A 48,268-nucleotide genomic window follows, 5' to 3' on the forward strand; every position below is an offset into this window, starting at 1 on the left:
GCATCGGGGCCGCCCTCGCCAGGCGGTTCGCCGCGGCGGGGGCACGGGTCGTGGTGAACGACCTGGACGCCGCGAAGGCGGCGGCGGTGGCCGGGGAGATCGGCGCGACCGCCGTGCCCGGCGACGCCTCCGAGATCGTCGAGGAGGCGCGGGACGCGCTCGGCGGGAGCGTCGACGTCTACTGCGCCAACGCCGGTGTCGCCTTCGCGGACGGCGACCTCGGCGGGCCGCTGGACGAGAAGTCCTGGGCGCTGACCTGGGACGTCAACGTGATGGCGCACGTCCGCGCGGCCCACGCGCTGCTGCCGCACTGGCTGGAGCGCGGCAGCGGACGGTTCGTCGCGACCGTGTCCGCCGCCGGGCTGCTCAGCATGGTCGGAGCCCCCTCGTACAGCGTCACCAAGCACGGCGCCTACGCCTTCGCCGAGTGGCTGTCGCTGACGTACCGCCACCGGGGCCTGAAGGTGCACGCGATCTGTCCCGAGGGCGTGCGCACCGACATGCTCGCCGCCAGCGGCAGCGCCGGCGAGGTGACGCTGGCGCCGACCGCGATCGAGCCCGAGGACGTGGCGGACGCGCTGTTCCAGGGCATCGAGGAGGACCGCTTCCTGATCCTGCCGCACGCGCAGACCGCCGAACGCTACCGGGCGCGCGGTGCGGACCCCGAGCGCTGGCTGGCCGGCATGAACCGCATCCAGCAGAAGGTGGAGGAGGTGTCGTGAGCGGGTCCCCCTACGAGTCCAAGCCCTGGCTGGCCCTCCTCGACGAGGCCCAGCGCGCCCCCGTCGACCCCGCCGACTCGCTGGTGCACGCCCTGCGCGCCGCGGCCGCCGAGGCGCCCGAGCGCACCTTCCTGAGCTACTTCGACGGCCGGCTGAGCCATCGCGAGGTGGACGAGCTGACCGACTCCGTCGCGGCCCGGCTCGCCGCGCGCGGCCTGGAACGCGGCGACCGGGTGGCCGTACTGCTCCAGAACTCGCCGCACTTCGTGCTGGCCGTGCTCGGCGCCTGGAAGGCGGGCGCGATCGTGGTGCCGGTCAACCCGATGTACAAGTCGGCCGAGGTCACCCATGTGCTGCGGGACGCCGAGGTGGCCGCGCTGGTCTGCTCGCAGCGGGCGTGGGAGTCGTACCTGAGGGAGACGGCCGCCGACTCGCCGGTGCGGATCGTGCTCACCGCGTGCGAGCGGGACTTCCAGACGCACGACGACGCCCGGGTGCTGTCCTTCGAGCGGCTGCCGCAGGCCCCCGACGCCGAGGACCTGACGGCCGCGGCCCGGCGGGGCGGACCGGCGCCCGAGGGCCGGGACCCGACACCCGACGACATCGCGCTGATCAGCTACACCTCCGGCACCAGCGGCACCCCCAAGGGCGCCACCAACACCCACCGCAACATCATGTACAACGCGGAACGGCAGCGGACCGGGCTCCGGCTCCCGCCGGGCCCCGTCTACTTCGCGCTCGCGCCGCTGTTCCACATCACCGGCATGGTCTGCCAGTTCGGCGCCTGTCTGAGCAGCGCGGGCACCCTCGTGCTCGCCTACCGGTTCGATCCCGGCGTCGTCCTGGAGGCGTTCGCCGAGCACCGCCCGCACTTCACGGTCGGCCCCTCCACCGCCTACATGGCGCTGGCCGCCCACCCCGACGCGGCCCCGGAGCACTTCTCCTCCTTCGCGCACCTCGGCTCGGGCGGCGCCCCGCTGCCGCCCGCGCTGGTCGAGCGGTTCCGGGAGCGGTTCGGGGCGTACATCCGCAACGGCTACGGCCTCACCGAGTGCACCGCCCCCTGCGCCTCCGTGCCGACCACCCTCGAGGCGCCGGTCGACCCCGTCTCCGGGACCCTCGCGGTCGGGCTGCCCGGCCCGGACACGGTGGTGCGGATCGTGGACGACCGGGGCGCGGAGGTGCCGTTCGGGGAGCAGGGCGAGATCGTGGTGCGCGGGCCCCAGGTGATCCCCGGCTACTGGCGGCGTCCGGACGCCACCGCCGAGACCTTCCCGGACGGCGAACTGCGCACCGGCGACATCGGGTTCATGGACCCGCAGGGCTGGCTCTACGTCGTGGACCGCAAGAAGGACATGATCAACGCGGCCGGGTTCAAGGTGTGGCCGCGCGAGGTCGAGGACGTCCTCTACACCCACCCGGCGGTGCGTGAGGCGGCCGTCGTGGGCGTGCCCGACGGCTACCGCGGGGAGACCGTCAAGGCGTACATCAGCCTGCGCCCGGGGGCCGGGACGGACCCGGACGAACTCGCCGCGTACTGCAAGGAGAGACTGGCCGCCTACAAGTATCCGCGCCAGGTGGAGATCCTGCCCGAGCTGCCCAAGACGGCGAGTGGGAAGATCCTCCGTCGGGAACTGCGTTCCCGAAGCGGCGGACCGCGCGAGAACAAGTGACATCACGGAAGGCAGGTGGCGGCAGTGCCCAGGACGACGGACGGCGACGGAGCCCCCGTTCCGCAGCGGCTCCTGGCCGCCGCCACCCGGCTCTTCGCGGAGCAGGGCTACGACCGCACCTCCGTGCAGGAGATCGTGGAGGCGGCCGGCGTCACCAAGGGGGCGCTGTACCACTACTTCGGCTCCAAGGACGACCTGCTGCACGAGATCTACGCGCGGATGCTGCGCGTCCAGCAGGAGCGGCTCGACCACTTCGCCGGCATGGACGCGCCCGTGGAGACGCGGCTGCGGGGGGCCGCGGCGGACGTCGTGGTGTCGACCATCGAGAACCTGGACGACGCCTCGATCTTCTTCCGCTCCATGCACCAGCTGAGCCCGGAGAAGTACAAGCAGGTACGGGCCGAGCGGCGGCGCTACCACGAACGCTTCCGCGCGCTCATCGAGGAGGGCCAGCGGGCGGGCGTCTTCTCCACCGCGACCCCGGCCGACCTGGTGGTGGACTACCACTTCGGTTCGGTCCACCACCTGTCCACCTGGTACCGCCCCGACGGCCCTCTCACCCCCCAGCAGGTCGCCGACCATCTGGCGGATCTGCTGCTGCGGGCGCTGCGCCCGTGAGATGACGGACGAGGGACCGGGCCGCCGGGTTCCCCGGCCGCGCCCCGCGCCCGGCCAGGACGACGGTACGGCCGGGCTCCGGCTGCCGTATGCGCACGCACGGCAGCCCCGCCCGCTCCCCCATGGCGCGGGGCACGAACGCCACCCCGATCCCGGCCCTGACCAGCTCGCAGAGAACCATCCATGAAAGCGACGGCTCCCGGCGAAACCATCTGTCGGACCGGTGGACGGCCCGCGCGCCACGCCGCACGCATGACACGCAGACCCTCACCGCGGTTCCGGTTCCGCTCCGTCCTCGTCGCCCTGCTGCGCGCCGACCACACCCGCTTCGGCGGCTACTAGAGGTACTTCTTCAGCTCCCGCCGCGCCAGCGACCGCTGGTGGACCTCGTCGGGGCCGTCCGCCAGCATCAGGGTGCGGGCGGCGGCGTAGATCTCGGCCAGCGGGAAGTCCTGGCTCACACCGCCCGCGCCGTGCAGCTGGATGGCGCGGTCCAGGATGGCGACCACCGCGCGCGGCGTGGCGATCTTGATGGCCTGGATCTCGGTGTGCGCGCCCCGGTTGCCGACGGTGTCCATCAGCCAGGCCGTCTTCAGCACCAGCAGCCGCAGCTGTTCGACCGTCACCCGGGCGTCGGCGATCCAGTTCTGCACCACGCCCTGCTGTGCCAGCGGCTTGCCGAACGCCGTGCGGGAGACGGCCCGGCGGCACATCAGCTCGATCGCCCGCTCGGCCATGCCGATCAGCCGCATGCAGTGGTGGATCCGGCCGGGGCCGAGCCGGGCCTGCGCGATGGCGAAGCCGCCGCCCTCCTCGCCGATCAGGTTGGTCACCGGCACCCGCGCCCGGTCGAAGACCACCTCGGCGTGGCCGCCGTGGAAGTGGTCCTCGTACCCGAACACCTGCATGGCCCGCCGGACGGTCACACCGGGAGTGTCGCGCGGTACCAGGACCATGGACTGCTGGCGGCGGATGTCCGCGCCGTCCGGGTCGGTCTTGCCCATCACGATGAAGATCTTGCAGTCCGGGTTCATCGCCCCGGAGATGTACCACTTGCGGCCGGTGATGACGTACTCGTCGCCGTCCCGCTCGATCCGGGTGGTGATGTTGGTGGCGTCCGAGGAGGCCACCTCCGGCTCGGTCATGGCGAACGCCGAGCGGATCTCGCCGGCCAGCAGCGGCTCCAGCCACTGCTTCTTCTGCCGCTCGTCGCCGAACTGCGCCAGCACCTCCATGTTCCCGGTGTCCGGCGCGGCGCAGTTGGTCACGGTGGGCGCCAGCTGCGGGGAGCGGCCGGTGATCTCGGCGAGCGGCGCGTACTGGAGGTTGGTCAGCCCCGCGCCGTACTCGGCGTCGGGCAGGAACAGGTTCCACAGGCCCTGCCGGCGGGCCTGTGCCTTCAGCTCCTCGACCACCGGCGGGGTGTCCCAGGGCGAGTCGAGCGCGGCCCGCTGCTCCTGGGCGACCGCCTCGGCCGGGTACACGTGCTCGTCCATGAACGCGAGCAGCCTGGCCCGCAGCTCCTCGGTGCGCGCGTCGAACGCGAAGTCCATGCCGGTCAGCCTTCCTGAAGAGTGGTCAGTCCGTGGTCGATGAGGACGGGCACGAGGTCGCCCATGCGGTCGAAACCGCGGCCGACCGTCTGGCCGAGGGTGTAGCGGTAGTGGATGCCCTCCACGATCACGGCGAGCTTGAAGAAGGCGAACGCCTCGTACCAGGAGACGGCCGAGACGTCCCGCCCGGAGCGGGCCGCGTACCGCTCGATCAGCTCCGCGGGGGCCGGGTGCCCCGGCGCCTCGGCGGTGGTGGCCACGGGCGAGTCGGGCACGTCCAGGCTGCGGCTGTACATCACCAGCAGACCGAGGTCGGTCAGCGGGTCGCCGAGCGTGGACATCTCCCAGTCGAGGATCGCGGTGATCCGGTCGCCGGCCCCGATCAGCACGTTGTCCAGGCGGTAGTCGCCGTGCACGACGGCGGGCGCGGGGGAGGCGGGGAGCCTGCGGCCCAGGGTGGCGTGCAGCTCGTCGATGCCCGGCAGATCGCGGTTGCGGGAGGCGTCCAGCTGCTTGCCCCAGCGGCGCAGCTGCCGGTCCAGATAGCCCTCGGGCCGCCCGAAGTCGCCGAGGCCCACCTCGGCGGGGTCCACGGCGTGCAGCTCGACCAGCGTGTCCACCAGGGACAGCACCGCGCTGCGCACCCGGCCCTCGCCCAGCGCGGCCAGCTGCCCGGAGGTGCGGTACGGGGTGCCCTCCACGAACTCCATCACGTAGAACGGCGCGCCCAGCACCTCCTCGTCCTCGCACAGCAGCACCGGGGCGGGCACCGGTACGGAGGTCGGGTGCAGCGCGCTGATCACGCGGTGCTCGCGCCTCATGTCGTGCGCCGTGGCCAGCACATGGCCGAGCGGGGGCCGGCGGACGACCCACCGCGAGGTGCCGTCGGTCAGCGCGTAGGTGAGGTTCGAGCGGCCGCCCTCGATCAGCCGTCCGCCGAGGGGGCCCCGCACCAGACCGGGGCGCTCGCGCTCCAGCAGGGCGCGCAGCCGGTCCAGGTCGAGTCCGGGCGGGTGGTCGGCGCTCATGTTCTCTCCTACGGACGGACGTACTGGACCCGACTCATGATGCCGACCGGTCGGTATGTCGTCCAGAGCGCGCGGCGAACATGGCGGGAAACGTGACCGGGGCCACGGCCGCGGCCGGACCCCGCCGGACCGCGGGGCCGCGCGGGATCAGCGGCCGGCGGCCCGGAACTCCGCCAGCCGCTCGTACGCCGCCAGCCCGTCCGGCACCCACTCCCACTCGCCGAGCCGCCGTTCGACCTCCTCGTCGGTGAGGAAGCCGTACCACTGCACCTCTTCCTTCTGCGGGTCGACCGGCAGTGCGCAGCGCACCTCGTACACCGCCGACCACCAGGACCGGCCGGCCCCGTCGTCGTAGAGGAACGTGAACAGGTGCGTCGGCCGGGGCAGCCCGCGGACCCCCAGCTCCTCCTCGGCCTCCCGCAGCGCCGCCTCGTCGTAGGACTCGCCCGCGCCCACCACCCCGCCGACGAACGGGTCGTACAGCGAGGGGAAGACCAGCTTGGTCGCCGTGCGCCGGTGGACGAACAGCCGCCCGGCCGCGTCCCTCGCCTGGATGAAGACGCAGCGGTGGCGCAGCCCCCGGGCGTACACCTCGCCGCGCGGCAACTGCCCGACGACCCGGTCGTGTTCGTCGACGATGTCGAGGATCTCGTCAGCAGGGTTCATGACCTCATCCAAACACGGGTGCGGTCACGGTGGCCGGTCAGCGGCGCTGGAGGTCGCGGGCCGGCGGCTCCGCCTCCGTCGCGCCGCACGGCATCGCCGGGTGCATCCCGAGCAGGACGATGCCCGCGACCACGGCCCCGAGCCCGGCCGCCTGCCAGGCCAGCGCCCCGGTGTCGGTGCGCAGCCGGTCGCCGAGGAAGCCCACCCCGCACAGGATGCCGGTGAGCGGTTCGGCCGCGGTGAGCGCGGGCAGCGACATCCGCAGCGGCGCCGTCTCGAAGGCGCTCTGCACCAGCACCAGTCCGGTGACCCCGCACGCGAACACCCCGTACGGCTGCCAGCTCGTGAACAGTTCCTCGAAGCCGCCGTCGGAGAAGAGGGTGCCGCTCACCCGGGTCAGCGCGTCCTGCACCCCGTAGAGCAGCCCGGCCGCCAGGGCCAGCAGCACCGGACCCCAGCTGAGCCGGGAGCGCTTGGCGTACATGGTGAGCGCCAGGGCCGCGCCCACCACCACGCCGATGATCAGCCAGTGCCGCAGCGGATCGGCGATGGCGGTGCCGGCGCGCGGTTCACCCGCCATGATGAACGCGCTGACCCCGCCCGCCAGCAGCAGCAGCCCGGCCCAACCCTGGCGGCCCAGCGGCTGTTTGGTCTGGTGGCGCGAGAGCGCGAGCGCGAACAGCAGATTGGTGGCCAGCAGCGGTTCCACCAGGGAGATCTCGCCCTTGCCGAGGGCGACCGCGCCCAGCACCATGCCGGCCACCATCAGCCCGAGCCCGCCCAGCCAGCGTGGCACCCGCATCAGGTCCAGCAGCAGCCGGAACGACAGGAAGTCGCTCAGCGGCGCCTGCTGCGCGGCGTTCTGCTGGAGCACGAAGCCGAGGCCCAGACAGCAGGCCGCGCTCACGGCGAGGAGGAGAACCAGAACGGACACGCTGCGTACCTCGATCATCCGGCCGGACCACGGACGCGTAGGGGCCGACTGTAGCGCTCCCGGGGCGGCATTGCCCCGGAAGGACCCGGAAACGGGCGGTTGCCCGCCATCGTCGGCGCCCCGGACGCGGGGCGCCATGGCGTACGCCACAGCGGCACGCCCGGAGTTCGCCCGGAGTGCGGCCGCCCGACGACGCCCTCGGGGCATATACCCCAATTTCCTTGGCCCGCACGGTAGTTGAACCCATCAACAGGCGCGTTCCGCTTGACGCAAACCTTGGCCTGCGGGTTTGCTGTCCGTGATCGGCCGATGGCAGCCCGAGAAACAGGAAGCCCCGCGGTGTCACCACTCCCGCCCCTGCTCGTCGCCCGCCGGGTCCGCACGGACCGTCCGGGACCCGCCGCCCCGGCCGCCCCCGGCGCCTACGACGACGCCCTCGACGACCCCGAACTGCGCGCCGCACGCGCCGCGTTGGTCCAGGGCCGCAGACAGGCCGCCCGCTCCCTGCTGCTGCACACCGGCGACGACTGGGACCGCCGCGGCCACCGGCTGACCGTGCTCGCCCGGGAGCCGTACGCCGCCGCCTGGGCCTGGGACTGGCTCCGGACCGAACCCGCCGACGCCGACGCCGCCGCCCTGCTCGCCCTCGCCCGGGTGCGGCTCGCCCTGCGCGGCCGGGAGGACCCCGGCCGGGCCCGCGAGACCTGTGCGAAGGCCGCCGCGCTCGCCCCCGGCGACCCCACCCCCTGGCTCGGCCTGCTCCGGCTGGCCCGCACCCAGGGCGCGGAAGGCGAGGTGCTGGACGCCTTCGCCGAGGTGCGCCGCCGCCACCCCGAGCACCACCACGCCCACCACCTCCTCGTCGCCCGCCTCGCCGAGCGGCCCTCGGGCGGCCGGGTCGAGTCCCACGAGGTGTACGACTTCGCCGAGGCGGCCGCCGGTGCGGCCCCCGCCGACTCCCCGCTGGCCGTCCTGCCGGTCGTCGCCCTCGCCGAGCGGTACCGGGTGCTCGCCGCCACCGGGCTCGCCCCGGCCGACCCCGCCGCCTCCGGGCACTGGACCGGGCCGCGCGCCCGGCGCATCCTGCGGGCCGGCTTCGACTGGTGGCTGGAGTGGGAGCACGACGAGCACCCCCGCCGGCACATCGACCTCAACCACCTCGCGTTCGCCCTGTCCGCGGCGGGCCGCCCGGCCGAGGCCGCCGTCCTGTTCCGGCGCATCGGCCCGCACGCCACCCGGGCCCCCTGGTGCTACCCGCACCGCGATCCGTGGGCCGCCTTCCGCGCCGCCCGCGCCCACGCCCTGCCCGTGCCGGTCTGAGCGCTGCGCGGGGGGCCCGAGTCCTTACGAAACCCTGACCAACGGCGGGACTCCCTGGTCAGACGCCGTCCCCGGTGCTCGAATGAAGGGGTGAACCCGGAATCCCCCGAGGAGCGGAACGGCACCCCCGTCGGCCGCCGCGTCTTCCTCGGCACCCTCGGCCTGGGCGCCCTCGGCGTGCTCACGGCGCCCGCCCTGCAACGCGGCCTGGAGTCCCTCGCCGGCAAGGACCCCACGGGCCTGAGCGGTCTGCTCCCCAACGGCGGCGGCTTCCGCTACTACTCCGTCGCCGCCTCCGTGCCGGACAAGAACGCCACGGACTACCGCCTGACCATCGGCGGCCTGGTCGACCACCCCCGCGCCTACACCCTCGCCGACCTGCGTGCCCTGCCGCAGACCCGGCTGGTCAGGGACGTCCAGTGCGTCACCGGCTGGCGGGTGCCCGGCACCCCCTTCGAGGGCGTGCGACTCGCCGACCTGCTGGACGCGGCGGGGGTCCGCCCGACCGCCAGGGCCCTGCGCTTCACCTGCTTCGACGGCACCTACACCGAGAGCCTCACCCTCGCCCAGGCCCGCCGCCCGGACGTGCTGGTCGCCCTGCGCATGCAGGACAAGGACATCGGCCACGACCACGGCGGCCCCGTCCGCCTCTACGTCGCCCCCATGTACTTCTACAAGTCGGCCAAGTGGCTCTCCGGCATCACCGTCACCGACCGGGTGCGGCCCGGCTACTGGGAGAACCTGGGCTACGACGTGGACGCCTGGGTCGGCCGCTCCAACGGACGCACCGATGAACCCACCGGCTGACGCCCCGGCGCGCCCGTCCGTCCGGCTGCCCCGCTTCAGCCGGGCCGAACGCTGGGTGCACCGGACCACGGCCGCGCTGATGGGGGTATGCGTGCTGACCGCGGCCGTGCTCTACATCCCCCAGCTCGCCGTGCTGGTCGGCCGCCGGGAACTGGTGGTGCGCGTCCACGAGTGCGCCGGGCTCGCGCTGCCGGTCCCGGTCCTGGTGGGCCTGGCCTTCCGGGCCTTCCGCGCCGACCTGCGGCTGCTGAACCGGTTCGGCCCGCACGACCGGCTCTGGCTGTGGGCCGCCGCGCGCCGCGACCGGCGGCACGGCGCGCGCCCGGCGGGCAAGTTCAACGCCGGGCAGAAGATCTACGCGGCCTGGATCGCCGGTGCCGCCCTGGTGATGCTCGGCACCGGCCTGGCGATGTGGTTCACCCATCTCGCCCCGCTCGTCTGGCGCACCGCCGCCACCTTCGTCCACGACTGGCTGGCCCTCGCCATCGCCGTCGTCCTCGCGGGCCACATCGGCATGGCCCTGGGCGACCCGGAGGCGCGGCGGGGCCTGCGCACGGGGACGGTGAGCGGGGAGTGGGCGAAACGGGAGCACCCCCTGTGGCGCCCGTGAACGGGACCGCCCCCTCGCCGACCGCGCAGGTCGGCGAGGGGGCGGGAAACCACCGTCGAGGGCCGAAGACACCAGGGTCTTTCGTCTGGATCAGGCCCCGCGAACCCGGCCTGATCCGAACGAGAGGCCCTAGACGACCAGTGACAGCAGCAGGATCAGCGCGCCGCCGACCACCGACAGGATCGTCTCCATGATCGACCAGGTCTTGACGGTCTGCCCGACGCTGAGCCCGAAGTACTCCTTCACCAGCCAGAAGCCGGCGTCGTTGACGAAGCTGAAGAAGAGCGAGCCGGCACCGATCGCCAGCACCAGCAGGGCCGTGTGCGTGGTCGACATGTCGGCCGCGAGCGGCGCGACCAGACCGGCCGCCGACACCGTCGCCACCGTCGCCGAGCCGGTCGCCAGCCGGATCACCACGGCGATCAGCCAGGCCAGCAGCACCGCCGGGATCGACCAGTTCTTCGAGACGTCCAGGATCATCTGGCCGACACCGCAGTCGATCAGCGTCTGCTTGAAGCCGCCGCCCGCGCCCACGATCAGCAGGATGCCCGCGATCGGCATCAGGCCCTTCTCCACCGTCGCCTGGAGCCGCTCCTTGCTGAACCCGGCGGGCCGGCCCAGCGTGAAGAAGCCGACGATCACGGCGGCGAGCAGGGCGATCAGCGGGGCGCCGATCACGTCGAAGGCGCGCTGGGTGGTGTTGGCGGGGTCGTCGATGATGATGTCGACCAGCGCCTTGACCAGCATCAGCGCCACCGGCAGCAGGATGGTGACCAGCGTGGCGACGAAGCTCGGACGGCGCTTCAGCTCATCGGAGGGGCGCTGCGGCAGCATCCGGTCCGGCGGCGGGACGTCCACCCAGCGGGCCGCGACCTTCGAGAACAGCGGACCGCCGACGATCACGGTCGGAATGGCCACCAGGATGCCGAACGCCAGCGTCACGCCCAGGTTGGCGTGCAGCGAGGAGATCGCGACCAGCGGGCCGGGGTGCGGCGGGATCAGGCCGTGCATCACGGACAGGCCGGCGAGCGCCGGGATGCCGATGCGCATCAGGGAGTAGTTGCCGCGCTTGGCGACCATCAGCACCACGGGGATCAGCAGCACGATGCCGACCTCGAAGAAGATCGGCAGTCCGATCACGGAGGCGATGAGCACCATCGCCCACGGCATCGCCCGGCCGCCGGCCTTGGCGAGGATCGTGTCCACGACCTGGTCCGCGCCGCCGGAGTCGGTGAGCAGCTTGCCGAGGGTCGCGCCCAGCGCGATCAGCACGCCCGTGCTCGCGACCGTGGAGCCGAGCCCGGTGGTGAAACTGGTGAGCACCTTGTCGAGCGGCGCTCCCGCGGCCGCTCCGAGCGCCAGCGACCCGATGGTCAGCGCCAGGAAGGCATGCAGCTTGAACTTGGTGATGAGCAGGACGATCACCACGATGCCCACCAGGGCGGCTATGCCCAACTGGGCGTGCCCGGCGGAGGTGATCGGCGGAGGGGCGTCCGCTGCCAGCATCTCGACGCTGAGTCTGGTCACGGGGGTTCCTTGCGGTTACAGGGTTGGGGGAGGGGTTACGCGGATGCGGTGGACAGCCCGGCCAGCGCCTGGACGGCGCGCTCGGCGATCTCCTGGGGATCTCCGCTGACGTCCACGGCGACACCCGCCTCGTCCGGTCCCAGGGGCTCCAGCGTGGCGAACTGGGAGTCCAGCAGCGCGGTCGGCATGAAGTGCCCCTGACGCTGCCTCATCCGTTCTTCGATCAGCTTCCGGTCGCCCGCGAGGTGCACGAACACCACGCCGGGCGCCACGGCCCGCAGCCGGTCGCGGTACGACCGCTTCAGCGCCGAGCTGCTGACCACCCCGCCGAGACCGGCCCGTCCGTGCGCCCAGCGGCCGATGGCGTCCAGCCAGGGCCAGCGGTCGGCGTCCTCGAGCGGGATCCCGGCCGACATCTTGTCGATGTTGGCCTGCGGGTGGAAGTCGTCGCCCTCGGCGTACGGGACGCCCAGCCGCGCGGCGAGCAGAGGACCGATCGTGGTCTTGCCCGTCCCCGCGACGCCCATCACGACGACGACCTGGGGGGTTCGCATTACTGCCTCGCTGTCTTCCTCGACATCCGACGCCACGGCGGCGTCGCCACACTGAAACCCATTAGGTACGACGAATTCAAGAGACTGTGACATATAAGTCTGACTTTTTGTTCCCGTGACCTACGCCGTACGCTGAGTGCATGAGCACACCGGGCCGGGGGCTGCACGGCCGCGTACTGGACACCCTCGGCCCCGCGATCACCGCGGGCGAGTACCCGCCGGGCAGCATCCTGCGCACCGATGAACTCGCCCAGCACTTCGAGGTGTCACGCTCCGTGATGCGCGAGGCGGTGCGGGTGCTGGAGTCCATGCACCTGGTCGAGTCCCGCCGCCGGGTGGGCGTCACCGTCCGGCCGCGCTGCGAGTGGAACGTCTACGACCCGCAGGTCATCCGCTGGCGGCTGGCCGGCGCCGACCGCCCCCACCAGCTGCGCTCGCTCACCGTGCTGCGCTCCGCGATCGAACCGGTCGCGGCCGGGCTCACGGCCAGGCTCGCCACCGCCGAACAGTGCGCCGAACTCACCGAGTGCGCACTGGGCATGGTCGCCCACTCACGCGGCCACCGGCTGCGCGAGTACCTGTTCCACGACGTCGCCTTCCACCGCGTCATCCTCAGCGCCTCGGGCAACGAGATGTTCGCCCGCCTCGGCGACGTCGTCGCGGAGGTGCTCACCGGCCGCACCCGCCACGAGGTCATGTTCGAGGACCCCGACCCGGCGGCCGTCACCCTGCACGTCCAGGTGGCCGAGGCGGTCCGCGCCCGCGACGCGGTCCGCGCCGAGGAACTCACCCGGCAGATCACCGTGGGCGCCCTCCAGGAACTGGACATCCTGGCGCCCTGACCGGGGTGCGGGGCCCGGGCCCTCAGTCGAGGAAGTCGCCGTCCACGTACACCCACGCCCCGGCCACCCGCTCGAAGCGGCTGCGCTCGTGCAGCCGGCCGCCCCGGTAGGAGGCGCGGAAGGTCACCGTGCCGGTGGTGTGGAACGCGGACCCGCCGTCGGCGTCCAGGATCTCCAGGCCGGTCCACCGCATCCGCGGATCGAGGTCCAGCCGCTCCGGCCGGGTCCGCGGATGCCAGGTGCGCAGCAGATAGCCCGCGTCCCCCTTGACGAACGCGCAGTACCGCGACCGCATCAGCAGCTCGGCGGTCGGCGCGCTCGCGGCCCCCGAGTGGAAACGGCCGCAACAGGCGTCGTAGGACTGCGGAAGTCCGCAGGGGCAGGTGCGCGTGCTCATGGGCCCCATTGTGCCGAAGGCCGGGGAGGCGCCCGCCGCCGGGCGGGTGCACAGTGGAAGTGCCGGCCCCACGCGCCCCGGGGCCGGGCCGCGAGGAGGCGCGAGGAGGAGGGACGGACGATGACCCGACCCGTGAGCGGCCACCATCCTCCGGCCGTCAAGGAGTGGCGGCTGAGCCTGTACCTGTCCGAGCACGACCCGGACACCACGGCCCGGATCGTCCTCGACACCGGGGACAGCGTCCTGGAGAGCCACGCGGAGGCCCGCCGCAGCCCCGACGACCACGACGTCCCCGAGATCGGCGACGAACTCGCCGCCGGACGCGCCCTGATCGCCATGGGCCGGCTGCTGGTGCGCGCCGCCAACGGCGACATGCGGGCGCTGGGCGCGGCCGAGGAGGAGAGTCCCGTGCCGCTGTGGCTCACCCGGGAGTGACGGAGCCCGCCGTGCGGTTCCCCGACCGGCCGGAGGCGGGGCGGCGGCTCGGCCGCCGCCTGGAGTACCTGCGCGGCCAGGACGTGGTGGTGCTCGGGCTGCCGCGCGGGGGAGTGCCGGTCGCCGCCGCCGTCGCCGAGGCCCTGGACGCGCCGCTGGACGTCTGCCTCGTCCGCAAACTCGGCGTGCCCTACCAGCCGGAGCTGGCCATGGGCGCGATCGGCGAGGACGGCGTACGCGTGCTCAACCCGGACGTGCTGCGCGGCACCGGGGTGAGCGACGAGGAACTCGCCCGGGTCGAGGAGCGCGAGCGCCGGGTGCTCGCCGAGCGGGCCGCACGCTACCGGGGCGAGGGCCCCTCCGCGTCCGTCGCCGGCCGGACCGCCGTGGTGGTGGACGACGGGGTCGCCACCGGCTCCACCGCCCGCGTCGCCTGCCGGGTCGCCCGCGCCCGGGGCGCCGCCCGCATCGTGCTCGCCGTCCCCGTCGCCCCCCGCGACTTCGCCCGGCGCCTCGGCGGGGACGCCGACGAACTGGTCTGTCTGGAGACCCCCTGGGACTTCGCCGCCGTCGGCCAGTTCTACGACGACTTCTCCCAGACCGAGGACGAGGAGGTCACCGCCTGCCTGCGCCGCCACCGGCACGGCGCGCCGGTCGGCCGCGAGGTGACGGTGCCCGCGGACGGCGTCCGGCTGGCCGGCCGGCTCACCGTGCCCGACGGCGCGACCGGCGTGGTCGCCTTCGCCCACGGCAGCGGCAGCAGCCGCCACAGCCCGCGCAACCGGTACGTCGCCGAGGGCCTGCACCGCGCGGGGCTCGGCACCCTGCTGTTCGACCTGCTCACCGACGCCGAGGAGCGCGACCGGGACAACGTGTTCGACATCCCCCTGCTGGCCGGCCGGCTGCTGGCCGCCACCCACTGGCTGCGCGCCGAACCCGCCGTGGAGGGCCTCGCCGTCGGCTACTTCGGCGCCAGCACCGGCGCGGCCGCCGCCCTGTGGGCCGCCGTCGAGGGACGCCCCGCCGCCGTCGTCTCCCGGGGCGGCCGGCCCGACCTCGCCGGACCCCGGCTCCCCGAGGTCACCGCGCCCACCCTGCTGATCGTCGGCGGCGCCGACGCGCTGGTCCTCGACCTCAACCGCGACGCGCGGACCCGGCTGCGGTGCGAGAACCGGCTGGCGACCGTCCCCGGCGCCACCCACCTCTTCGAGGAGCCCGGAACCCTGGACCGGGTGACCGAACTGGCCCGCGACTGGTTCACCGACCACATGGCACCCGCGCACGTCTGACCACGCCCGGGGGCGGCCCATGCCCGAGGGAACCGTCACCATCGCCCTCGCCGGTGACGTCATGCTCGGCCGGGGAGTCGACCAGATCCTCCCGCACCCCGGCGACCCGGCCCTGCGCGAGGACTTCGTCCACGACGCCCGCGAGTACGTCGCCCTCGCCGAGGCCGCAAGCGGGCCCGTCCCCCGCCCGGTGGACGCCGCCTGGCCCTGGGGCGAGGCGCTGCCCGTGCTGGAGCGGGCCGCGCCGGACGTGCGCGTGCTCAACCTGGAGACCGCCGTCACCGCGGACGGCGACTTCGCCCCCGGCAAGGCCGTCCACTACCGGATGCACCCCGCCAACCTGCCCTGCCTCACCGCCGCCCGCCCCGACGTCTGCGCCCTCGCCAACAACCACGTCCTCGACTTCGGCCGGCGCGGCCTCATCCAGACGCTGACCGCCCTGACGGCGGCGGGCCTGCGCACGGCCGGCGCGGGCCGCGACACCGACGCGGCCCGCCGCCCGGCCACCGTCCCGCTGCGCACGGGCGGCCGGGCCCTGGTCTTCTCCCGCGGCCTGCCCTCCAGTGGCATCCCCCACGACTGGGCCGCCACCGCCGGACGACCGGGGGTCGCCCTGCTCACCGAGGACGGGCTGCGGGACCTCGCCGACCGGGTGCGCCGGCTGCGCCGCCCCGGCGACCTGGTCGTCGTCTCCGTCCACTGGGGCCCCAACTGGGGCTACGCCGTCTCCCCCGCCGAGAGGCGCCTCGCCCACGCGCTCGTCGACGCGGGCGCCGACATCGTCCACGGACACTCCTCCCACCACCCGCGCCCCCTGGAGATCCACCGCGGCCGACTCGTCCTCTACGGCTGCGGCGACCTCGTGGACGACTACGAGGGCATCGGCGGCTACGAGCGCTACCGCGACGACCTCCGGCTGCTCCACCTGGCCTCGCTCGACGCCGCCACCGGCCACCTGACCGGCCTGCGGCTCGTGCCCTTCCAGGCCCGCCGGATGCGTCTGGAGACCGCCTCCGCCGAGGACACCACCTGGCTGTGCGCCACCCTCGCCCCCCGCGCCCGGGGCGCGCGCGTCGAGGAGACGGCCGACGGCACCCTCGCCGTACGGGCCCTCTAGTGCTGTGGCTGGGAGGGTTTGCCGGGAAGCTCGCGGCGTCCGGTGCGGTGCATCGCAAGGCGGAGCATCACCCGCGTACCGGATGGATGTACTCGGGGGATGCGACAACGCGGCGAGGTGCCGTGCCGGGCGTCGCGAGCCGGTGAACCCTTCCGGTCGCAGCACTAGCGCCCGCCCTTGCGCAGGAACCGGCGCAACCGGGTCAGCGGCCAGGTGTTGATCACCTCGTCCGGGGTCAGCCAGCCCCGCTGGGCGGTGCCGATGCCGTACCGCAGCTGCGCCAGATGCGGCACCGAGTGCGCGTCGGTGTTCACCGCGAACCGCACCCCGTGCGCCCGCGCCCGCAGGATGTCCTCGTCGCACAGGTCGAGCCGGTCCGGCTGCGCGTTCACCTCCAGCGCCGTGCCGGTGCGCGCGCAGACCGCGAACACCTCGTCCCAGTCCGCGTCCACCCCCGGCCGCCGGCCGATCAGCCGGGTGGTGGGATGCCCCAGGACGCTGACGTACGGGTTCTCACAGGCCCGCACCAGCCGCCGGGTCATCGCCGCGCGGCCCAGGTCGAAGTGCGAGTGCAGCGAGGCCACGCACAGATCGAAACCGGCCAGGAACTCGTCGGGCCAGTCCACCTCGCCCTCCGGCCCGATGTTCAGCTCCGTGCCGTGCAGCAGCCGCATCCGGCGATGCCTGCCGTCCAGCTCCCGCAGCCGCGCCCGCTGGGCGAGGATCTTCTCGTCGGTCATCCGCTGCATGTACAGGTCCGGCGCGTGATCGGTCACCGCGTAGTACGCGTACCCGCGCCCCGCGGCCGCCTCCACCATCGCCTCCAGCGACGCCAGCCCGTCGGTGAGATCGGTGTGGGTGTGCAGATCACCGCGGACGTCCCGCTCCGTCACCACCTCGGGCAGCTCCCCGCGCAGGGCCGCCTCGATCTCCCCGCGGTCCTCGCGCAGCGTCGGCTCGATCCACGGCAGCCCCAGCCGCGCGTACACCTCCTCCTCGGTGCGCGAGGCCACCGACTCCCCGCTCTCCGAGTCGAACACGCCGTACTCCGACAGCTTCAGCCCCCGGTGCACCGCGATGGTCCGGGTACGGATGTTGTGCGCCTTGGACCCCGTGAAGTACTGCAACCCCGCGCCCCACGACTTGGGCGGCAGCACCCGCAGATCCACCTGGAGCCCCTTGCCGGTGCGCACCGACGTCTTCTTCGTGCCCCGCGCGATCACCTCGGCGGTGCCCGGCAGCTCGCACAGCGCCTCCATGAACGGCCCCGACCTCGCCGCCGCCACCAGGACGTCCAGGTCCCCGACCGTCTCCCGCATCCGCCGCAGCGACCCCGCGTAGGCACACCGCCGGCAGCCGGCCACCCCGGACAGCGCGGCGATGATCTCCTCGGCGGTGTCCAGCGCGAGCGGCAACGGCACCCGCGCCCCCGCCTGCTGCAACAACTCGATGCCGTGCCGGATGTTGTCCTGCGTCTTCTCCCCGAACCCCTTGAGATCGGCCAGCGCGTCCGACTCGATCGCGGCGGCCAGCTCGTTCACCGACGAGATGTGCAGGTCCTCGTAGAGCCGCAGGGCCTTCTTGGGACCGAGGGTCGGGATGGTGATCAGCTCCCGCACCCCGGCCGGGATCCTGGCCCGCCGCTCCTCGACCACGGCCATCTTCCCCGTGCGCAGGTACTCGGCCACCTTGTCCGCGATCGACCGCCCCACGTTCGGGATCTCCCGCAGCCCGTCCTCGTCCAGCGTGGAGACATCGGCCGGATACCCGCCGACGGCCCGCGCCGCCTTCTCGTAGGCGCGCGCCTTGAACGCGTCGCCTCCGGTGATCGCGATGAGGTCCGCGTACTCCCGCAGCAGCGCCTCGACCTCGTCATTGGCCCGGGCCACCCATCAATTCTAGGAAGCCGCACTGGGGCACGCGAAAGGGCCCCTGCCGAAGCAGGGGCCCTCACTGGTGTCCGAGGGGGGACTTGAACCCCCACGCCCGATAAAGGGCACTAGCACCTCAAGCTAGCGCGTCTGCCATTCCGCCACCCGGACAAGGTGTCTGTCGTGCTCGGGCTTCCCTCGGTGGGGTCTCCCTCGCGGCGACGAAGGAAACATTACCAGGCTTTCGGAGGTGGCTGATCACCCCCCGCTCCCGGCCGGTCCCGCGTGAACGGCGTGTGACGGGCCGGGACCGGTCTTGGGTCCGGGGCGGGGGCGGAGAGAGGATGAGGGGGACCACCAGCAGGGAAGTCGGGAGGAAGCAGCGTGAGCGAGACGGACACGGCCCAGGGCGTCACCGGCGAGGACGAGGTCGTGGACCTCTGCCGCGAGCTGATCCGGTTCGACACCAGCAACTACGGCGACCACTCGGGCCCCGGTGAGCGCAAGGCCGCCGAGTGGGTCGCCGAGAAGCTCGCCGAGGTCGGCCTGGAGCCCAGGATCTACGAGTCGCACCCGGGCCGCGCCTCCACCGTGGCCCGCATCGCGGGGGAGGACCCGTCCCGGCCCGCCCTGCTGATCCACGGCCACCTGGACGTCGTACCGGCCAACGCCGACGACTGGACCCACCACCCCTTCTCCGGCGAGATCGCCGACGGGTGCGTGTGGGGGCGCGGGGCGGTCGACATGAAGGACATGGACGCCATGACCCTCGCGGTCGTGCGCGACCGGCTGCGCAGCGGGCGGCGGCCCCCGCGGGACGTCGTGGTCGCCTTCCTCGCCGATGAGGAGGCGGGCGGCACCTACGGCGCCCGGTACCTGGTCGACCACCACCCCGAGCTGTTCGAGGGCGTCACCGAGGCGATCAGCGAGGTCGGCGGCTTCTCCTTCACGGTGAACGAGCAGCGCCGGCTCTACCTGATCCAGACGGCCGAGAAGGGCATGCACTGGATGAAGCTCACCGTGGCCGGCACCGCCGGGCACGGCTCCATGATCCACCGGGACAACGCCATCACCGAGCTGTCCGAGGCCGTCGCCCGGGTCGGCCGGCACACGTTCCCGGTGCGGGTCACCAAGACCACCCGGGCCTTCCTCGACGAGCTGGGCGACGCGCTCGGCACCGAGCTGGACCCGGAGGACATGGAGGCCACCATCGCCAAGCTCGGCGGCATCGCCAAGCTGATCGGCGCGACCCTGAGCAACACCGCCAACCCCACCCAGCTGAACGCCGGCTACAAGGTCAACGTCATCCCCGGCGAGGCCACCGCGCACATCGACGGCCGCTTCCTGCCCGGCTACGAGGAGGAGTTCCTCGCCGACCTCGACCGGCTGCTCGGCCCCCACGTCCGCCGCGAGGACGTGCACGCCGACAAGGCCGTCGAGACGACCTTCGACGGCGCGCTGGTGGAGGCGATGCAGGCGGCCCTGCTGGCCGAGGACCCCGCCGCCAAGGCGATCCCGTACATGCTCTCCGGCGGCACCGACGCCAAGTCCTTCGACGACCTCGGCATCCGCGGCTTCGGCTTCGCGCCGCTGAAGCTGCCGCCGGAGCTGGACTTCGCGGGCATGTTCCACGGCGTGGACGAGCGGGTGCCGGTGGACGGACTCCGGTTCGGCGTGCGGGTCCTCGACCGCTTCCTCGACGCCTCCTGAGGCGCCCGGACATTCGGGTGCGCGTTCGAGATCGACTGAGAAGGGTGAATGCGACCATAAGCTCGTAGCTCCAATACTCCCTCCTCGTTACAGGTGATGCGATCCCCGCACCTTGGGATCGCCTTGCCAACGAGGAGGAACAATGATCAAGAAGGTCGTCGCCGCTGCGGCTGCCACCGGTGGACTGGTTCTCGCGGGCGCGGGTCTGGCCGTGGCCGACTCCGGTGCCCAGGGCGCCGCGGTGCACTCCCCGGGTGTCGTTTCGGGCAACGTCGTCCAGGTGCCCGTGCACGTCCCGGTGAACGTCTGCGGCAACACGATCAACGTGATCGGGCTCCTGAACCCCGCCTTCGGCAACACCTGCGTCAACAGCTGACGCCGGCTCCCCGAGGGGCCATCCACCCCGAGGGGACGCCATGTGCGAGCCGTCGGCCTCGGAACGCGCGATGCGCTCCGAGGCCGACCGGCCTTTTCCAGACAGTGAAGGCAAAGCGAAGGCAGGGGGGTACGCACCAATGCGACAAAGCACCCGTAAGGGTCTGATGACCATGGCGGCGGCGGCCGGGGTGATCGCCGCCGCGACCGGCGCGGCACACGCGGACGCGGGCGCGTCCGGCGCCGCGGCCGGCTCACCCGGCGTTCTGTCCGGCAACACCGTGCAGGTGCCGGTGCACGCGCCGGTGAACGTCTGCGGCAACACCGTCAACGTCGTCGGGCTCCTCAACCCGGCGATGGGCAACGCCTGCGCCAACTCCGGCGGCGGTCAGGGAGGTCAGGGTCACGGCGGCTCCGGAGGCTCGGGGGGCGCGCACGCGGGCGGACACACCACGGGCTCGCCGGGCGTGGGATCGGGCAACACCGTCCAGGTGCCGATCGACGTCCCGGTGAACGTCTGCGGCAACAGCGTCGATGTCGTCGGGGTGGGCAATCCCGCCCTGGGCAACGACTGCGCCAACGGCGGCGGAAGCCACACCACCCCGCCGAGCCACCCGGGCCACCCCGGTCACCCGGGCCACCCCGGTCACCCGGGCCACCCCGGTCATCCGAGTCACCCCGGTCATCCGAGTCACCCCGGTCACCCGAGTCACCCCGGCCAGCCGGGCCACCCGGGGACGCCGCACCAGCCGGGCACCCCGCAGCACCCGGGAACTCCGGCCACCCCGCCCGCCCACCAGGCGCACACCCCCCAGGGGTCCGCCGCGTCCCTGACCACGGGTGAGCTCGCGCACACCGGCAGCGAGCTGCCGCTGGGTGTCGCGCTGTCGGCCGGCGCGGGGGCGCTGCTCGCGGGTGCGGTGATGTACCGCAGGGCGCGGGCCAGGGTCTAGGACCGGACGCCGGGGAAGCGGTCGATCACGCCCTGACGGACGGTGGGGACGGAGCGGGCCGGGCCGTGTACCGGCGGGCCCGCTCCGTCCCCATGTCCCCGACGTGCTCGGCGTTTTCGTCTCACCATGTGGCCCGCACCTGACGGATGATCCGCCGCCGCAACCGCACCCTGCGGCTGCCGTCGCGCAGCAGGCTCAGTCGGTCCAACTCCCAGTGTCCGTACTCGGCATGGTCCGTCAGCAGACGCGTGGCCTCCTTGCGGGAGACCCCGCGAGGCACGTACACGTCGACAAATTCGTATTCCGGCATCGCATCTATTGTGCGGGCTGGTGCCCGGTACGGATAGCGTCTGCACTATGTCTGATGCTGCGCAGCCCACCGCTGCCGAGGTACGCGCCGCCGCCGAGGCGGTCAAGACCGCGCTCGACCGTCACCTGGCGGAGGTCGAACGCAGGTCCGGAGACGACGACCCCGCCGTCTTCGAGGCGTTCAACCAGCTGGCCGCGGCCGCCGAGGCGTACGACGAGCTGCTGTACGACCGCTACGACGAGGTCACCCCCTTCGAGATCCCGGGTGCCGACGAGACGCTGCCGCCGTACGCCGGCCCCGAGGAACCCCATGCGATCAGCGTGCTGATCCGCCGCGACTACACCGTGGCGGAGCCCCAGCGGCTGCTGGCCCAGGCCGAGCGCGTCGAGGCCGCGGACCACGAGGACGTCACCGGCGTGGACGAGGACGCGGCCGGCACCGTCCCCGGGGCGCTGGGGCTGCTCTTCGGCGAGTTCGAACCGGACGAGATCGCCTCCCGGCACAAGGAGTTCGGCCTGGAGGAGGGCGACTCCACGCTCTGGGTCACCGCCGCCGAGGAGGCCCCGGAGGCCGGGGAGTGGCTGGAGGCCCCGTTCGAGCACATCGACCCGCAGGCGGTGGTGTGCCGGTTCGACGTCAGCGCGGTGTTCGACGACGAGGAGGACGACGACCCCGCCGACGCGGACGAGGACGACATCGAGTTCGTCGACGACGACCTGGACGAGCACGACGAGCCTGACGAGCACGACGAGGACGACGAGGACGAGGGCGGCGAGCGGTCCCGGCCCGGGGGCCGGGTCCGGGGCGCCGGGAGGTGAGCGGGGCGGTGGTGCCGTAGCGGCCCGGCCGGTACGGCACCACCGGACCCCGTCCGTCGGTCAGGCGGCCGGGGCCTGGGGGCGCAGCAGGGTGCCCAGCCGGGTCGTACGGGGCTTGGCCGGGACCTCCGCGACCGCCCGCGGCAGGGCCTGCTCCACGCCGTGCACCACGGACAGGTGCCGCTCGCCCCGCCCGAACGCCGTGTACACCCATGGTCTGCTCAGCGCCCGCACGGCGTCGCCGGGCAGCACCACGACGGCCGCGGGCCAGCGTCCGCCCACCGCCTGGTGCGCGGTCAGCGCCCAGCCGTGCCGCACCTCGCCCTCCACCCGCTCCCGCGGTACCACCACGGGGGCGCCCGCGCACGACAGGTGCAGCCCCTCCGCGTCGGCCTTCACCACGGTGCCCGGCACGGTCCGACCCGGGGCGGGGGAGTGGGCGATCCGGTCGCCGGGGTCGAAGCCGCCGAACCGGCCGGGGCCGGGGTTGAGGCGTTCCTTCAGAGCCGAGTTGAGGGCCCGGGTGCCGGCCGCGCCGCCGTGGCCCGGGGTGATCACCACGACCTGGTCCGACGGGACGCCGAACGCGCGCGGCACCGAGTCCGCGACCAGCTGCACCGTGCGGTGCACGGCCTCGCCCGCGTCCCGTACCGGCACGATCACGACCTCCTTGCCGGGCGCCTCCACCTGGCTCAGCTCGCCGACGCCGATGCCGGAGACCAGCTCCCCGACCGGGCCCGGGTCGGGGAGCCGGGAGACGAGCCGGGGGCAGACGCGGGCCGCGAGCAGATCGGCGAAGACCCGCCCGGGGCCGGCCGACCACAGCAGCGCCGGATCCCCGCTGAGCACCAGCCGGGCGCCGTCGGGCAACGACTCCACCAGCATCGCGGCGCTCTCCACGTCCAGTTGGGGCGCGTCCAGCACGAGCAGCAGATCCAGTTCCAGGGCGCCGTCCGCGTCCCGTCCGGGTCCCTCGTCCCCGGCCAGCAGCCCCGCGACGGTGCCGACGCCCGCCCCTGCCCGGGGAGCCAGCGCCGCGAGCCGGTCCCGCCCGTCGGGCGTGTGGCAGACCGCGAAGGCCCGCAGGCCCGCGTCCCGGGCGGCGCCGAGCAGTGCCGCCGGTTCGGCGCGGGCCGCCTCCCCGCCCGTGTGCAGCACCAGGCCGTGCCCGGCGACCGCGCGGGCCAGTTCCGCCGCGCCGCCCGACACCGCCGCGACGGCCGCCGCCCAGGGCCGCGCCGCTTCCCGGGACGGCGCGTCGATCAGCCGGGCCAGGCCGTCGGCGAGGCTCTCCTCGGCCAGCGCGTACCGCTCCAGGGCGACGAGGACCCGGACCGGGCGCTCCGCCTCCTCGGCCTCCCCGTCCTCCTCCTGCGGGGCCGCCGGGGCGCCCGGCTCGTCCAGGGGGTCGTGGAAGACCAGGGCGTCGCCTTCGGCGAGGGTGCTCTGCACCGCCGCGTCCGGGTCCGGCACGCCCTGCCGGCCCAGTGCCGCGGTGAGCGCGGGCAGCTCCAGGGCGGTGTGCCCGGCGAGGGCCGCCTGCTCCAGCAGCCAGACCGTCACCGCCCGGCCCCGCCGCTCGTCGTCCGGGCCGCAGCCGGGGCCGAGCAGCGCCCGCGCGAAGCCGTCCGCCTGCTCGGGCCGCACCCCGGGAACGCGCAGCAGCTGCCAGGGGTCCTCCCGCAGCACGGCCGCGGCGCCCTCGCCGAGCGCGGTGGCCGTCTGCCGGGCGAGCGCCTCGGGGGCGCCGCCCTCGGCCAGCGCCCGGCGGACGGCGTCCACCGTCTCGGGCGCGGGTCCGGTGGGGACGGGCCGCGCGGGACGGGAGGGGCGCTCCGGCTCCGCGCCGGGAGCCGGGCGGTTCGGGCCGGCTGCCGCGGCCACGGAGCCCGCCCCGGTCTCCCGCTGATGCCCGGACGCGGACCCGGGCTCGGGCTCGGACCCGGGCTCGGGTGCCGGTTCCGGTGCGGGCGCGGGCGCGGCGAACACCGGGCCCGACGGCTTCTTGCCGCCCTCCACGGCCCGGACGGCGGCCAGCAGGTCCGCCGCTTTCCCGCTCAGCTTGGCGCCGCTCTCGATGGGCCCCCTCTTCTCCGCCTTGCGCCGCTCGATCCGCTCCCGCTCGACCCGCTGCGCGGCCAGCTCGGCCTCCGCCTCGGACATCTCGGAGGAACCGGCACCCTCCGACGAACCGGCACCCTCCGCTGAGCCCGCACCCTCCGACGAACCGGCACCCTCCGCTGATTCCGCACCCTCCGACGAACCGGCGCCCTCCTCGGACGCCGTCCCTTCCCCGGTGCCGTCCGCCCGCCCGTCGGGCCCGGCCCCGCCGGCGGCCTCCGCCTCGGCGGTCGCGGCGCCGGGCGCGCCCTCCGCCGCGCCGTCCGGCGCCGGCGCCCCCGTTGTGTCCGGCGTCCCCGGCCCGGCTTCCTCCGTGGTCTCCGGCTCCGTGCTCACAGCGTGCTCCAGTCGTGATCGGGATAGCGGTGCAGGGGCGCCGACACATCGTCCAGCGCCCGGCAGATCTCGTCAGGAAGACTAAGCGCCTCCACTGACAACGCTGCCGTGAGCTGCTGAGCGGTGCGGGCGCCGACGATCGGCGCGGTGACTCCCGGCCGGTCCCGGACCCAGGCGAGCGCCACCTGGAGCGGGGTGACCGCGAGGCCGTCGGCGGCCGTGGTCACCGCGTCCACGATGCGGGTCGCCGTGTCGTCCAGATACGGCTCCACGAACGGGGCCAGGTGCTCGGACGCGCCACGGGAGTCCGCCGGCACGCCGTGCCGGTACTTTCCGGTCAGCACGCCCCGGCCGAGCGGGGAGGAGGGCAGCAGGCCCACGCCCAGGTCCAGCGCGGCGGGCAGCACCTCGCGCTCCACGCCCCGCTGGAGCAGCGAGTACTCCATCTGTGTGCTGGCCAGCCGGGTGCGGGTGCCCGGCGCCGCGAGCTGCCAGGTGGCCGCCTTGGCGAGTTGCCAGCCGCAGAAATTGGACACCCCCGCGTACCGCGCCCGGCCGCTGGACACCGCTATGTCGAGGGCCTGGAGCGTCTCCTCCAGCGGGGTTCCCGCGTCGTAGGCGTGGATGTGCCAGAGGTCGACGTGGTCCGTGCCCAGGCGGACCAGGGAGGCGTCCAGCGCGGCCAGCAGGTGCCCGCGGGAGCCGTCGAAGCGGCGCTCGGGGTCGGGGACGCTGCCGGCCTTGGTGGACAGGACCAGGTCACGGCGCGGGACCAGCCGTTCCATCAGCCGCCCGAGCAGGTACTCCGCCTCGCCGTCGCCGTAGACGTCGGCGGTGTCGACGAGGGTGCCGCCGGCCTCCCAGAACGCCTTCAGCATGTCCGCGGCGTCGTGCTCCTCGGTGTCCCGGCCCCAGGTCAGGGTGCCGAGTCCGATCCGGGACACGCGCAGGCCGGTACGGCCGAGATGCCTCTGCTCCATGTCCGCGAGATTACTGGCCAGAACCGATGCGGTGGGTTGCCTGTGGACAACTCGTACGGCCCCGCTCGGGGCACCGCCCGCGCCCCCGCGCTAAGGTCGGCGCCACAGTGACGTTACTCACGGGTAAGGGGATTCGGCCATGCAGCTCGGCATCAACCTCGGCTACTGGGGCGCGGGAATGGACGGGGACAATCTGGCCGTGGCCCAGGAGGCCGACCGGCTGGGCTACGCCGTGTGCTGGGCCGCCGAGGCCTACGGCTCCGACGCGGCCACCGTGCTCAGCTGGGTCGCCGCCCAGACCGAGCGCATCGACGTGGGCTCCGCCATCTTCCAGATCCCGGCCCGCCAGCCCGCGATGACCGCGATGACGGCGGCCACCCTCGACACGCTCTCCGGTGGCCGGTTCCGGCTCGGCCTCGGCGTCTCCGGGCCCCAGGTCTCCGAGGGCTGGTACGGCGTGAAGTTCGACAAGCCGCTGGCCCGCACCCGCGAGTACGTGGAGATCGTCCGCAAGGCGATGACCCGGGAGCGGCTCTCGTACGAGGGCGAGCACTGGACGCTGCCGCTGCCCGGCGGCCCGGGCAAGCCGCTCAAGCTGACCGTGCACCCCCAGCGCGAGCACATCCCGCTCTACATCGCCGCGATCGGCCCGAAGAACCTGGAGCAGACCGGCGAGATCGCCGACGGCGCCCTGCTGATCTTCCCCGCCGCCGAGCACCTGGAGGAGACCACCCTCACGCATCTGCGGGCCGGCCGGGAGAAGGCGGGCAAGACCCTCGACGGGTTCGACGTGTGCCCGACCCTGCCGCTCGCCGTCGGCGCCGACAAGGACCTGGCCGCCCTCGCCGACACCTTCCGTCCCTACACCGCGCTGTACGTCGGCGGCATGGGCAGCGCCAAGCAGAACTTCTACAACCGGCTCGCGCGCCGCATGGGGTACGAGAGGGAGGCCGCCGAGATCCAGGAGAAGTACCTCTCCGGGGACAAGCAGGGCGCGGCCGCCGCGATCCCGCAGGACCTCATCGACAAGACGACGCTGCTGGGCTCCGTCGAGCGCATCGCCGACCGGATGAAGGCCTACGCCGACGCCGGGGTCACCACCCTCAGCCTCGCCCCCGCCGGCTTCACGCTGGAGGAGAGGCTCGCCTCCCTGCGCGCCGGGGCCGAGGCCCTGGAGCACGCCGGGCTCGCCTGACGCGAAGCCCCACGCGCGAGTTCTCGCGGCCGTGGTGGGGGCTCGGGGGTCTTCCCCGCCACGGCCGTCACCGGGAACAACGCACCGGGCGGCGAGCGGTTACGACCCCCCGCGTCCTTCTTTCGGCCGAGCCGGACGGCGCCCCTGTTGCGATACCGCTCCATCCGGGACATCGTCGTCCACCTCGCCCACAGCCGGGTCACCGAACAGCGGGCCGCCGAGCAGTGGCCCTGCTCCTCGAGCACTTCGCCGGCCACCCCGAGATCGGCAGGGCGGTGCGGATGATCTCCGACGACGAGGCCGGCCACCTCGCCCGCACCCACGAGGGACTGCTCCGCCTCGCCGCCGTCGGGCACGGCCCCTTCGTCCGGCGCAGCCTGCGCACCCGCGCCTTCGCCGAGATCCGCGTCCACCGCGACGTCGGCCTCGCCGTCATGGACCGCAGGAGCCGTATATCCGGCCGGCCCCGCGCCCGATATCCGGCCGGCCCCGCGCCCGCCGCGCGCTGCTCACGGCCGGCATCCACGCCGTGTACGCCTACGAACGCCTGGCCGGCCGGCGCCGCATGGTCACCCTCGGCATGCCCGGACGCCTCGACGCCCTCGGCGGCCCCACCGCCCCCGCGCACGAGTACGCCTGACCCTCACAACCACTCGCGCCGCTTGAACAGCCGGTACAGCAGCACCTCCAGCAGCGCCATCGCCAGGATCACCGCCGGGTAGGACCACAGCCAGTGCAACTCGGGCATGTGGTCGAAGTTCATGCCGTAGATCCCGGCGATCATCGTCGGCACCGCCGCCATCGCCGCCCACGCGGAGATCTTCCGCATGTCGTCGTTCTGCCGCACGCTCATCTGCGCCAGGTGGGCCGACAGCACATCGGACACCAGCCGGTCCAGCCCCTCCACCGACTCGTTCACCCGCGCCAGGTGGTCGCCCACGTCACGGAAGAAGGGCCGTGCCTTGTCGTGCACGAACGGCACCCCGCCGCCGCTGCCCAGCGGGCCGCCGCCGGCCAGCCGGCTCAGCGGCAGTGCCAGCGGCCCGGTGGCCCGCCGGAACTCCAGGACCTGCCGCTTGAAGCGGTAGATCCGCGAGGCGGTGTTGCGGGTGCCCCCGTCCTCCGGCCGGAACACCTCCGCCTCCACCTCCTCCAGATCCGTCTGCAACTCCGTCGCCACCTCCAGGTAGCGGTCCACGATGGCGTCGGCGATCGCGTACAGCACCGAGGTGGGTCCCTTGTCCAGCATGTCCGGCTCCTTCTCCAGCCGGTGCCGCACCGCCGCCAGCGGCGAACCCTCGCCGTGCCGCACGGTCACCGCGAAGGAGTCGCCCACGAAGACCATCACCTCGCCCGCCGACACCGTGTCGCTCTCCGGCTCGTACACCACCGGCTTCAGCACCACGAACAGCGAGTCCTCGTACACCTCCAGCTTGGGCCGCTGATGCGCCTTGAGGGCGTCCTCCACCGCCAGCGGGTGCAACCCGAACTCCCGGGTGACGAGGTCGAACTCCCGCTCGGACGGCTCGTACAGCCCGATCCACACGAACCCGCCCGCGGCCCGCGCCTCGGCGAGCGCGTCGGACAGGTCCTCCGGACCCTCGGTCCGCTGTCCGTGCCGGTAGATGGCACAGTCGACGATCACGGAGCGCATTCTCCCTTCGTGTGGTCACCGGCGCATCACCTGATGCGCCTACCCTGGTCCGCATGCCCACGCTGATCCTCGTAAGGCACGGACGTTCCACCGCCAACACCTCCGGCGTGCTCGCCGGCTGGACCCCGGGGGTGTCCCTGGACGAGCGGGGCGCCGCCCAGGCCGCCGCGCTGCCCGGGCGCCTCGCCGCGCTGCCGGTCGCCGAGGTCGTCACCAGCCCGCTCCAGCGCTGCCGGGAGACCGTGGCGCCGCTGCTCGCGGCCCGCCCCGGGCTGCGCGTCCACACCGACGAGCGGCTCGGGGAGTGCCACTACGGCGACTGGTCCGGCCGCAAGCTCGCCGAACTCAAGGACGAGCCGCTGATGGAGGTCGTCCAGGCGCACCCGTCCGCCGCCGCCTTCCCCGGCGGCGAGTCCATGCGGGCCATGCAGACCCGCGCCGCCGAGGCCGTACGCGAGTGGAACGACCGGGTGGCGCGCGACCACGGACCGGACGCGGTCTACCTCGTGTGCTCGCACGGTGACATCATCAAGGCCCTGGTCGCCGACGCCCTCGGCCTCCATCTCGACCTCTTCCAGCGGATCTCCGTGGAGCCGTGTTCCATCACCGCGATCCGCTACACCCGCCTGCGCCCCTTCCTGGTCCGCCTCGGCGACACCGGGGACCTCTCCTCCCTGGCCCCGCGCGAGGAGCACGCCGACGGCGACGCACCGGTCGGTGGCGATGCGGGCGCACCGTGATCGTCGGCCGCAGTAGGGTGAAGCGATCCGCGCCGTCGCTCGTCCGCAGTGGCCCGCACCCCCGAAACTCTCGACTCAATGGAGACAGGACGTGTCCCGTCAGGTGTTCCTCTACGACCCGCCGGACCGCTTCGTGGCCGGCACGGTCGGACTGCCCGGGCGCCGTACGTTCTTCCTCCAGGCCACCGCAGGCCCCCGGGTGACCAGCGTGGTCCTGGAGAAGACCCAGGTCGCCGCGCTCGCCGAGCGCATGGACGAGCTCCTGGACGAGGTCGTGCGCCGCAGCGGCGGCAGCGCCTCGGTCCCGGCCATGGCGCCCACCGAGGTCGCCGACACCGCGCCGCTGGAGACCCCCGTCGAGGAGGAGTTCCGCGTCGGCACCATGGCCCTGGCCTGGGACGCCGAGGAACAGCGCATGGTCGTGGAGGCGCAGGCCCTGGTGGAGCTGGACGCCGACACCGACGAGGACCTCGCGGAGGCCGAGGAGCGGCTGCTCCAGGACGAGGAGAACGGGCCCCCGATGCTGCGGGTCCGGCTGACCGGCGCGCAGGCCCGGGCCTTCGCCAAGCGCGCCCTCGACGTCGTCAACGCCGGGCGGCCGCCGTGCCCGCTGTGCAGCCTCCCGCTCGATCCGGAAGGACACGTATGCCCGCGCCAGAACGGATACCGCCGCGGGGCGTGACGGCCGCCGACCCCGGCGCCGCCGACCTGCTCGCCCGCGGCGAGCTGACCGTACGCGGCCGCATCCAGGGCGCCTCCAACGCCGCACTGTTCTGCACCGTCGCGTACGACGGCCGGGAAGCCTCCTGCGTCTACAAGCCGGTGGCCGGGGAGCGCCCCCTGTGGGACTTCCCCGACGGCACCCTCGCGGCCCGCGAGGTGGCCGCCTACGAGGTCTCCGAGGCCACCGGCTGGGGGCTCGTCCCGCCGACCGTGCTGCGCGAGGGGCCCTATGGCGAGGGCATGTGCCAGCTGTGGATCGACGTGCACGCCGAGGCGGAACTGCTCGCCCTGGTCGACGGCGAGGAGCCGGAGCCCGGCTGGAAGGCGATCGGGTTCGCGGAGGTCGGCGAGGGCCGCACCGCGCTGCTGGTGCACGCCGACGACGAGCGGCTGCGCCGGCTCGCCGTCCTCGACGCCGTGATCAACAACGCCGACCGCAAGGGCGGCCATCTGCTGCCCACCGCCGACGGGCGGCTCTACGGCATCGACCACGGCGTCACCTTCAACGTCGAGGACAAGCTGCGCACCCTGCTGTGGGGCTGGGCCGGCGAGCCCCTCACCGCGGACGCCACCGAGGTGCTCAAGCGGCTGCGCGACGCCCTCGACGGCGACCTCGGCGAACGGCTGACCCCGCTGATCACGGCCGCGGAACTCGACGCCACCCGCGCCCGCGTCGCCGCCCTGCTCACCTCCGGGGTGCATCCGGAGCCCGGCGGGGAGTGGCCGGCGATCCCCTGGCCGCCCGTCTGAGCGCACCGTGAGCACACGGGGGCCGAAGATACAAGAGCGCACAACCGGCCATCCGGCGCGATCCCGGTCGTAACCGCGACCGGCGGCCGGTTAGGCTCATGTACATGCATGCCTGGCCCGCTTCCGAGGTCCCCGCCCTGCCTGGTCAGGGCCGCGACCTGAGGATCCACGACACCGCGACCGGCGGCCTGGTCACCCTCCAGCCCGGTCCCGTCGCCCGTATCTACGTCTGCGGCATCACCCCGTACGACGCGACCCACATGGGTCACGCGGCGACCTACAACGCGTTCGACCTCGTTCAGCGCGTGTGGCTCGACACCAAGCGGCAGGTTCACTACGTCCAGAACGTCACCGACGTCGACGACCCGCTGCTGGAGCGCGCGCAGCGCGACGGGCTCGACTGGACCGCCCTCGCCGAGAAGGAGACGGCCCTCTTCCGCGAGGACATGACCGCCCTGCGGATGCTGCCGCCGCAGCAGTACATAGGCGCCGTCGAGGCGATACCCGGCATCGTCCCGCTGGTGGAGCGGCTGCGTGACCTCGGCGCGGCCTACGAGCTGGACGGCGACGTCTACTTCTCCGTCGAGTCCGACCCGCACTTCGGTTCGGTCTCGCACCTCGACGCGGCCGCCATGCGGCTGCTGTCCGCCGAGCGCGGCGGCGACCCGGACCGCCCGGGCAAGAAGAACCCGCTGGACCCGATGCTGTGGATGGCCGCCCGCGAGGGCGAGCCCAGCTGGGACGGCGCCTCCCTCGGCCCCGGCCGGCCCGGCTGGCACATCGAGTGCGTGGCCATCGCCCTCGACCACCTCGGGATGGGCTTCGACGTCCAGGGCGGCGGCTCCGACCTCGCCTTCCCGCACCACGAGATGGGCGCCTCGCACGCCCAGGTGCTCACCGGCGAGTTCCCGATGGCCAAGGCGTACGTGCACGCCGGCATGGTCGCCCTGGACGGCGAGAAGATGTCGAAGTCCAAGGGCAACCTGGTCTTCGTCTCCCGGCTGCGCCGCGACGGCGTCGACCCGGCCGCCATCCGCCTCGCCCTGCTCGCCCACCACTACCGGGCCGACTGGGAGTGGACCGACCAGGTCCTCCAGGACGCCGTGGACCGCCTCGGCCGCTGGCGCGCCGCCGTCTCCCGCCCCGACGGTCCCTCGGCCGACGCGCTGGTCGAGGAGATCCGCGAGGCCCTGTCGAACGACCTGGACGCCCCCGCGGCCCTCGCCGCGGTAGACCGCTGGGCGGCCCGGCAGGAAGCGGAGGGCGGCACGGACACGGGCGCCCCGGGCCTGGTCACGCGGGCGGCCGACGCCCTGCTGGGCGTGGCCCTGTAGCACCGGCGCGGCCCCCGGGGGCGCGCGGAACAGAGGAGGGGCGGTACGCGTCGCGCGTACCGCCCCTCCTCTCAGTCCTCCGGGTCTTCCTGGTCGTCCTCGTCGGCCGGAGCGCCCGAGGCGTCCGGCGGCGACGGCCGGGGCTTGCCCCCCGGCGGGCTCACGTCCCGCCGCCGCAGATACCGCTCGAACTCGCGGGCGATCGCCTCGCCCGACGCCTCCGGCAGCTCCGCGGTGTCCCGCGCCTCCTCCAGCGTCTGGACGTACTCCGCGACCTCGCTGTCCTCCGCGGCCAGCTGGTCCACGCCCACCTGCCAGGCCCGCGCGTCCTCGGGCAGCTCGCCCTGCGGGATGCGCAGGTCCAGCAGGTCCTCCAGCCGGTTCAGCAGCGCCAGAGTGGCCTTGGGGTTGGGCGGCTGGGAGACGTAGTGCGGCACCGCCGCCCACAGCGACACCGCCGGGACCCCGGCATGCGTGCACGCCTCCTGGAGGACGCCGACGATGCCCGTGGGCCCCTCGTACTTGGTCTCCTCCAGGTCCATCCGGCGGGCCAGGTCCGTGTCGGACGTGACCCCGCTGACCGGCACCGGACGCGTGTGCGGGGTGTCACCGAGCAGGGCGCCCAGGATGACCACCAGCTCGACCCCCAGCTCATGCGCGAAGCCCAGCAGTTCGTTGCAGAACGAGCGCCACCGCATGGACGGCTCGATGCCCCGCACCAGGACCAGGTCGCGCGGCTTGTCACCGCCGACGCGGACCACCGACAACCGGGTCGTCGGCCAAGTGATCTTGCGCACTCCGCCGTCCATGAACACCGTGGGCCGGTTCACCTGGAAGTCGTAGTAGTCCTCGGCGTCCAGCGCCGCGAACACCTCGCCCTTCCATTCGCGTTCCAGATGCGCGACCGCCGTGGAGGCGGCGTCACCGGCATCGTTCCAGCCCTCGAACGCGGCCACCATGACTGGGTCGATCAGCTCGGGAACCCCCTCCAGCTCGATCACCCAGTGCCTCCTTCCGACGTGCCCTCGCTTGACTCACCAACCTTACGGCGTCCCGCGGGGGCGTCCGCAGCCCCGTGTACGGGGCAGTGAACGGATCACTGCCCCGCCTCCCGCGCTCGAACACCCTTCGAGCCCCCGACAAGGCCCGCGCCGTGCGGGCGCGCCGCAAGGGGCGGCCCGTGCGTACGGCGCCGCCCCCTCTCCTTCTCCCGGTCTCCCGCTGGGTACGGGACTACTTCCCGTCGAGCATGCCCTGCACCTTGGCGCGGACCTCGTCCGTGGCCAGGCCGCGGATGGTCAGTGTGGTGCGGCGGCGCAGCACGTCGTCCGGGGTCTCGGCCCACTCGTGGTCTCGGGCCCAGACGACCTGCGCCCAGATCTCCGGTGCGTCCGGGTGGACCCGCTCGGCCAGCTCCGGGTTCTCGTTCGCCAGCCGGGCGATGTCGAAGGCCAGGGAGCCGTAGTGGGTGGCCAGGTGCTTGGCGGTGTCGGCGGCCATCCGCGGGCCGGGCGCCGGGTGGTCCACCAGCAGCCGGTGCGCGACGGCGCGCGGGTTGGCGACGCCGGGCAGCGGGAGCTTCTTCGGCAGCGAGGAGATCGGCTCGAAGTCGTCGCCCAGCGGGTGGCCCGGCAGCGCCTCCAGCTTCTTCATGATCGTACGGCCGATGTGGCGGAACGTGGTCCACTTGCCGCCCGCGACGGACAGCATGCCGCCCTTGCCCTCGGTCACCACGGTCTCGCGCTTGGCCTTGGCGGTGTCGCCGGGGCCGCCCGGCAGCACCCGCAGACCGGCGAACGCGTAGGTGATGAGGTCACGCTGGAGCTGCTGGTCCCGGACGGAGAACGCGGCCTCGTCCAGGATCTGGGCTATGTCCTTCTCGTCGACCGCGACGTCCGCCGGGTCGCCCTCGTACTCCTCGTCGGTGGTGCCGAGCAGCAGCATGTCCTCCCAGGGGAGGGCGAAGGTGATCCGGTACTTGTCGATCGGGGTGGCCAGCGCGGCCTTCCACGGCGAGGTCCGCTTCAGGACCAGGTGCGCGCCCTTGGACAGGCGGATGGACGGCGCCGCGTTCGGGTCCTCCAGCTTGCGCAGGTGGTCGACCCAGGGGCCGGTCGCGTTGAGCACCAGCCGGGCGTCGACGCCGAACTCGTCGCCGGACAGCCGGTCCTTCAGCTCGGCACCGGTGACCCGGCCCCGGGTGAAGCGCAGGCCGGTGACCTCGGCGTGGTTGAGGACGACCGCGCCCGCCTCGACGGCCGCGCGGACCGTCATCAGCGCCATGCGCGCGTCGTTCATCTGGTCGTCGCCGTACACGGCCACGGCCTTGAGGTTCTCGGTGCGCAGCTCCGGCACGTCCTGCGCCGCCTTGGCGGGGGAGAGCAGGTGGCCGACGCCGTCGCCGAACGCCGACAGCGCGGAGTAGGCGAAGACGCCCGCGCCGAGCTTCGCCGCGCCGTGCGGGCCGCCCTTGTACACGGGGAGGTAGAAGGTGAGCGGGTTCGCCAGGTGGGGGGCCACCTGGCGGGAGACCGCACGGCGCTCGAAGTGGTTCTCCGCCACCAGCTTCACCGCGCCGGTCTGCAGGTAGCGCAGACCGCCGTGGAGCAGCTTGGAGGAGGCGGAAGAGGTGGCGCCGGCGAAGTCGCCGGCGTCGACCAGCGCCACCCTGAGCCCGGACTGCGCGGCGTGCCAGGCGGTCGAGATGCCCAGGATGCCGCCGCCGATCACAAGAAGGTCGTACGACGCCTTGGCGAGCTGCTCCCTGGTCTCGGCGCGGCTCGGGTTGGAGCCGGAGGCCGGGCGCGTCCCCAGGGCAGGTACGGACTGCAAGGTGGACTGACTGGTCATGTGGGGTACTTACTCCTCGTCAGAGCGGTGTGAGCCGAAATGCCCGCTCAGCTCTCGTCCTCGATCCAGCCCATGGTCCGGTCGACGGCCTTGAGCCAGTTCTTGTACTCACGGTCGCGGGTCTCCGCGTCCATCCGGGGGGTCCATTCGGCGGCCCGGCGCCAGTTGGCGCGCAGTTCGTCGGTGCTGGACCAGAAGCCGACGGCGAGGCCGGCGGCGTAGGCGGCGCCGAGGCAGGTGGTCTCGGCGACCATCGGGCGCACCACCGGCGCGTCGAGGACGTCGGAGAGCGTCTGCATCAGCAGGTTGTTGGCGGTCATGCCGCCGTCGACCTTGAGGGTGGACAGCTCGACGCCCGAGTCCTTGGTCATGGCGTCGGCGATCTCCCGGGTCTGCCAGGCGGTGGCCTCCAGGACGGCGCGCGCGAGGTGCGCCTTGGTGACGTACCGGGTCAGGCCGGCGATCACACCGCGGGCGTCGGAGCGCCAGTGCGGGGCGAACAGGCCGGAGAAGGCCGGCACGAAGTAGGCGCCGCCGTTGTCCTCGACCGAGAGCGCGAGCGTCTCGATCTCGGCGGCGGTGGAGATCAGGCCCATCTGGTCGCGCATCCACTGCACCAGCGAGCCGGTGACGGCGATCGAGCCCTCCAGCGCGAAGACCGTCGGCTGCTCGCCGATCTTGTAGCCGACGGTGGTCAGCAGACCGGCGTAGGAATTGATGATCTTGTCGCCGGTGTTCATCACCATGAAGGTGCCGGTGCCGTAGGTCGACTTGGTCTCGCCCTCGGAGAAACAGGTCTGGCCGAACAGGGCCGCCTGCTGGTCGCCGAGCGCGGACGCGACCGGGATGCCGCCCAGCAGGTCGCCGAGCTTGCCGCCCTTGATCTCGCCGTAGACCTCGGCGGAGGAGCGGATCTCGGGCAGGATCTGCGGCGGCACGCCGATGGACTCGCAGATCCGCTCGTCCCACGCCATGGTGTGGAGGTTCATCAGCAGGGTGCGCGAGGCGTTGGTGACGTCGGTGACGTGCTTGCCGCCGTCGACACCACCGGTCAGGTTCCAGATGACCCAGGTGTCCATGGTGCCGAAGAGGATGTCCCCGGCCTCGGCGCGCTCCTTGAGGCCCTCGACGTTGTCGAGCAGCCAGCGGGCCTTGGGACCGGCGAAGTAGGAGGCCAGCGGCAGGCCGGTCTCGCGGCGGAAGCGGTCCTGGCCGACGTTGCGGCCCAGCTCCCGGCAGAGGGCGTCGGTGCGGGTGTCCTGCCAGACGATGGCGTTGTGGACGGGCTCACCGGTGTTCTTGTCCCACAGCACGGTGGTCTCGCGCTGGTTGGTGATGCCGATGGCCTTGATGTCGTCGCGGGTGATGCCGGCCTTGGCGATGGCTCCGGCGACGACCTCCTGGACGTTGGTCCAGATCTCGTTGGCGTTGTGCTCGACCCAGCCCGGCTTGGGGAAGATCTGCTCGTGCTCCTTCTGGTCGACGGAGACGATGCGGCCGTCCCGGTCGAAGACGATGCAGCGCGAGGAGGTGGTGCCCTGGTCGATCGCCGCGATGAAGGGGCCTGCGGTGTGGGCGTCGGTCACTGTGTGCTCCTGAAAGGTCCGTGGTGAGGGGGCTGAACGTACGGCGCGTGCGCGGTAACCGGGAGGTTCCTCAGAAGGCGGCGTTGTAGATGCCGGCCGCTATGGCGGCGCCGATCAGCGGACCGACCACCGGGATCCAGGCGTAGCTCCAGTCGGAGCCGCCCTTGTTGGGCAGCGGGAGCAGGGCGTGCACGATGCGCGGGCCGAGGTCACGGGCCGGGTTGATCGCGTAGCCGGTCGGGCCGCCGAGGGAGAGACCGACGGCCACCACGACGAACGCGGTGATCAGGCCGCCGAGCGGGCCGAGGCCGTTGCCCTGGTTGTTCAGGCCCTGCGTGAGGACCGCGAGGATCAGCACGATGGTGCCGATGATCTCCGTCGCGAGGTTCTGTGCGATGTTCCGGATCTCCGGGCCGGTGGAGAAGATGCCGAGCACCGGGCCGGCGCCCTGCTCCTGGGCCTCGACGGCCTTGGCCGAGGTGGCCTGGGCGCCCGGACCGCCGACGATCTCCTTGTCGGTCAGGTGCGCGTGGAACTGGCCGTAGTAGGCGAGCCACACCAGGACCGCGCCGATCATGGCGCCCAGCAGCTGACCGCCGAGGTAGTACGGAACGTCGCTCCAGTCGCTGTTCTTGATGGCCAGGGCGACGGTGACGGCCGGGTTGAGGTGGGCGCCGGAGAGCGGCGTGGAGATGTACACGGCCGTCATGACGGCGAAGCCCCACCCGAAGGCGATGGCGATCCAACCGGCGTTACGGGCCTTGGAGGCCTTCAGCGTGACGGCGGCGCAGACGCCGCCGCCGAGCAGGATGAGTACGGCGGTACCGATGGTCTCGCCGATGAAGATGTCGGAGCTGGACACCCGCGACTCCTTTGTCCTTCGTCCAGGGGTAAGCCGAACCCCGGAGTCCCACCGGGAGTTCTGGCGCCCTCGGGGGTGAGAGCGATGCCGGCCCTTGGCTTGTCACACTCTAACGCGTATTGCCGGTAGGTGTTCGACAATGCCGACCGATGGACGGGAGTCTTGCTTCGGCGTTACGCATGCGTCAAGAGTTCTGTTATCCAAAACCGGATCGTTATTGATCGCCGCCGGTTATCACTCTTCGCTCGCTGATGTAGTTTTAGCCCCGCTTTGTCCGTTTCAGGGTAGGCCGAGAACCGGAACGCCGCCCGGCGTCCCGGTCCTACCCACAATGAAGCGCGAACTCTCAGAACCGTCCGGCGCCCAGGTCCCTGGAGACCGCGCGGGCGCAGTCGCGCACCGCGGCGATCAGCTCCGGACGCAGCTCGCCCTCCCGGCACAGCCGCTCCACCGCGCCCGTGATGCCGACCGCGCCCACCGGCATCCGGCGCCGGTCGTGCACGGGCGCGGCGATCGACGCCACGCCCTCCCAGGTCTCCTCCACGTCGGCCGCGTAACCCCGCGCCCGCGTGAGGTCGAGGATGTGCTCGAACTCGGCGGCGTCGCACACCGTGCGGTCCGTGAACGCCTTGCGTTCGGTCTCCAGGGCCTCGCTGTGCGCCACCGGGTCGTACGCGGCCAGCACCTTGCCCAGCGCGGTGCAGTGCAGCGGCTGCATGGCGCCGATCTCCAGCACCTGCCGGCTGTCGTCGGGCCGGAAGACGTGGTGCACGATCAGCACGCCCTGCTGGTGCAGCACCCCCAGGTGCACGCTCTCCCCGCTGGAGCGGGCCAGGTCGTCCGTCCACACCAGGGCGCGCGCCCGCAGCTCGTGCACGTCCAGATAGGTGGTGCCCAGGCGCAGCAGCTCGGCGCCGAGCTGATAGCGGCCCGAGGCGTCGTCCTGCTCCACGAACCCCTCCTGCTGGAGGGTGCGCAGGATGCCGTGCGCGGTGCCCTTGGCGAGGCCGAGCGAGGAGGCGATGTCCGACAGGCCGAGCCGTCGCTCGCCGCCCGCGAGCAGCCGCAGCATCGCGGCCGCGCGTTCGAGCGACTGGATGTTCCGTGCCATCGCCGTCCTGCCTCCGTCCCCTTCGACTGCCGATACATGCCGGTGGGCGAGCGCCGTTTACCACCGCACTCGCTACCACCGTTCGGCAATGTCGAACACTACCGGTCCATGTCGACCTCCCGCTAATGGTCGGTCGACTCCTGTTACATCCCGTGTGGTCCCCGCGTGGCGCCGGGGCCATTCGCGTCCGTCACGTGGACGCCTGTGCCCATCCAAGCCCACACCCGGTTAGTCTGGCGCCGTGCGGACCCCCCGCCTGCCCTGGGGTCCCGCATAGCCGACAGCCGTCGCACCTTGAGGGAGCCCTTACATGGCCTCGTTGCCAACGTCCCCTACCGCCGACAGCCGGACCCGTGCGTCCGCGCTCCGAGAGGCGCTCGCCACCCGCGTGGTGGTCGCCGACGGAGCCATGGGCACCATGCTCCAGGCCCAGGAACCCACCCTGGACGACTTCCAGCAGCTCGAAGGCTGCAACGAGATCCTCAACCTGACCCGCCCGGACATCGTCCGCTCGGTCCACGAGGCCTACTTCGCGGTGGGCGTCGACTGCGTCGAGACCAACACCTTCGGCGCCAACCACTCCGCCCTCGGCGAGTACGACATCTCCGAACGGGTCCACGAGCTGTCCGAGGCCGGTGCCCGCGTCGCCCGCGAGGTCGCCGACGAGTTCACCGCCGGGGACGGCCGCCCCCGCTGGGTGCTGGGCTCCATGGGCCCCGGCACCAAGCTGCCCACCCTCGGTCACGCCCCGTACACCACCCTGCGCGACGCCTATCAGCGCAACGCCGAGGGCCTGGTCACCGGCGGCGCGGACGCGCTGCTCGTGGAGACCACCCAGGACCTGCTCCAGACCAAGGCCGCCGTGCTCGGCGCCCGCCGCGCCCTGGACGCCCTCGGCCTGGACCTCCCGGTGATCGTGTCGGTGACCGTCGAGACCACCGGCACCATGCTGCTGGGCTCCGAGATCGGCGCCGCCCTCACCGCCCTGGAGCCGCTGGGCATCGACCTGATCGGCCTGAACTGCGCCACCGGCCCGGCCGAGATGAGCGAGCACCTGCGCTACCTCGCCCGCAACGCCCGCGTCCCGCTGTCCTGCATGCCCAACGCGGGCCTGCCCGTCCTCGGCAAGGACGGCGCCCACTACCCGCTGACCGCCCCCGAGCTGGCGGACGCGCAGGAGACGTTCGTGCGGGAGTACGGGTTGTCGCTGGTGGGCGGGTGCTGCGGGACGACTCCGGAGCATCTGCGGCAGGTGGTGGAGCGGGTGCGGGATCTGACGCCACCGGTGCGCAGTCCGCAGCCGGAGCCTGGTGCGGCGTCTTTGTATCAGTCGGTGCCGTTCCGGCAGGACACGGCGTATCTGGCGATCGGTGAGCGGACGAACGCGAACGGGTCGAAGAAGTTCCGCGAGGCGATGCTGGCGGGCCGCTGGGACGACTGTGTGGAGATCGCCCGCGAGCAGATCCGCGAGGGCGCGCACATGCTCGATCTGTGTGTGGACTACGTCGGCCGTGACGGTGTGGCGGACATGGAGGAGCTGGCCGGGCGGCTGGCGACGGCGTCGACGCTGCCGATCGTGCTGGACTCCACCGAGGTGGAGGTGATCCGGGCCGGTCTGGAGAAGCTGGGCGGGCGTGCGGTGATCAACTCGGTGAACTACGAGGACGGGGACGGCCCGGATTCGCGGTTCGCGCGGGTGACGGCGCTGGCGCGGGAGCACGGTGCGGCGCTGATCGCGCTGACCATCGACGAGGAGGGCCAGGCCCGCACCCCGCGGAAGAAGGTGGAGATCGCCGAGCGGCTGATCGCGGATCTGACGGGGAACTGGGGCATCCGTGAGGAGGACATCCTCATCGATGCCCTGACGTTCACGATCTGCACGGGTCAGGAGGAGTCCCGCAAGGACGGTGTGGCGACGATCGAGGCGATCCGGGAGCTGAAGCGGCGTCACCCGGCGGTGCAGACCACGCTCGGGTTGTCGAACATCTCCTTCGGTCTGAACCCGGCCGCGCGGATCCTGCTCAACAGCGTGTTCCTGGACGAGTGTGTGAAGGCGGGTCTGGACTCGGCGATCGTGCACGCCTCGAAGATCCTGCCCATCGCGCGTTTCAGCGAGGAGGAGGTCACCACCGCGCTGGACCTGATCTACGACCGCCGCGTCGAGGGCTATGACCCGCTGCAGAAGCTGATGCGGCTGTTCGAGGGGGCGACGGCGAGGTCGCTGAAGGCGGGCAAGGCCGAGGAACTGGCCGCGCTGCCCCTTGAGGAGCGGCTGAAGCGGCGGATCATCGACGGGGAACGCAACGGCCTGGAGGCGGACCTGGACGCGGCGCTGCTGGAGCGGCCGGCGCTGGACATCGTCAACGAGACGCTGCTGGACGGCATGAAGGTGGTCGGTGAGCTGTTCGGGTCCGGGCAGATGCAGCTGCCGTTCGTGCTGCAGTCCGCCGAGGTGATGAAGGCCGCGGTCGCCCATCTGGAACCGCACATGGAGAAGTCGGACGCCGAGGGCAAGGGCACCATCGTGCTGGCCACCGTGCGCGGGGACGTGCACGACATCGGCAAGAACCTGGTCGACATCATCCTGTCGAACAACGGCTACCACGTGGTCAACCTCGGTATCAAGCAGCCCGTCTCCGCGATCCTGGAAGCCGCCGAGGAACACCGCGCCGACGTGATCGGCATGTCCGGACTCCTCGTCAAATCCACCGTGATCATGAAGGAGAACCTGGAGGAGCTGAACCAGCGCGCCCTGGCGTCGAAGTACCCGGTGATCCTCGGCGGGGCCGCCCTCACCCGCGCCTACGTCGAACAGGACCTCCACGAGCTCTACGAGGGCGAGGTCCGCTACGCCCGCGACGCCTTCGAGGGCCTGCGCCTGATGGACGCCCTCATCGGCGTCAAACGCGGCGTGCCCGGCGCGAAGCTGCCCGAGCTGCGCCCGCGCAGGGTCCGGGCCACGGCCGCCGCGGAGGTGACCGAGCGGCCCGAGGAAGGACACGTCCGCTCCGACGTCGCCACCGACAACCCCGTGCCCACCCCACCGTTCTGGGGCACCCGCGTCAGCAAGGGCATCCAGCTCAAGGAGTACGCCTCCTGGCTCGACGAAGGCGCCCTCTTCAAGGGCCAATGGGGCCTGAAGCAGGCCCGCACCGGCGAAGGACCCTCCTACGAGGAACTGGTCGAGACCGAGGGCCGGCCCCGGCTGCGCGGCCTGCTGGACCGGCTCCAGACGGAGAACCTGCTGGAAGCGGCCGTCGTCCACGGCTACTTCCCCTGCGTGTCCAAGGACGACGACCTGATCGTCCTCGACGAACAGGGCCACGAGCGCACCCGGTTCACCTTCCCGCGCCAGCGCCGCGGTCGCAGGCTGTGCCTGGCCGACTTCTTCCGCCCGGAGGAGTCGGGGGAGACCGACGTGGTCGGCTTCCAGGTCGTCACCGTCGGCTCCCGCATCGGTGAGGAGACCGCCAAGCTCTTCGAGGCGAACGCCTACCGCGACTACCTCGAACTGCATGGCTTGTCAGTCCAGTTGGCCGAAGCCCTCGCCGAGTACTGGCACGCCCGCGTCCGCGCCGAACTCGGCTTCGGCGGCGAGGACCCGGCCGGCATCGAGGACATGTTCGCCCTGAAGTACCGCGGCGCCCGCTTCTCCCTCGGCTACGGCGCCTGCCCCGACCTGGAGGACCGCGCCAAGATCGCCACCCTGCTGGAGCCCGAGCGGATCGGGGTCCACCTCTCGGAGGAGTTCCAGCTCCACCCCGAGCAGTCCACGGACGCGATCGTGATCCACCACCCCGAGGCGAAGTACTTCAACGCCCGCTGACGCATCCCCCGAGGCCGTGACGGACCCTTCCCCGGCCCGCTCCCGGGGGTGACAGCGGGGTACCCCCGGGCGTCCGTGATAAACGAGGCGCTTCGGGCGGCGGAGTCGTACACTGGTCGGTCCACCGCAGGCCGGTTCCCCGAGTGGGAACCGGCCTGAACGTCCCTCAAGGAGGTGCGCCCGGATGACCAGCACGGTCCCCGCGCTCGGAACCCGTTCGGCCGAAGGGTCCGCCCTGCAAGCGGTCCTCCTCGACATGGACGGCACCCTGGTGGACACCGAGGGCTTCTGGTGGGACGTCGAGGTGGAGGTCTTCGCCGCCCTCGGCCACACCCTGGACGACTCCTGGAAGCACGTCGTGGTCGGCGGCCCCATGACCCGCAGCGCCGGCTTCCTCATCGAGGCCACCGGCGCCGACATCACCCTCGCCGAACTCAGCCTCCTGCTCAACGACGGCTTCGAGGCCCGCATCAGCACCGGGCTGCCGCTCAAGCCCGGCGCCGCCCGGCTCCTCGCCGAACTGCACCAGCACGGCATCCCCACCGCCCTGGTCTCCGCCTCCCACCGGCGCATCATCGACCGCGTCCTCACCGTCCTCGGCCCGCACCACTTCGCCCTGTCCATCGCCGGCGACGAGGTCACCCGCACCAAGCCCTTCCCCGACCCCTACCTGCTCGCCGCCACCGGACTCGGCGCCCACCCCGCCAGATGCGCCGTCGTCGAGGACACCTCCACCGGCGTCGCCGCCGCCGAGGCCGCCGGCTGCCGCGTCGTCGCCGTACCCTCCCTCGCCCCCATCGGCCCCGCCGCGGGACGCACCGTCGTCTCCTCCCTCGAACAGGTCGACCTGGCATTTCTCCGCGGCCTGATGACGGAAATGCGCTAGCCGTTCACCCAGCGTGCGAACACCAATGACCAGGGCCGTCGAATAACCGCGGAAGTACGCCCGGCGTGAATTCACCACGGGCCGTCCCGGCCGAATTCCGGCAGCTCCCACGGACGGCCGGGGATGTGACGTTCGCCACCCCGTGAGGGCTCGACAACGCCGGACGAGTATGCAGAACGCCCCCACTCGACCGGCGGCCACGGCTCCATGTGTCCCGATTGATGAGAAGCTGCACTAATCCTGCCGCTGTCGGGTTTTCAGTGCGTCCGCACCCGGTTTCACAGCGTGATGGACAGTCAACTCACGCGGCTGCGAACGCCCCAGCGGGTCCGGACTAATCTCATCGCGAGAACATCGCCGAAAACCTCCCCGTGCTCCGCCGCGCCACCCATGCATGCCGGAAACACGGACCCGAACAGCTCTGGAGAAACCCCCGCATGAACCGCAAGACTTTGGTGCTGCCGGCGGTGGCCGGCCTGCTCACCCCGGTCCTCGCCGCGTGCGGCGGATCGGGCAGCGGGAGCAAGGGCGGCGACGCCATCGTCGTCGGCACCACGGACCGGTTCACCGTCACCAAGGAAGCCCCCGCGCCCCTCGACCCGGCCTACGCCTACGACGTCGGCCCCTGGAACCTCCTGCGCCAGACCGTGCAGACCCTCATGGCCGAGCCCAAGGGCGAGGGCAACCCCGTCCCGGACGCCGCCGAAAGCTGCGGCTTCACCGACAGCGGCAGCGAGCGCTACGCCTGCAAGCTGCGTGACGGCCTCACCTTCGCCAACGGCGACCCGGTCACCGCCCAGGACGTCAAGTACTCCATCGAGCGCGCCCTGCGCCTGAAGGCCGACACCGGTGTCTCCTCCCTGCTCAACACCATCGACACCATCGAGACCCAGGGCGACCGCGAGGTGATCTTCCACCTCAAGACGGCCGACGCGACCTTCCCGTACAAGCTCTCCACCCCGGTCGCCGGCATCGTCAACCCCAAGGACTACCCCAAGGACTCGCTGCGCGACGGCTTCCACCTGGACGGCTCCGGCCCCTACACCTTCCAGGCCGATGTCAAGGACAACGCGGTCGTCAGCGTCACCTTCACCAAGAACCCCCACTACAAGGGGTCCGTGACGATCAGCAACGACAAGGTCGTGGTCCGCTCCTTCGCCGACGCCGACGCCATGGGCGCCGCGATCGACAAGGGTGACATCGACGTCATGTCCCGCACCATGTCGCCCGCCCAGGTCCAGAAGCTGGACTCCGGCAACGACCAGAACGTCGATCTGGTCGAGATGCCCGGCCTCGAAATCCGCTACCTGGCCTTCAACACCAACGCGCCGACCGTGAAGTCCAAGGCCGTGCGCCAGGCGATGGCCCAGATCATCAACCGCGGCGAACTCGTCGCCAAGGTCTACGGCACCCAGGCCGAGCCCCTGTACTCGATGGTCCCCGCGACCGTCACCGGGCACTCCAACTCGTTCTTCAACAAGTACGGCAACCCCAGCGCCGCCAAGGCCAAGGACCTGCTCAGCAAGGCCGGCATCACCACCCCGGTGAAGCTGACCATGCACTACACCACCGACCACTACGGCTCGGCCACCAAGCAGGAGTTCGAGGTCCTGCAGAAGCAGCTGAACGACAGCGGCCTGTTCGACGTCACCATCCAGGGCCACCCCTGGTCGCGCTTCCGCCCCGCCGAGCAGAAGGGCCAGTACGACGTCTACGGCATGGGCTGGTTCCCCGACTTCCCGGACCCGGACAGCTTCCTCGCGCCGTTCCTCGACAAGGGCAACTTCCTCGGCTCGCCGTACTCCAACAGCACCATCCAGCGCAGCCTGATCCCGCAGTCCCGCCGCGACGCCAACCGCCTCTCGGCCGCCGACAGCCTCACCGAGATCCAGAACATCGTCGCCGACGACGTCCCGTTCCTCCCGCTGTGGCAGGGCAAGCAGTACATCGCCGCACGCGGCGACATCACGGGCGTCTCCTACGCCGTCAACTCCTCCTCCGTGCTCCAGCTCTGGGAGCTCGGCCGAGGCGTGGGCAACTGACGACCCCTCAACGCCGAAGGGCGCCCTTCCCCGACGGGGGAGGGCGCCCTTCGGCGTCGTGCCCGGACCGCCGCGCGGCCGGGGGACCTCGGGAACTACTGCGCGCCGGGACGCACCAGACCGCTCTCGTACGCGTACACCGCCGCCTGCACCCGGTCCCGCAGACCCAGCTTGGTCAGCACATGCCCCACATGCGTCTTCACGGTGGTCTCGCTGACGAACAGATCGGCCGCGATCTCCGCGTTCGACAGCCCGCGCGCCACCAGCTTCAGCACCTCCACCTCACGATCGGTCAAGGTGTGCAGGGTGTCCGGCACCGGCTCCTCACCGGACGGCAAATGCGTGGCGTACTTGTCCAGCAGCCGCCGCGTGATGCTCGGCGCCAGCATCGCCTCACCGGCGGCCACCACCCGGATCGCCTGCACCAGTTCGTCCGCCGGCGCGTCCTTCAGCAGAAAACCACTGGCCCCGGCGCGCAGCGCCTCCACCACGTACTCGTCCAGGTCGAACGTGGTCAGCACCAGCACCTTCGCCGGGCCGTTCCGCTCCGGACCGGTGATCTGCCGGGTCGCCTCGACGCCGTCCATCCGCGGCATACGGATGTCCATCAGCACGACGTCCGGTTGCAGGGCCCGCACCTGATCGAGGGCCTGCAGACCGTCACCGGCCTCGCCGACGACCGCGAGATCCTGCTCGGCCTCCAGGATCATCCGGAAACCCGTACGCAGCAGGGGCTGGTCGTCGACCAGTAGGACGCGGATGGCCACGTGACACTCCTTCGCTAGTCCGCGCCCATTCTGCCCTGCTGCACGACGCCCGAGTCGCCCGCCCTCAACGGCAGCGGGTACGGCGGGGGAGTGCCACCGAACTCCGGGCAGTGCGCCTGGTGATCGCACCACCCGCACAGCTTGGTCGGCCGGGGCCGCCAGTCACCGGTCTCCGTGGCCCGCCGGATCGCCTCCCACAGCGCGCGCAGCCGGCGCTCCACCCGCTCCAGATCGGCGGGCACCGGGTCGTACGTCAGCACATCGCCACTGCCGAGGTACACCAGCTGCAACCGGCGCGGCACCACGCCCTTCAGCCGCCAGATCACCAGGGCGTAGAACTTCATCTGGAACAACGCGCTCTCGGCGTACTCCGGCCGCGGCGCCTTGCCCGTCTTGTAGTCGACGATGCGCACCTCGCCGGTCGGTGCCACGTCCACCCGGTCGATGATCCCGCGCAGCCGGAGCCCCGACTCCAGCTCGGCCTCCACGAACAGCTCCCGCTCGGCCGGCTCCAGCCGCGTCGGATCCTCCAGCGTGAACCAGCGCTCCACCAGCCGCTCCGCCTCACCCAGCCACTGCGCCAGGCGCTGCCCGTCCGGATCGTCCGCGAACAGCTCCGCCAGCTCCGGGCGGCTCTCGCGCAGCCGGTCCCACTGGCCCGGCACCAGCGCCTTGGCCCGCGGCGCGGTCCGCTCACCGGCCGGGGCGTCGAACAAGCGCTCAAGCACCGCGTGCACCAGCGTGCCCCGCGTCGCCGCCTCGCTCGGCTTCTCCGGCAGCCGGTCGATCACCCGGAACCGGTACAGCAGCGGACACTGCATGAAGTCGCCGGCCCGGGAGGGGGACAGCGAGGTCGGCGCCACCGCCACACGCCCGACGGCGGCACCGCCGCCGGCAGCGTCGCCCGTCGCCTCCGCCGCGGGCGGTTCCGTCGTCGGCCCGGGAGCGCTCGGCGCGGCTCCCGCCTCCTCGAAGCTGGTGTCCATGTCCACAGACCATACGGCCCACCACTGACAGTGACCCAGCCGCGGGCCGCCGCACCGGGGGAAGTCGAGGGGTGCCGGGGCGAAACGTGCCACCACGGCCGCATACCATCGATCAGAGACCCCTTCCGTCCCGGCAGGCGCGGAAGACGCTTCGAACGAGGGGACACCGTGGACGTGAGCGGCGCGAGCGGGCAGCCGCGGTCCGGCGACGACAAGCCGGCCGAGCACCCCGCAGGTCCAACCGCCCCCGAGGCCCCACCCCCGCGACGGCCGAAGGAACCCGGCGGCGGCATCCTCATGGGTCGCCCCTTCGGCGTGCCCGTGTACGTGGCCCCGAGCTGGTTCCTCGTGGCCGCACTGATCACCTGGGTGTTCGGCGGACAGCTCGACCGCGTGCTGCCCCAGCTCGGCGCCGCCCGCTACCTCGTCTCCCTCTTCTTCGCCGTCGCCTTCTACGCCTCCGTACTCGTCCACGAACTCGCCCACACCGTCGCCGCGATCCGCTTCAAACTCCCCGTCCGCCGCATCCAGCTCCAGTTCTTCGGCGGCGTCTCCGAGATCGAGAAGGAAGCCGAGACCCCCGGCCGCGAATTCGTCCTCGCCTTCGTCGGCCCGCTGCTCTCCCTCGTCCTCGCCGGGCTCTTCTACCTCGCCATGAAACCCGTCCAACCCGGCACCGTCCCCGGCATCCTGCTCGCCGGCCTGATGGTCTCCAACCTCATCGTGGCGATCTTCAACCTGCTCCCCGGCCTCCCCCTCGACGGCGGCCGCATGCTCCGCGCCGTCGTCTGGAAGATCACCGGCAAACCCATGAGCGGCACCGTCGCCGCCGCCTGGGTCGGCCGCGCCCTCGCCGTCGCCGTCCTCATCGGACTGCCCCTGCTCAACTCCTCCGGAGCCCTCGGCGGCGGCAACCCGGACACCGGCGGCATGGACACCGTCACCGACGCGCTGCTCGCCGCCATCCTCGCCGCCATCATCTGGACCGGCGCCGGCAACAGCCTGCGCATGGCCAGGCTGCGCGAACACCTCCCCGAACTGCGCGCCCGCACCCTCACCCGGCGCGCCGTCCCCGTCGAGACCGACACCCCCCTGTCCGAAGCCCTGCGCCGCGCCAACGCCGCCGGCGCCCGCGCCCTGGTCGTCGTCGACGCCGACGGCCACCCCCTCTCCCTGGTCCGCGAGTCCGCCATCGTCGGCGTACCCGAACACCGCCGCCCCTGGGTCGCCGTCAGCAGCCTCGCCCAGGACCTCACCGACGGCATGCGCGTCTCCGCCGAACTCGCCGGCGAAGAACTCCTCGACGCCCTGCGCGCCGCCCCCGCCACCGAATACCTGGTCGTCGAGGAAACCGGCGAGATCTACGGCGTGCTCTCCGCCGCCGACGTGG

At 72.6% G+C, this 48,268-nt stretch carries 43 protein-coding genes, 1 tRNA gene and 1 pseudogene; 24 read left to right on the plus strand and 21 right to left on the minus strand.

Going from position 1 to position 48,268, the window contains the following annotated elements; all coding sequences use genetic code 11:
* The first annotated feature begins 2 nt into the window (after nucleotides 1-2).
* Genes FRZ03_RS00005 through FRZ03_RS00015 form a run of 3 tightly spaced genes read left to right on the plus strand, consistent with a single transcriptional unit; the run spans nucleotide 3 to nucleotide 3,013 of the window.
* Nucleotides 3-722, plus strand: a complete 720-nt coding sequence (locus FRZ03_RS00005) for an SDR family NAD(P)-dependent oxidoreductase (RefSeq protein ID WP_261398437.1) — start codon at nucleotides 3-5, stop codon at nucleotides 720-722.
* Nucleotides 719-2,395: a class I adenylate-forming enzyme family protein gene (locus FRZ03_RS00010; RefSeq protein WP_146462913.1), complete on the plus strand. Its 1,677-nt coding sequence runs from the start codon at nucleotides 719-721 to the stop codon at nucleotides 2,393-2,395. Before FRZ03_RS00005 ends, FRZ03_RS00010 begins: the two co-directional genes overlap by 4 nt.
* Before the next feature lie 24 nt (nucleotides 2,396-2,419).
* Nucleotides 2,420-3,013, plus strand: coding sequence for a TetR/AcrR family transcriptional regulator (locus FRZ03_RS00015; protein ID WP_146462914.1), 594 nt, complete (start codon nucleotides 2,420-2,422; stop codon nucleotides 3,011-3,013).
* On the opposite strand, the gene FRZ03_RS00020 is transcribed toward FRZ03_RS00015, so the two are convergent.
* From FRZ03_RS00020 to FRZ03_RS00040, 5 genes are all read right to left on the minus strand, one after another.
* Nucleotides 2,952-3,194 carry a LysR substrate-binding domain-containing protein gene (locus tag FRZ03_RS00020; RefSeq protein ID WP_146462915.1) on the minus strand — a complete coding sequence of 81 codons (243 nt, stop codon included), beginning with the start codon at nucleotides 3,192-3,194 and terminating at the stop codon, nucleotides 2,952-2,954. The genes FRZ03_RS00015 and FRZ03_RS00020 overlap by 62 nt on opposite strands.
* Nucleotides 3,195-3,351: 157 nt before the next feature.
* Entirely contained in the window at nucleotides 3,352-4,566 is a 1,215-nt protein-coding gene (locus FRZ03_RS00025; protein WP_146462916.1) for an acyl-CoA dehydrogenase, read from the minus strand.
* A 5-nt stretch (nucleotides 4,567-4,571) separates the two neighbouring features.
* On the minus strand, nucleotides 4,572-5,594 hold the full coding sequence (locus tag FRZ03_RS00030) for a phosphotransferase family protein (protein ID WP_146462917.1): 1,023 nt from the start codon (nucleotides 5,592-5,594) through the stop codon (nucleotides 4,572-4,574).
* Nucleotides 5,595-5,741: 147 nt separating this feature from the next.
* Entirely contained in the window at nucleotides 5,742-6,260 is a 519-nt protein-coding gene (locus tag FRZ03_RS00035) for an NUDIX hydrolase (RefSeq protein WP_146462918.1), read from the minus strand.
* 37 nt (nucleotides 6,261-6,297) lie between these two features.
* On the minus strand, nucleotides 6,298-7,194 hold the full coding sequence (locus FRZ03_RS00040; RefSeq protein WP_146462919.1) for a DMT family transporter: 897 nt from the start codon (nucleotides 7,192-7,194) through the stop codon (nucleotides 6,298-6,300).
* Nucleotides 7,195-7,533: 339 nt separating this feature from the next.
* Between FRZ03_RS00040 and FRZ03_RS00045 the strand changes: the two genes are divergently transcribed.
* From FRZ03_RS00045 to FRZ03_RS00055, 3 genes are all read left to right on the plus strand, one after another.
* Nucleotides 7,534-8,514 carry a hypothetical protein gene (locus FRZ03_RS00045; RefSeq protein ID WP_146462920.1) on the plus strand — a complete coding sequence of 327 codons (981 nt, stop codon included), beginning with the start codon at nucleotides 7,534-7,536 and terminating at the stop codon, nucleotides 8,512-8,514.
* 90 nt (nucleotides 8,515-8,604) lie between these two features.
* On the plus strand, nucleotides 8,605-9,321 hold the full coding sequence (locus tag FRZ03_RS00050) for a molybdopterin-dependent oxidoreductase (RefSeq protein WP_146462921.1): 717 nt from the start codon (nucleotides 8,605-8,607) through the stop codon (nucleotides 9,319-9,321).
* The gene (locus tag FRZ03_RS00055; RefSeq protein WP_146462922.1) at nucleotides 9,305-9,931 is read left to right on the plus strand and encodes a cytochrome b/b6 domain-containing protein; all 627 of its coding nucleotides are present in this window, start codon (nucleotides 9,305-9,307) and stop codon (nucleotides 9,929-9,931) included. Before FRZ03_RS00050 ends, FRZ03_RS00055 begins: the two co-directional genes overlap by 17 nt.
* A gap of 129 nt (nucleotides 9,932-10,060) precedes the next feature.
* On the opposite strand, the gene FRZ03_RS00060 is transcribed toward FRZ03_RS00055, so the two are convergent.
* Both FRZ03_RS00060 and FRZ03_RS00065 read right to left on the minus strand, forming a co-directional pair.
* The gene (locus tag FRZ03_RS00060) at nucleotides 10,061-11,458 is read right to left on the minus strand and encodes a GntT/GntP/DsdX family permease (protein ID WP_146462923.1); all 1,398 of its coding nucleotides are present in this window, start codon (nucleotides 11,456-11,458) and stop codon (nucleotides 10,061-10,063) included.
* 35 nt (nucleotides 11,459-11,493) lie between these two features.
* Nucleotides 11,494-12,012, minus strand: coding sequence for a gluconokinase (locus FRZ03_RS00065; protein WP_146462924.1), 519 nt, complete (start codon nucleotides 12,010-12,012; stop codon nucleotides 11,494-11,496).
* A gap of 140 nt (nucleotides 12,013-12,152) precedes the next feature.
* On the opposite strand from FRZ03_RS00065, the gene FRZ03_RS00070 reads away from it, so the two are divergent.
* Nucleotides 12,153-12,854, plus strand: a complete 702-nt coding sequence (locus FRZ03_RS00070) for a FadR/GntR family transcriptional regulator (RefSeq protein WP_146462925.1) — start codon at nucleotides 12,153-12,155, stop codon at nucleotides 12,852-12,854.
* Nucleotides 12,855-12,876: 22 nt separating this feature from the next.
* Here FRZ03_RS00070 and FRZ03_RS00075 read toward each other — a convergent pair whose 3' ends face one another.
* Nucleotides 12,877-13,251 (minus strand): YchJ family protein, encoded by a 375-nt coding sequence (locus tag FRZ03_RS00075; protein WP_146462926.1) that lies wholly within the window; start codon nucleotides 13,249-13,251, stop codon nucleotides 12,877-12,879.
* Nucleotides 13,252-13,371: 120 nt separating this feature from the next.
* Here FRZ03_RS00075 and FRZ03_RS00080 point away from each other — a divergent pair, with 120 nt between their 5' ends.
* From FRZ03_RS00080 to FRZ03_RS00090, 3 genes are read left to right on the plus strand one after another with little or no spacing between them, the layout of a single operon-like run.
* On the plus strand, nucleotides 13,372-13,686 hold the full coding sequence (locus tag FRZ03_RS00080) for a dsRBD fold-containing protein (protein WP_146462927.1): 315 nt from the start codon (nucleotides 13,372-13,374) through the stop codon (nucleotides 13,684-13,686).
* Nucleotides 13,687-13,697: 11 nt separating this feature from the next.
* Nucleotides 13,698-14,975: a phosphoribosyltransferase family protein gene (locus FRZ03_RS00085; RefSeq protein WP_146462928.1), complete on the plus strand. Its 1,278-nt coding sequence runs from the start codon at nucleotides 13,698-13,700 to the stop codon at nucleotides 14,973-14,975.
* A 19-nt stretch (nucleotides 14,976-14,994) separates the two neighbouring features.
* Nucleotides 14,995-16,092 carry a CapA family protein gene (locus FRZ03_RS00090; RefSeq protein ID WP_146462929.1) on the plus strand — a complete coding sequence of 366 codons (1,098 nt, stop codon included), beginning with the start codon at nucleotides 14,995-14,997 and terminating at the stop codon, nucleotides 16,090-16,092.
* A gap of 164 nt (nucleotides 16,093-16,256) precedes the next feature.
* Here FRZ03_RS00090 and polX read toward each other — a convergent pair whose 3' ends face one another.
* Together polX and FRZ03_RS00100 are read right to left on the minus strand one after the other, a co-directional pair.
* On the minus strand, nucleotides 16,257-17,981 hold the full coding sequence (polX, locus tag FRZ03_RS00095) for a DNA polymerase/3'-5' exonuclease PolX (protein WP_146462930.1): 1,725 nt from the start codon (nucleotides 17,979-17,981) through the stop codon (nucleotides 16,257-16,259).
* A gap of 65 nt (nucleotides 17,982-18,046) precedes the next feature.
* Nucleotides 18,047-18,134 (minus strand) — tRNA-Leu (locus tag FRZ03_RS00100).
* A 213-nt stretch (nucleotides 18,135-18,347) separates the two neighbouring features.
* Between FRZ03_RS00100 and FRZ03_RS00105 the strand changes: the two genes are divergently transcribed.
* From FRZ03_RS00105 to FRZ03_RS40940, 3 genes are all read left to right on the plus strand, one after another.
* Entirely contained in the window at nucleotides 18,348-19,673 is a 1,326-nt protein-coding gene (locus FRZ03_RS00105; protein ID WP_146462931.1) for a M20/M25/M40 family metallo-hydrolase, read from the plus strand.
* 142 nt (nucleotides 19,674-19,815) lie between these two features.
* Nucleotides 19,816-20,049, plus strand: coding sequence for a chaplin ChpH (chpH, locus tag FRZ03_RS00110; protein WP_074991889.1), 234 nt, complete (start codon nucleotides 19,816-19,818; stop codon nucleotides 20,047-20,049).
* Between the two features lie 139 nt (nucleotides 20,050-20,188).
* Nucleotides 20,189-21,001, plus strand: coding sequence for a chaplin (locus tag FRZ03_RS40940; RefSeq protein ID WP_146462932.1), 813 nt, complete (start codon nucleotides 20,189-20,191; stop codon nucleotides 20,999-21,001).
* A gap of 121 nt (nucleotides 21,002-21,122) precedes the next feature.
* On the opposite strand, the gene FRZ03_RS00120 is transcribed toward FRZ03_RS40940, so the two are convergent.
* Nucleotides 21,123-21,311: a DUF5703 family protein gene (locus tag FRZ03_RS00120; RefSeq protein ID WP_014671721.1), complete on the minus strand. Its 189-nt coding sequence runs from the start codon at nucleotides 21,309-21,311 to the stop codon at nucleotides 21,123-21,125.
* A 47-nt stretch (nucleotides 21,312-21,358) separates the two neighbouring features.
* Between FRZ03_RS00120 and FRZ03_RS00125 the strand changes: the two genes are divergently transcribed.
* Nucleotides 21,359-22,129 (plus strand): hypothetical protein, encoded by a 771-nt coding sequence (locus FRZ03_RS00125; protein ID WP_146462933.1) that lies wholly within the window; start codon nucleotides 21,359-21,361, stop codon nucleotides 22,127-22,129.
* Between the two features lie 60 nt (nucleotides 22,130-22,189).
* Here the strand turns inward: FRZ03_RS00125 and FRZ03_RS00130 are convergent, their stop codons facing one another.
* Nucleotides 22,190-24,586 (minus strand): helix-hairpin-helix domain-containing protein, encoded by a 2,397-nt coding sequence (locus tag FRZ03_RS00130; protein WP_146462934.1) that lies wholly within the window; start codon nucleotides 24,584-24,586, stop codon nucleotides 22,190-22,192.
* Nucleotides 24,583-25,566 carry an aldo/keto reductase gene (locus FRZ03_RS00135; RefSeq protein ID WP_146462935.1) on the minus strand — a complete coding sequence of 328 codons (984 nt, stop codon included), beginning with the start codon at nucleotides 25,564-25,566 and terminating at the stop codon, nucleotides 24,583-24,585. Before FRZ03_RS00135 ends, FRZ03_RS00130 begins: the two co-directional genes overlap by 4 nt.
* 139 nt (nucleotides 25,567-25,705) lie before the next feature.
* On the opposite strand from FRZ03_RS00135, the gene FRZ03_RS00140 reads away from it, so the two are divergent.
* Together FRZ03_RS00140 and FRZ03_RS39925 are read left to right on the plus strand one after the other, a co-directional pair.
* A complete protein-coding gene (locus FRZ03_RS00140; protein WP_146462936.1) occupies nucleotides 25,706-26,761 on the plus strand; it encodes an LLM class F420-dependent oxidoreductase in 1,056 nt (351 codons plus the stop codon).
* Nucleotides 26,762-26,920: 159 nt separating this feature from the next.
* Nucleotides 26,921-27,401 (plus strand): annotated as a pseudogene (locus FRZ03_RS39925) (ferritin-like domain-containing protein); the annotation flags it as partial.
* 3 nt (nucleotides 27,402-27,404) lie between these two features.
* Here FRZ03_RS39925 and FRZ03_RS00145 read toward each other — a convergent pair.
* The gene (locus tag FRZ03_RS00145; protein WP_186785192.1) at nucleotides 27,405-28,406 is read right to left on the minus strand and encodes a magnesium and cobalt transport protein CorA; all 1,002 of its coding nucleotides are present in this window, start codon (nucleotides 28,404-28,406) and stop codon (nucleotides 27,405-27,407) included.
* Nucleotides 28,407-28,468: 62 nt separating this feature from the next.
* Between FRZ03_RS00145 and FRZ03_RS00150 the strand changes: the two genes are divergently transcribed.
* The 4 genes from FRZ03_RS00150 to mshC all read left to right on the plus strand — a co-directional run bounded on the left by FRZ03_RS00150 (nucleotide 28,469) and on the right by mshC (nucleotide 31,962).
* Nucleotides 28,469-29,155: a histidine phosphatase family protein gene (locus tag FRZ03_RS00150; protein ID WP_146462938.1), complete on the plus strand. Its 687-nt coding sequence runs from the start codon at nucleotides 28,469-28,471 to the stop codon at nucleotides 29,153-29,155.
* Between the two features lie 91 nt (nucleotides 29,156-29,246).
* Nucleotides 29,247-29,837 carry a DUF3090 domain-containing protein gene (locus FRZ03_RS00155; protein ID WP_146462939.1) on the plus strand — a complete coding sequence of 197 codons (591 nt, stop codon included), beginning with the start codon at nucleotides 29,247-29,249 and terminating at the stop codon, nucleotides 29,835-29,837.
* Nucleotides 29,801-30,628 carry an SCO1664 family protein gene (locus FRZ03_RS00160; protein ID WP_146462940.1) on the plus strand — a complete coding sequence of 276 codons (828 nt, stop codon included), beginning with the start codon at nucleotides 29,801-29,803 and terminating at the stop codon, nucleotides 30,626-30,628. The genes FRZ03_RS00155 and FRZ03_RS00160 overlap by 37 nt, the downstream gene beginning before the upstream one ends.
* A gap of 104 nt (nucleotides 30,629-30,732) precedes the next feature.
* Nucleotides 30,733-31,962, plus strand: a complete 1,230-nt coding sequence (gene mshC / locus FRZ03_RS00165; protein WP_146462941.1) for a cysteine--1-D-myo-inosityl 2-amino-2-deoxy-alpha-D-glucopyranoside ligase — start codon at nucleotides 30,733-30,735, stop codon at nucleotides 31,960-31,962.
* 71 nt (nucleotides 31,963-32,033) lie between these two features.
* Here mshC and FRZ03_RS00170 read toward each other — a convergent pair whose 3' ends face one another.
* From FRZ03_RS00170 to FRZ03_RS00190, 5 genes are all read right to left on the minus strand, one after another.
* Entirely contained in the window at nucleotides 32,034-32,963 is a 930-nt protein-coding gene (locus FRZ03_RS00170) for a PAC2 family protein (RefSeq protein WP_146462942.1), read from the minus strand.
* A 232-nt stretch (nucleotides 32,964-33,195) separates the two neighbouring features.
* Nucleotides 33,196-34,812, minus strand: coding sequence for a glycerol-3-phosphate dehydrogenase/oxidase (locus FRZ03_RS00175; protein WP_146462943.1), 1,617 nt, complete (start codon nucleotides 34,810-34,812; stop codon nucleotides 33,196-33,198).
* Nucleotides 34,813-34,859: 47 nt separating this feature from the next.
* A complete protein-coding gene (glpK, locus tag FRZ03_RS00180; RefSeq protein WP_146462944.1) occupies nucleotides 34,860-36,398 on the minus strand; it encodes a glycerol kinase GlpK in 1,539 nt (512 codons plus the stop codon).
* A 70-nt stretch (nucleotides 36,399-36,468) separates the two neighbouring features.
* Complete coding sequence (locus tag FRZ03_RS00185; RefSeq protein WP_146462945.1) at nucleotides 36,469-37,260, minus strand: MIP/aquaporin family protein; 792 nt, start codon at nucleotides 37,258-37,260, stop codon at nucleotides 36,469-36,471.
* 346 nt (nucleotides 37,261-37,606) lie between these two features.
* A complete protein-coding gene (locus FRZ03_RS00190) occupies nucleotides 37,607-38,371 on the minus strand; it encodes an IclR family transcriptional regulator (RefSeq protein ID WP_146462946.1) in 765 nt (254 codons plus the stop codon).
* Nucleotides 38,372-38,681: 310 nt separating this feature from the next.
* On the opposite strand from FRZ03_RS00190, the gene metH reads away from it, so the two are divergent.
* From metH to FRZ03_RS00205, 3 genes are all read left to right on the plus strand, one after another.
* Nucleotides 38,682-42,197: a methionine synthase gene (gene metH, locus FRZ03_RS00195; protein ID WP_146462947.1), complete on the plus strand. Its 3,516-nt coding sequence runs from the start codon at nucleotides 38,682-38,684 to the stop codon at nucleotides 42,195-42,197.
* 184 nt (nucleotides 42,198-42,381) lie between these two features.
* Nucleotides 42,382-43,083 carry an HAD family hydrolase gene (locus tag FRZ03_RS00200; RefSeq protein WP_146462948.1) on the plus strand — a complete coding sequence of 234 codons (702 nt, stop codon included), beginning with the start codon at nucleotides 42,382-42,384 and terminating at the stop codon, nucleotides 43,081-43,083.
* Between the two features lie 437 nt (nucleotides 43,084-43,520).
* On the plus strand, nucleotides 43,521-45,125 hold the full coding sequence (locus tag FRZ03_RS00205) for an ABC transporter substrate-binding protein (RefSeq protein ID WP_146462949.1): 1,605 nt from the start codon (nucleotides 43,521-43,523) through the stop codon (nucleotides 45,123-45,125).
* A 95-nt stretch (nucleotides 45,126-45,220) separates the two neighbouring features.
* Here FRZ03_RS00205 and FRZ03_RS00210 read toward each other — a convergent pair whose 3' ends face one another.
* On the minus strand, nucleotides 45,221-45,892 hold the full coding sequence (locus FRZ03_RS00210; RefSeq protein ID WP_070030260.1) for a response regulator: 672 nt from the start codon (nucleotides 45,890-45,892) through the stop codon (nucleotides 45,221-45,223).
* A 14-nt stretch (nucleotides 45,893-45,906) separates the two neighbouring features.
* Nucleotides 45,907-46,878, minus strand: a complete 972-nt coding sequence (locus FRZ03_RS00215; RefSeq protein ID WP_261398439.1) for a RecB family exonuclease — start codon at nucleotides 46,876-46,878, stop codon at nucleotides 45,907-45,909.
* Between the two features lie 168 nt (nucleotides 46,879-47,046).
* Here FRZ03_RS00215 and FRZ03_RS00225 point away from each other — a divergent pair.
* On the plus strand, nucleotides 47,047-48,268 hold a 1,222-nt coding region (locus FRZ03_RS00225; protein WP_146462984.1), incomplete at its 3' end, for a site-2 protease family protein.

Origin of the sequence: Streptomyces misionensis, from assembly GCF_007896895.1 — a bacterium.
Taxonomy (GTDB): domain Bacteria; phylum Actinomycetota; class Actinomycetes; order Streptomycetales; family Streptomycetaceae; genus Streptomyces; species Streptomyces misionensis_A.

What these genes read in the sequence shown, in the direction of transcription:
- FRZ03_RS00020 (WP_146462915.1), bottom strand. Translation starts at nt 3,194, where the DNA reads ATGGTTCTCTGCGAGCTGGTCAGGGCCGGGATCGGGGTGGCGTTCGTG.
- FRZ03_RS00025 (WP_146462916.1), bottom strand. Translation starts at nt 4,566, where the DNA reads ATGGACTTCGCGTTCGACGCGCGCACCGAGGAGCTGCGGGCCAGGCTG.
- FRZ03_RS00030 (WP_146462917.1), bottom strand. Translation starts at nt 5,594, where the DNA reads ATGAGCGCCGACCACCCGCCCGGACTCGACCTGGACCGGCTGCGCGCC.
- FRZ03_RS00035 (WP_146462918.1), bottom strand. Translation starts at nt 6,260, where the DNA reads ATGAACCCTGCTGACGAGATCCTCGACATCGTCGACGAACACGACCGG.
- FRZ03_RS00055 (WP_146462922.1), top strand. Translation starts at nt 9,305, where the DNA reads ATGAACCCACCGGCTGACGCCCCGGCGCGCCCGTCCGTCCGGCTGCCC.
- FRZ03_RS00065 (WP_146462924.1), bottom strand. Translation starts at nt 12,012, where the DNA reads ATGCGAACCCCCCAGGTCGTCGTCGTGATGGGCGTCGCGGGGACGGGC.
- FRZ03_RS00070 (WP_146462925.1), top strand. Translation starts at nt 12,153, where the DNA reads ATGAGCACACCGGGCCGGGGGCTGCACGGCCGCGTACTGGACACCCTC.
- FRZ03_RS00075 (WP_146462926.1), bottom strand. Translation starts at nt 13,251, where the DNA reads ATGAGCACGCGCACCTGCCCCTGCGGACTTCCGCAGTCCTACGACGCC.
- FRZ03_RS00080 (WP_146462927.1), top strand. Translation starts at nt 13,372, where the DNA reads ATGACCCGACCCGTGAGCGGCCACCATCCTCCGGCCGTCAAGGAGTGG.
- FRZ03_RS00090 (WP_146462929.1), top strand. Translation starts at nt 14,995, where the DNA reads ATGCCCGAGGGAACCGTCACCATCGCCCTCGCCGGTGACGTCATGCTC.
- chpH (WP_074991889.1), top strand. Translation starts at nt 19,816, where the DNA reads ATGATCAAGAAGGTCGTCGCCGCTGCGGCTGCCACCGGTGGACTGGTT.
- FRZ03_RS40940 (WP_146462932.1), top strand. Translation starts at nt 20,189, where the DNA reads ATGCGACAAAGCACCCGTAAGGGTCTGATGACCATGGCGGCGGCGGCC.
- FRZ03_RS00120 (WP_014671721.1), bottom strand. Translation starts at nt 21,311, where the DNA reads ATGCCGGAATACGAATTTGTCGACGTGTACGTGCCTCGCGGGGTCTCC.
- FRZ03_RS00125 (WP_146462933.1), top strand. Translation starts at nt 21,359, where the DNA reads ATGTCTGATGCTGCGCAGCCCACCGCTGCCGAGGTACGCGCCGCCGCC.
- FRZ03_RS00135 (WP_146462935.1), bottom strand. Translation starts at nt 25,566, where the DNA reads ATGGAGCAGAGGCATCTCGGCCGTACCGGCCTGCGCGTGTCCCGGATC.
- FRZ03_RS00140 (WP_146462936.1), top strand. Translation starts at nt 25,706, where the DNA reads ATGCAGCTCGGCATCAACCTCGGCTACTGGGGCGCGGGAATGGACGGG.
- FRZ03_RS00150 (WP_146462938.1), top strand. Translation starts at nt 28,469, where the DNA reads ATGCCCACGCTGATCCTCGTAAGGCACGGACGTTCCACCGCCAACACC.
- FRZ03_RS00160 (WP_146462940.1), top strand. Translation starts at nt 29,801, where the DNA reads ATGCCCGCGCCAGAACGGATACCGCCGCGGGGCGTGACGGCCGCCGAC.
- mshC (WP_146462941.1), top strand. Translation starts at nt 30,733, where the DNA reads ATGCATGCCTGGCCCGCTTCCGAGGTCCCCGCCCTGCCTGGTCAGGGC.
- FRZ03_RS00175 (WP_146462943.1), bottom strand. Translation starts at nt 34,812, where the DNA reads ATGACCAGTCAGTCCACCTTGCAGTCCGTACCTGCCCTGGGGACGCGC.
- FRZ03_RS00190 (WP_146462946.1), bottom strand. Translation starts at nt 38,371, where the DNA reads ATGGCACGGAACATCCAGTCGCTCGAACGCGCGGCCGCGATGCTGCGG.
- metH (WP_146462947.1), top strand. Translation starts at nt 38,682, where the DNA reads ATGGCCTCGTTGCCAACGTCCCCTACCGCCGACAGCCGGACCCGTGCG.
- FRZ03_RS00200 (WP_146462948.1), top strand. Translation starts at nt 42,382, where the DNA reads ATGACCAGCACGGTCCCCGCGCTCGGAACCCGTTCGGCCGAAGGGTCC.
- FRZ03_RS00205 (WP_146462949.1), top strand. Translation starts at nt 43,521, where the DNA reads ATGAACCGCAAGACTTTGGTGCTGCCGGCGGTGGCCGGCCTGCTCACC.
- FRZ03_RS00215 (WP_261398439.1), bottom strand. Translation starts at nt 46,878, where the DNA reads ATGGACACCAGCTTCGAGGAGGCGGGAGCCGCGCCGAGCGCTCCCGGG.